The organism is Pseudomonas sp. NPDC086112 (assembly GCF_044746425.1).
Taxonomy (GTDB): Bacteria; Pseudomonadota; Gammaproteobacteria; order Pseudomonadales; family Pseudomonadaceae; genus Aquipseudomonas.
Genome location: NZ_JBIVCD010000022.1, coordinates 55,884 through 96,320 on the forward strand (window position 1 = coordinate 55,884; position 40,437 = coordinate 96,320).

Genomic DNA, 40,437 nt, shown 5'->3' on the forward strand with positions numbered 1-40,437 from the left:
TCCGCCGCCCCGCCCTGGGTCACGCCCAGATGCCGCACGCCAAATCGCCCGGCGTCCTGCAACAGGCACAGCGGTGTACTTGCTTCAATCGTCAGTCGGCTCATGCCAGGGCCTCCAACGGCGTGTCATCACCGCCCAGGTTGATGAACTCGGCATGGCTGACCGCTTCGAACCGCACGGTGTCGCCCGGTTGCATCAGGCTGTAGCCGTCGCGTTCGCGGTCGAACAATTTGGCCGGGGTGCGGCCGATCAGGTTCCAGCCGCCGGGGGATACCACCGGATAAGCCGCGGTCTGGCGTTCGGCGATGCCAACACTACCGGCAGCCACTTTTTTGCGCGGAGTATTCATACGCGGTGCAGCCAACACTGCCTCCACCAATCCCATAAAGGCAAACCCCGGTGCGAAGCCCAATGCGAACACTTGATACTCGCGCTCGCTGTGACGACGGATGACCTCTTCCACCGCTAATCCGCTGCGCTGAGACAGTAACGTCAGTTCCGGACCAACACTCAGGTCGTACCAGACCGGCAACACATGGCATTTACCCCTGGCCCGAGCGTTGGGCGACAGATCGATCAAGGCTTCAGTAATCAATTCCCGCGCCTGAGCCGGGTTCAGCGCCATCAAATCGTAATGCACCATCAGTGTCGTATAGGACGGCACCAGATCGATCAAATGGCTGGCGAACGCTTCTCGCAGACGCTCGCTGGCGGCGAGCATCCACGGCATATTGGCTTCGCTGATTTCATCGAACAGACGCACCATCAGGCAATCCAGCGCCACCACTTCTACCCGTGGTTTCATGATGCGCTCTGCTGATTCAAGGCTTGGCGAATGCGCTGCACGGCGGCCACCGAACTGGCGTTGTCGCCGTGTACGCACAAGGTATTGGCCTGCAAGTGCAAGGCGCTGCCATCGCTGGCCGTGAGGTTGTCACCGCGAGCAATGATCAGCGCCTGTTCGATAATTTTCTCGGGATCGTGATGCACGGCTTCCGGCAGTTGCCGCGAGACCAGTCTGCCGGCGCTGTCGTAAGCGCGATCGGCGAAGGCTTCGAACCACAGTGTCACGCCGTATTCATCGCCGAGTTGCTGCGCGGCACTGTTGTCGCGGGTCGCCATCAGCATCAATGGCAGCGTCCGGTCGTAGGCCGCCACGGCCTGAATCACCGCGCGCAATTGCGCCGGGTTGGCCATCATGTCGTTGTACATCGCGCCGTGGGGTTTGACGTAACTCACCCGCCCGCCCTGAGCCCGGCAGATGCCGTCGAGGGCGCCGATCTGGTAATGCAACAGGTCCTGCAGTTCCTGGGCGGTGTAAGCCATGGATCGGCGACCGAACCCCACCAGATCCTGATAGGCCGGATGAGCGCCAATCTGCACCCCGTGGCTCAGGGCCAGGCTGACGGTCTTGCGCATGATGCTCGGGTCGCCGGCGTGGAAACCACAGGCGATGTTGGCGCAGTCGATGAAGGGCATGACCTCGGCGTCCAGACCCATGGTCCAGTTACCGAAACTCTCGCCGATGTCGCAGTTCAATAGCAGGCGGTTCACGGTGAACACTCCTGTAGGCTTTTATCTTCTTAACTGAAGGACATATGCCCCTCAGATTATCAGTTACCGGATATTCGGTTATTGAGCGTCGAGTTGCTTGCCACGGGTTTCCGGCAGGCTGAGGGCCGCCAGGATCACTACCCCGTAGGACACTGCCGCAAAGGCGCCGATTCCCACGCTCAGCGGCACCTTCTGGCTGAGCAAGCCGATCAACAGCGGAAACAATGCCGCCAATGCCCTACCGATGTTGTAGCAAAAACCCTGGCCCGAGCCGCGTATGCGCGTCGGAAACAGTTCGGTCAAAAACGCACCCATACCGCTGAAGATCCCCGAAGCGAAGAAGCCCAAAGGGAAACCCAGCCAGAGCATCACACCGTTGCTGACCGGCAATTGGGTGTACAGCAGAACAATGGTGAACGAGCCGACCGCGAACAGAATGAAGTTCTTTTTACGACCGAGAATGTCAGTCAAATAGGCGCTGATCACGTACCCGACGTAGGACCCGACGATCACCATCGCCAGATAACCACCGGTGCCGAGTACGCTCAAGCCCCGTTCGTTTTTCAGAAAGGTCGGCAACCAGGAAGTGATCGCGTAGTAACCGCCGAGGGCGCCGGTGGTCAGGATCGAAGCGCGAATCGTGGTGAACAGGATGCCCGGGGCGAAAATCTCGTAGAACTTGGCCGGGTTGCTTGGCTCTTGTTTAGCTTTGGCTTCGCGATAGATTTCCGGATCCTTGACCAAACGACGGACGAAAATCACGAAAATCGCCGGCACGATGCCAAGGAGGAACAGAGCGCGCCAGGCGTCTTCCGGCGGCAGCACCGAGAACAGCAGCGCATACAAAATCGCCGTCAGCCCCCAACCCAGCGCCCAGCCCGATTGCACCATGCCGACGGCTTTGCCACGGTCCTTGGCGCGAATCACTTCGCCCATCAACACCGCGCCGGCGGTCCATTCACCACCGAATCCGAAGCCCATCAACGTGCGGCTGATCAACAGTTGTTCGTAGTTCTGGGCGAAGCCGCAGAGGAAGGTGAAGAAGGCGAACCAGAGCACCGTCAGTTGCAGGGTGCGCACCCGACCGATGCGGTCAGAGAGAATCCCCGCCACCCAACCACCAATGGCCGAGGCGATCAGGGTGCTGGTGTGAATCAGCCCGGCTTCGCCAGTGGTAATGCCCCACATGGCAATCAGGGTCGGCACAACGAAACTGAGCATCTGGGTGTCCATGCCGTCCAGGCCATAGCCGATCTTGCAACTCCAGAACGTACGACGTTCCTGCTTGTTGATGTTGTGGTACCAATCGAAGGGCCCCGGGCGAGCTGTGGCTTTTGAAACGAGGGTGTCGGGCGCACTCATGGCAAGTCTCCGTGCAAATTTTATTGGTATTGTTCTGAGCCCCGACGACGCCTATCGTGGGAACCGGATGCGTCGATTTTTGGACGCTTGGCCCTGCTGCGTCCAACTAATAAAAACCCGGCCAAGGCATAAGAAAAAGTTGATCCCATGAACCTGAAGTTTCTCGAGACCTTTGTCTGGGTCGCCCGACTCAAGAGTTTTCGCCTGACGGCAGACAAACTCTTCACCACCCAGGCGTCGATTTCCAGCCGTATCGCCGTGCTCGAAGGCGAGCTCGGGGTGAAGCTGTTCCTGCGCGATTCTCGCGGCGTGAGCCTGACGCCCGAAGGCCTGAAAGTGCTCGAATATGCCGAGCAGATGATGGACACGATGCAGGCGCTCAAGCATTCGATCGAGACTCGCTCAAGCAAGGTCGGGCGGGTCCGGATCGGTGTCATGGACACCGTCATCCACACCTGGCTCAGCCCGTTGGTGGCGCAGATGATGGATCATTACCCGCTGGTGGAAATCGAGCTGGTGGCCGATACGGCGCTCAACCTCTGCGATCAGCTGCAAAAAGGCTTTCTCGATCTGATCCTGCAAACCGACCTGTTGCGCCAGGAGAGCGTGCGCAGCCTGGAGCTGGCCAGTCATCCGATAGGCTGGATCGTGGCCAGCAACTCCATCTACAACCGCGAGTATTCGGGTGTCGCCGATCTGGCGCGGGAGCGGATCATCACCTATTCGAAAAATTCCCAGCCACACCAAGAGATTCTTGCCCTGATGCAGGCCAACGGGGTCATGGCGCCCCGGCTCAACTGCGTGAATTCAGTGTCGGCGATTACCCGATTGCTGAGGGACGGCTTCGGCATTGGTGCGCTACCGCCGGTACTGGTGGCCGAAGAGTTGGCACGAGGGGAATTGACCTTGCTGGCCATTGATCAACGACCGCCGAATCTGCAGGTGGTGGTGTCGTGGCGGGTGGGCGTGGAATGGGTCGAAGAAATCGTGGCGTTGTGTCAGCAAGTCGTGGAGCGCTATGCGCATAAAGTGGGCGAGCAGTACATCGTCTTGAGCAAACCACAGGCCCGAATCTGAAGGACATTTCTCAAACTGTAAATATGAACCACTATCATTTGCATTATTTTTTCAAGAGGGTATTCTCTGCGCGCTTTCAGCTAATCCATTGTCCAGAAGGAGTCGGACCTGATGCGCGGCTACACGCAAAAACAGCAACAATTGCTCGCTCACTGGAGCGAAGCGCTTGGCACTCAGGCTTTCCAGTCCCACCGCATTACTCTCGATCATTTGAGCAATGCGCTGGAGCCCGCCGCTCAACGCTGTTTCCAACGCCTGATCCAGGCGCTGTTTCGTGAAGATCTGATCAACCCCGCCACCTGCGAATACGACGACTCTAGCCGTTGCTGGCTGCCACTTGGCGATGGCGCGCATCTTTGCTTCGAGCACTTGTCCGGCGGCAGAATGAACAGCTGGGACGTACGCGGTAGCATCGTCCTGCACACCCCCGACAGACTGCCCCACAAAATCCAGTTGCCCAGCGAACTGCTCGCTCATCTCAGCACTCAGCTCAACCCGCCAGCCTCCCCGCAGGTACTGGAACGTCTGGCCCGGGAGCTGGATGACAGCTTCAGCAACGACACCCTTTGCCTGGCGTTTCATCATGGATGGACCGAGCGCCTGAGAGAGCAGATCGATACCGGGTACGACGACAATCTGCTCGCGTGGCTCAAAGCCGGCTCCAACCACCAGAACCCTACGTCATTGCTCGAACAGTGGGGCACTCTCGGCCATCCGTGGCACCCGAACTACAAGACCAAACTGGGCTTGAGCGCCGCTCAGGTCATCGCTTTCTCGCCAGAATTCGAAGCGAGCTTTCCGATTGTCCTGTGCGCCCTGCACCGCCAGTACGCACACGTCGAAGCGCTGGCCGGCACCACCGATTACTGGGACTGGTGGCAAGGTCACTTCCCACAGGCCGCCGAACAATTGCAACGCCATTTGCAGCAGCTGGGCCTGGACGCAAAGGACTACCTCCCGCTCCCGTCGCACCCATGGCAAGCCCATGAAGAACTGCCACATTCGTTCGCCAACGAGATCGCCGACAACCTGCTGATCGTCACTGACATCGTGGCTTTTACCGGCCACCCGACCATGTCCTTCCGCACGGTCCTGCCGCAGGCCAGTCGCACGGCGCCGATGGTCAAACTGCCGGTGGCTCTGCGACTGACCAGCGTGCAGCGCACCGTGTCGCCGCGCTCCGCCCGGATGGGGCCGCGCATCAGCCAACTGGTATTGGATATTCTCGATCAGGAGCCGCAGATTCAGCGTCTGCTGAACATCGTTCCAGAGCGCATCGGCGTGCACTACGCACCCCTACCGGCCGATGACGAGCGCTCCCGGCATGCTGCCGTGCTGTATCGCGACAACCCGCTTACCCTCCTGCAAGAAGGCGAGTTGGCGGTGCCGGTCGGTAGTCTGTTCGCCGTCAACGAATTCGAACAACCGTTGCTGCGTGATTGGGTAAGGCTGGCTCAGGGCAGTGACGACAGCGAGGCCATGTTGGCGTTCTTCGAGGATTACCTGTCGATTGCCGTACCGAGCCTGCTGGGCATTTACCTGATGTACGGCGTGGCGTTCGAAGCGCATCAGCAAAACAGTTTCATGGTGATGGGCGCTGACGGGCAGTTGAATCGGCTGCTATTGCGTGATTTCGGCGACGTTCGTATCGATCGCAAAACCCTGCACGCCAAGGGCCTGGATATCCAGTTGCACGATCCGAAAATGACTCTGTATGACGACTCAGGTTTTGTCCGTGACAAACTCCTGCATACCACCTTCATGTGCCACCTCGGTGAGCTGACGTTGCTTTGTGCCCGTCACTGGAATGTGCCGGAAAGTAGCCTTTGGGAGCGGTTGGCATCGCACGTTGCACAGTGCTTCGAGACCTTGCGCGAGCGCGTTGAACCGGCACGTTGGGAAAGCGAGCGCCGGGCCTTGCTGGAACAGGATTGGCCCGCCAAATCGTTCATGCGCATGCGCTTGCTCGACAGTCATGCCGACATCGTCGGACGCCTGAGTAACCCGCTGCGACCCAACACCCATGCTCGCTGACGGTCGCGCCTTGCGACTGCTGATCGTCATCCAGTTTGTCTCCATGGGCGCAATGGAAATGAGCGGCCCGTTCTGGCCCTTGCAGATCCAGCATCTGCTCGGACCGGAGGGCGCCGGCTACACAGCGCTGTTATCGGCGATGGTCTATGCCGGTCCGATGCTGGCGGCCATGCTCCTGACGCCCATGTGGGGCCGGTTGGGGGATCGCACCGGACACAAACCGATGATTGTCCGGGCGTTGCTGGCCCTCGCGCTGTGCCAAGGGTTGGCGGCCATCACTCTCGATCCGTGGCTGCTGGTGGGTATTCGCGTGATGCAAGGCGCATTGGCCGGTTTTCTCGCTGCCGCGCAAGCCTATGCCCTGGCCTGCTGCGACAGTTCCAGCCGTGGTCACACCTTGGCGCGCCTGCAATCGGCCACCGCCGTCGGCTCATTGATCGGCCCAGTGCTGGGTGGCTGGCTGATGGACGTCTCGGGGTTTGCCCTGCTCTGTTATGGCGCGACGGCGATTTGCCTGCTGTGCGCACTGGGGAGTTTTTTCCTGCCGGCCGACAAGGCCAGGACTTCGAAGAAAAAAGCCGTTGAAGCGGTCGCCCTGCCCAAAGGCTGGCTCGGTGGAATCCTGTTGGTGATCGTGTTGATTCAGGCCGCGAAGATGATGCCGCAGTCGTTTTACGCGCTGTATGTCGCGAACATTCTGCATGCCCCAAGCTGGTTGATCGGCGCCACCTACGCGGCGAGCGCCGCGACCCTGGCCATTTCAGCACCACTGTGGGGACGCCTGTTCGACCGCTGGCAGCCGGCCTACACCTTGCGCGTTATCGAAGGCGTGGCCTGGCTGTGTGCGCTGACGCTGGCAGCCACGGCATTGGCCAACGAATGGCTGGGGTTTCTCGTCAGTCGACTCGTCTGGGGCATCTGGCAAGGCGCCCTGTTGCCCGTCGCCTATGCCCTGATCGCCAACACCATTTCCATCACCCAGCAGGGCTTCGCGCTCGGCCTCGGCAATAGCGCGGCAAAGGCTGGCGCTCTGCTCGGTGTCGTCCTTGGCGGGATCGGCATGGGCCTGGTTGGCCTGGCTCACAGTTTTTGGCTGGTGGCGCTGACCTACGCCATAGCCGCCATCGGGATCCGCTGGGTGCGCTCGTTCAACTCTGCGCCCGACCGCTCGACCTTATCGCCCCACACTTATCACAACTAGAAAAGACCACGTCATGATCCGAACCAAACTCTCTCTGTTGATCCCGCTGCTCGGTACCTTCAGCGCCCAGACCTGGGCCGAGGATACCGAGCAGCAACCCGGCACCTTGAACATGCAACCCACCGTCGTCTCCGCTACTCGCAGTGAAGCGAGCATTGCTTCGATTCCGGGCTCGGTCCAGGTTATCGACGAACAGCAGGTCCGTGAGCAGAGCGGCGCGGGTCGCCGGGTCTCCGACATTCTCGGACAATTGGTCCCCGGTCTTGCGCCGTCCAGCGGCGGGATGAGCAACTTCGGTCAGACCCTGCGCGGGCGCAACATGCTGGTGTTGATCGACGGCGTATCGCAGAACGCCACGCGCGACAACTACCGCCAGCTCAACAGCATCGCCCCGGCCAGCATCGAACGCATCGAAGTGATCTCCGGCGCCAGTAGCATCTACGGTGCCGGCGCTTCAGGCGGCATCATCAACATCATCACCAAGCGCAATCAGGGCCAGGACATTGCCTACAGCAGCAAACTGGGCCTGACCAGCGGCAACAACCTCAACCGCAAAGGCTTCGCCTACGAAGCCTTTCAGAGTGCGACGGGGCGCAAGGATGCTCTTGACTGGTACGTCTCCGCCGACCTGACTCAGCGTAACGATCAGTACGATGGCAACGGCAACCGCATCCCTCAGGACACTTCCCAGGGCAGCAACATGGATACCGAAACCTATGACCTGCAAGGTCGTTTCGGTTACGAACTGGATGCCGACAAAAAACTCAGCCTGTCGCTGCAGGACTACAAGGACCAGCAGGACACTGGCTACACAAAAGACCCGACAAACCGGCAGGAAGCCGTGGCAGTCAAAGGGCTGAAACTCGACGACCAGCCCTATACCCATAACCAGGCGGTCAACCTCAACTACACCGACAAGGACTTCTACGGTCAGGGCCTGCAACTGGAAAGCTACTGGCGCCGCGCCGATGCACTGTTCTTTCCAGACCTGTCTCGGGGAAGGGCCGGGATCTCCGACAACAACAGTGTGCAAGATGTCTACGGCCTGCGCGCGGCCATCGACACGCCGCTGCCGGCGATCGGGAGTGCCACGGGTAATCTGGTCTGGGGCGCCGACTATGATAATGAGCGCTCCCGCCAACGAGGTGATCAATACAGGCTCAATGGCCTGACCTACACCAAGACCGGCACCACCTACGAGCTGGGCCCGGACATCGAAACCACCACCAAGTCGCTGTTCGGGCAGATGTCCTGGGACATCGGTGACTGGACTTTGCGTGGCGGTGTGCGCCGTGAATGGATCGAAAGCGACGTCTCCGACAGCATCGCTTATGGTCAGATCGTCCAGACCGGCGTACGCGCAACGCTGCCTGGCGACACCCTCAAATACGATGCCACCCTGTACAACCTGGGGGCGGTCTACCACCTGAGTGAAAACCAGGACGTGTTCGCCAATTACAGCCAGGGGTTTTCGCTACCGGATATCCAGCGCTTCATGCGTGATGTCAGCAGCACCTTCGACATTCAGACTCTCAACGCCCAAGCCATCAAGGTCGACAGTTATGAACTGGGCTGGCGCGGTAACTGGGATCAGTGGCAGGCCGATGTCACCGTGTACGAAAACACCTCGGACGTGACCCAGTTCTACGATGCCAATGATCGCGTATTGCGTCTGATCAACCAGAAAGAGCGAGTTCGCGGCATCGAAAACAGCCTGACCTACCGCGCGACCGATCACTGGTCGGTGGGTGGCACTTATGCCTGGGCCAAAGGCGAGACCGAGCAGAACGGCAAATGGATCGATCTGCCGGCTACGCGCATCTCACCAGCCAAGACCACACTGTTCGTCGGCTACACCGAAGACGACTACACCCTGCGCCTGCAAGGCATGCATTTGTCCAGTTACGACGCCGCCGCCAAGGACAACAACGGGCGCGAGATCGAAGGTTATACGCTGGTGGACCTGCTCGGCTCCGTGCAACTGCCGGTCGGTCGTCTTGAAGGCGGCGTGTACAACCTGACCAACCGCACGTACCAGAACCTGTTCACCCAAGCCAACGCCAGAGCGCCATACGCCAACGCCGAAGGCCGCACGCTGAGCATGAGCTACTCGGTCGACTGGTAAAAAACAGGAGCCGGTTTGCCACAGTTAAGGATCAATCAGACATGTAGGAGCCAGGCGTGCCGGCGAAGGCGTCCTTAAGAGCGCCTTCGCCGGCAAGCCTGGCTCCTACGAAAAGCCTTGACTGACTGGCATTTGCGGCTCGCCAGCGAGCGATCTGCCGGCACACATGTCGCCTGCCAAGTTGGCTCCAGCGTTACAACCCGCGCACATCCCGGTCTTCGATCGGCCGGCTCTGGCGCAAACGCTTGCCGCCCAGCACCACCCAGTCGATCAGCCGGAACAGGCATTCAATGCCGAACGACAGCAGCAACGCGCCGCTCATGCCCCAAATCATCGCTTCCGGCGTCAGCAGGATCTGGTAGCTGTAGCCGTTCCAGGTTTCCTTGCGAATATCCGGGTCGGCGGCCAGTGCCACTTGCAGGACGCGTATGTACCACGGCCCCTGCATGGCCTGGAATTGCTTGTCCAGGGCCAGTTGACGGGTGAGCAAGGTGCTCAGGCTGTCGGCATCGCTGCGAAAGATCGGGTCTTCACTGGCACGGTAATGGGCCACGAGCGCTTGCATATCGCCCTTGAAAAACTGATTGGCGGTGCCCTGAAAACCGCTCAAACCGGTCTGCGCCTCGATCAGATGCGCCTCGACCCGCTTGGCATAATCACTGATAAACCCAGGCACCTGGACACCGATCAACAGGCCTGCCGCGAACAACACCAGCCGAAGATAACTGAGCAACATGGGGGAGAGATCCTTATTCGGTCTTGCCCTGGCTGACGCATTCACCGCGTCGCCAGAGGCTCCATTGGCCCGGTTCGTAACGGGTCCAGGTTTCGTTTTCGGTCAAGGGTTCTGTGGCGATCACCGTGACGACGTCGTTGGGCGTGGTTTCGGCCTGGAAGTCGACGATCACGTCGACGTCCTTCAACCGCGCCGGCCCGAACGGTGCTCGGCGGGTGATCTGCGCCAATTTGCTCGAGCAGTAGCAGAACAGCCAGTCGCCATCGCTAAGCAAGCAGTTGAACACGCCTTTGCTGCGGTACTCGGCGCAGGCGGCCACCAGGTCCGGCAACAGCGCTTCGATGTCTACCGGCTCGGGGAACGCCGCGCGTACCCGATTGAGCAGATCGCAAAACGCCGCTTCGCTGTCGGTATCACCAACGGGGCGGTAAAAACTGGCGGTCGGGTTGAAATCGGCCAACTGGCCGTTGTGGGCGAAACACCAGTTGCGCCCCCACAGCTCGCGCACGAACGGGTGGGTGTTGGACAGGCAGACCTTGCCGACATTGGCCTGGCGGATGTGCCCGATCACCACTTCGCTTTTGATCGGATAGCGCTGCACCAGGTTCGCCACTTCCGACTCGCTGCTCGCCGCCGGGTCCTGGAACAGCCGCAGGCCACGGCCTTCATAAAAAGCGATGCCCCAACCGTCACGGTGCGGCCCGGTGCGGCCGCCGCGCTGCATCAGCCCGGTGAAGCTGAACACGATATCGGTCGGGACATTGGCGCTCATGCCCAATAACTCACACATGCTCGGACTCTCGATTCAGTACAGGGGCACGGTTACAGGCGCGGTTCGACCCGCGAACGCTGAGGATTGCTCGGCACCGGTGGCCGGCCGTAACGATCATCGCCGGCGCCGCCGAAAGGCTGATCGTCGTCAGGCTCGTCGGCCCGCGCGGCTGCTTTGGCGGCAGCCGCCTGTTCCTTGCGAGCGTTGGAGGCGCGCTCGATGGGAAAACGGATGGCCACGAACACCAGGTAAATGCCGAAGACAATCATGCCGTACATGAACAGATCAGAAACCGCCCGCCAGGCGTTGTTGCCGACCTTGAACAGCAAGTCGAGGGCCGTAATGGCGATGGCCGGGGCGACCTTTTCTTTCACCGGGTCGATGATGGTCGGGCTGAACAGCAACACCGCCACCAGCAGCCGCAGCGGCTCACGCAGCCAACGCCACATCCAGCGGGTGATGCGCATCCACACCAACAGGCAGCCTAAAGCGGCAAAGGCGTAGAGGCCCCAAGCGATCAGATAGTCGTTCTCGGTCATGGTGTCCATGGCAAGGCAGGCAAAGAGGCGCTTATAGTAACGACTTTTCGCACATCAGGCTTGTCCCAATACCAGTGAGTCAAGCGCATTCCATGTGGGAGCGGGCTTGCTCGCGAAGAGGGAGTATCACTCGACATTGATGTTGCCTGACTCACCGCCTTCGCGAGCAAGCCCGCTCCCACAGGTTGCGAAGCCCTTATTCCGTACATTGTTCGAGAGCCATTCATGCCCCTATCCGCCAACGTCACCAGCGCTCCAATTGCCCACAAGGCCGACGGTTGCGACCCGTATGCCTGGCTGCAGGAGCGCGACACCGACGCGGTGCTCGATTACCTGAAAGCTGAAAACCGCTATCAAGAGGCGCAAACCGCCGATCAGGCCGGCCTGCGTGAAACCCTGTTCGAAGAGATCAAGGGGCGGATTCTCGAAACCGACCTGTCGCTGCCCTCGCCCTGGGGTCCCTACCTGTATTACACGCGCACCACCGCCGGCGACGAATATGCCCGCCACTACCGCTGCCCGCGTCCGGCCGATGGCAGCCTGCACATCGACGAAAGCCAGGAACTACTGCTGCTTGATCCGAACGTGCTGGCCAAGGGTGGCTTCTTTTCCCTGGGCGCGTTCAGCATCAGCCCGGACCACCAGCGTCTGGCCTACAGCATCGACTCCAGCGGCGAAGAGATTTACACGCTGTTCGTGAAGGAATTATCCAGCGGCCGCGTCAGCGAGCTGGAGTTCCAGAACTGCGACGGCAGCATGACCTGGGCCAACGACAGCCTCACGCTGTTCTTCGGCGAACTCGACGACACCCATCGCCCGCACAAACTGTTGCGCTATCGGCTGGACGGCACTGCGGCCGAAGAAGTGTTCCATGAGCCGGACGGCCGATTCTTCCTGCATTGCTATCGCTCAAGCTCCGAACGGCAACTGCTGTTGTCGCTGGGCAGCAAGACCACCAGCGAAGTCTGGGTGCTCGACGCCTCGCTGCCGCATCAGGCCTTTACCTGCCTGGCGCCGAGGGTCGAAGCGCATGAGTACGATGTCGACCACGGCAAACTCGATGGCGAGTGGACGTGGCTGATCCGCACCAACCGCGACGGCATCAACTTCGCCCTGTACCAGGCCGCCGACACTGGCGTCGCACCGACCGAAGCCGACTGGCAGAACCTGATTCCCCACAGCGACACGGTGATGCTCGAAGGCATGAGCCTGAACGCCGAGGCCATGACCCTGAGCCTGCGCGAAGGTGGCCTGCCGATCATCGAAGTCCGCCCACGGGACTTGGTGCCCTATCGCGTGCAATTACCGGATGCGGCCTACAGCCTGCACGTGCAGAACAGCCTGGAATTTGTCAGCGACCGGATCCGTCTGCGCTACGAAGCCTTGAACCGTCCGGCGCAGATCCGCCAACTGATTCTGACCACCGGCGAGCAGAAAGTCCTCAAGGAAACCCCGGTGCTCGGCCCGTTCGACGCCGATGCATACGTCAGCCAGCGGCTTTGGGCGACGGCACCGGACGGTACGCAAGTGCCGATCAGCCTTGTGGTCAAGCGCGAGTTCCTCGGCAAGCCGACGCCGCTTTATCTGTACGGCTACGGCGCCTACGGCGAAAGCCTCGACCCGTGGTTCTCCCACGCGCGCCTGAGCCTGCTGGATCGCGGCATGGCGTTTGCCATCGCCCATGTACGCGGTGGCGGTGAGCTGGGCGAAGCCTGGTACCGCGCCGGCAAGCAGGAACACAAACACAACACTTTCAGCGATTTCATCGCGTGCGCCGAACACCTGATCGCCAACGGTTTCACCACCCCATCGCAGCTGGCGATCAGCGGTGGCAGCGCCGGTGGCCTGTTGATTGGCGCAGTACTCAATCAGCGGCCGGAGCTGTTCGGTGCGGCGATAGCCGAAGTGCCGTTCGTCGACGTGCTCAACACCATGCTCGACCCGGAGCTGCCGCTGACCGTCACCGAATACGACGAGTGGGGCAACCCGCAAGAGCCGGACGTCTATGATCGGATCAAGGCCTACGCCCCGTATGAAAACGTCACCGCGCAAGCCTATCCGGCAACGCTGGTGATCGCCGGTTACAACGACAGTCGCGTGCAGTACTGGGAAGCGGCCAAGTGGGTGGCGAAATTGCGCGCGACCAAAACTGACACCAATCCCCTGCTGCTCAAGACTGAACTGGGCGCCGGGCATGGCGGCATGAGCGGTCGTTATCAAGGATTACGTGACGTAGCCCTCGAATACGCATTTGTTTTCAAGGTTTTGGGCATCGCCTGAGGAACTTGGCCCGGTGTACCGGTCTTAACACCAGTACGCCGGACATAGCCCTTGTAGGAGCGAGGCTTGCCCGCGAAGGCATTATCACAGCCAACATTGATGTTGTATGTTACGGCCTCTTCGCGGGCAAGCCTCGCTCCTACAAGGAGTCGGTGTCCGGAACACAACAGACACAAGAAAAAGACCGTGACGACATGTCAGAACCGACCTTACTGAACAACGAAATTCGCGACTGGCTGATGGACTGCGGCCTGTTCGATCAACTGTTGCCGGCAGACTTCGTGGCGGCTTCGGGTTACTTCAGCATCAGCACCATCGCCGAAGGTGAAGAGATTTTCCATGAGGGCGATGCCGGCAGTTTCATGTGCATCATCCACACCGGCCAGGTCGCGGTGCAGAAGACCAACAGCGACGGGCAACGGGTGACCATGGCCACCTTGCGCAGCGGTCGGGCGTTCGGCGAAATGGCTGTGCTCGACGGTGAACGACGCTCAGCCAGCTGCGTGGCCGCGAGCAATTGCCAGTTGCTCAACCTGGGCAAGGATTCCCTGGAAAAGATGCTCAACGACGCGCCGAAAATCGCCGCCAAGATCATCCGCGCCCTCGCCGTCTCCCTCTCCAAACGCTTGCGCATGGCCGATGGGCAACTACTCTCGCAGCAGATTTAGTGTCCTGTCTTACAAACACTATTTGTGAAGCAGACACTAACCGCCCGGCGTTTTGATTTTCGTCGTGTTCGGTTCAAGGCCCGGCAAGGTCTGGTCCTTGGGTGGATTGGGCATTTCGATCGGCGGCAACAGCGGTGGCCCGCCACTGCCGGTACCGGCCTTGGGCACGCTGGTCGGGGTGATCTGCGGATACGGTGTCGGAGTGGCGGTGCCGGGTGAACCGGGTATCGGCGCGGGACTGGTGGGGATGGTTTGCAGCTCCTGGGCCTGCACTGCAGTTATCGAGAGCGCGGCCAGGGCAATGACCGTTAGAATGGTGCGCTTCATCAATGGCTCCGTTGGCCTTGTGGTCTTTTTGCAGGCTACTCCCAACTGCGCGTGTTTGCCTTCCTCCATCTGTCAATTTCTCCTCAAGAGCGCCCCATGAAACGTTTCGTTCTGCTCGACACCACCCCCATCCCTGAAAACGGCGGTGCCCTGTGCCTGTTCGAATACGGCGAGGACTTCGTTATCAAGATTCAGGGTGGTGACGGCGGGCAGTTGATGAATACTCGCATGCACGGCTCCGAAGATGCCCTGGCCGAAATTCCCTGCCGCAAGGTCGCCGGCCGGCCGAATTCGCGAGTATTGATCGGTGGCCTGGGCATGGGCTTCACCCTCGCCTCGGCGCTCAAGCATTTGGGCAAGACGGCTGAAGTGGTGGTCGCCGAATTGGTGCCCGGCGTGGTGGAGTGGAATCGCGGGCCGCTGGGCGAAAAAGCCGGCAACCCGCTGTTCGACCCGCGCACGGTGATCCGTATGGAAGACGTGGCCAAGGTGCTGCAAGCCGAGCCACAAGGTTTCGATGCGATCATGCTCGACGTCGACAACGGCCCCGAAGGTCTGACCCAGAAGGCCAACAGCTGGCTCTACTCCGCCGGTGGCCTGAGCGCGTGTGCCAAGGCCTTGCGGCCAAAAGGCGTGCTGGCGGTGTGGTCGGCCAGCGCCGACCGGCAGTTTTCCGACAAGCTGAAAAAGGCCGGCTTCAAGGCCGAGGAAGTGCAAGTCTTCGCCCATGGCAACAAGGGCACCCGCCACACCATCTGGATTGCCGAGAAGCTCAAGGGCTGAGCGTGGGCCTGTCATCACTTATTTACTAGGCCGCGTTGCGCCTGAAAACGAGCCAGGCAAGGCGCAGTCCGCTGGTAATGGTCGCTCCCTTGCCAAGGACTGCAACGCAGCCTGGCTCGTTTTCAGGCACAACCCGAAGGGCCGGTCTGCTGTGGCGCAGGGCTGCGTTGCTCGGAGCTCGTTTGGAATGACCAAACCACGCTCCTCGCGCCTTGCCCTGCGTCACAGCAGACCCGGCGCGGCCTAGTAAATAAGTGATGACAGGCCCTACACTCACGTCATAACCGTCATTAGTCTTTTTACAAAGGTGAACCCATGAGTTCGTCCACCCCAACCAACACATCGAAGCTGGACCGCATCCTCGCCGATAACCAGCGCGACAAGGAAATGGGTTACCGCGACAAGGCCCTGAAGATGTACCCGCACGTGTGCGGCCGCTGCGCCCGTGAATTTTCCGGCAAACGCCTGAGCGAACTGACCGTGCATCACCGCGACCACAACCACGACAACAACCCTCAGGATGGCTCGAACTGGGAACTGTTGTGCCTGTATTGCCACGACAACGAACACTCGCGCTATACCGATCAGCAGTATTTCGACGAAGGCTCGCTGAGTACGCCGAAGATTGCCAAGGCGACGCACAACCCGTTTGCGGCGTTGGCGGGGTTGATGAAGAAAGAAGATTAAAGATCTTCAGTGCCTGCGCTGGCCCCTTCGCGAGCAAGCCCGCTCCCACATTGGATCTCGGGTGAACATAATATTTGTGAACACCCGAGATCCAATGTGGGAGCGGGCTTGCTCGCGAAAGCGATCGAACAATCACCACCAATCTCCAAACTGCCCCCCCTCCCCCAATCCCCGTATAATCGCCGTTTTTTCCCCGAAGGCACCCCGCTCGTGGCAGACAAACGGTACAGCTGCATTGGTTTGTACAACCCCAAATCACCGGAGAACGTCGGTTCGGTAATGCGCGCCGCCGGTTGCTATGGCGTGGCATCGGTGTTTTACACTGGCAAGCGTTATGAACGCGCTGCCGATTTCGTCACCGACACCAAGAAAGTCCACTACGACATTCCGCTGATCGGTATCGACGACCTGAAGAAAATCCTGCCTCTTGGCTGTGTGCCGGTCGCGGTCGAACTGGTCGACGGTGCCCGCTCGCTGCCGGAATACACCCACCCGGATCGCGCCCTCTACATCTTCGGCCCCGAAGACGGTTCGCTGGATAAAGAAATCCGCGACTGGTGCGAAGACGTGGTCTACATCCCGACCACCGGCTGCATGAATCTGGCGGCCACCGTCAACGTTGTGCTGTACGACCGCATGGCCAAGGGCAACAACACCCGCTCCGGGCCAAAATTCCGCTGAAGTGCCGAATATTCGATGGAACAAGCCGCTCGCCCAGGCAGTCAGCTAAATATCTATTGCTGAAGCAACCCTTCCCTGCCTGGAGACCGATCATGCGCGAGTTCAATCCTGTAGAACGTATCGAAACCACCCCGTTCCAGAGCCCTTCCGAACAGAACGTTCATGGTTGGGAACGCGCCGGCTCCCTGGCGGGTGGTGTGGTCATGCTAAGCAAAGGTCTGCGACGCGGCGGCGTGTTCGGATTGATTGAAATAGCCATTGGCGGCATGGCCCTGGCGCGGGGAATCACCGGGCATTGCTCGGCGAAAAGACTGTTGGAAAAGAACCGTCAGGACATGGAAAACGCACGCGCGAGGATCGAACGCGCCGGGGATGAGCTGGCCCGCATGAAAGCCAATGCAGAAGCAGCGACCAGCACGGCGACCGTGACGGGAAATGATTCGTTGAACTCGCCGAAGGCTGGAGTCTGATCCGAAATCAATGCAGAGGCTCAAGGCCTCTTCGCGGGCAAGCCCGCTCCCACAGTAATTGGCGGTGTTCACACCTGTTGTGTACACCACAATTCCTGTGGGAGCAGGCTTGCCTGCGATGGCGGTGCTACTGAAGCAACCCGGTATCGAGCCCCCTGGAAGACTCGCCAGTTCCTGTAGCGTAGGTCAGGCTGGCCTTGTCGGCGGCCGGGCTCCAGACACCACGGGCCTGCTTGCCATTTAAACGGCGACGCTTAACCCGCGCGAAAAATCAGATGGTCTTCCCAATCCTCTTCAGCCACGCTGCCCTCGGCGAGCATGCGCCCGGACTGGGAAATACGTTCGTGATGCACCGCCTCGCGATCACCGCACACCAGATGATGCCAGAGCGGCAAATCCTTGCCTTCGCTGACCAGTCGATAACCGCAGGTCGGCGGCAGCCATTTGAACTCATCGGCCTTGCCCGGCGTGAGCTGAATGCAATCGGGCACCGAGTCGCGACGGTTGGGGTAATCGGTACACTGACAGGTTTTGAGGTCGAGCAATTTGCAGGCGATACGCGTGTAGTACACGGCGTTGTCGTCTTCGTCCTCGAGTTTTTGCAGGCAGCACAGGCCACAGCCATCGCACAGCGATTCCCATTCCTCTTGATCGAGTTGATCGAGGGTTTTGCGTATCCAGAACGGTTCGACTTTGGCGGCCATGGCTCAAGCATCAACATCAGGTGGTGAAAAGGCCGCCAGTCTAGTGCCAAGGCACCGGCGGGCCAAGCATTGGCGACTGCCGGTACAACGGAACTTGTCAGTTTTAGCGTCGCCAAGCAGCTTTGCCGTCGCAAGGGGCCATGCTCAAATGCCATTAACGCTCAACCGCGTTGCATTCAGGTGAACTACCCAGGCTCTCGAAAAACCTCATCGCTCAGCTCAACTGCGCCCGCAGGTTTCAGACGCCCCTCACTTTCAAACGTAAAGGAATCTCTTGATGAGTGCTAACCCACGCGTTGCCGACTACGCCATTCACCCTCAGTTCACTGATCGCTGGTCGCCCCGCGCGTTCACCGGCGAAACCATTCCCGTCGAAACCCTGCTGAGCTTCTTCGAAGCCGCACGCTGGGCGCCATCGGCGTACAACTCGCAGCCTTGGCGGTTTCTGTACGCGCGTCGCGACACGCCGAACTGGGAGCGTTATCTGGGTCTGCTGAACGAGTTCAACCGCAGCTGGGCGCAGCACGCCTCGGCGCTGGTGATCGTGATCTCGAAAACCACTTTTGCGATACCTGGCGCCACCGAAGAAACACCAGCGCTATGGCACACCTTCGACACCGGTTCGGCCTGGGGCCACCTGGCGCTGCAAGCGAGCATCAGTGGCTGGCACACCCACGGCATGGCCGGTTTCGATCAGGAGCTGACCCGTAAAGAGCTGAATATTCCTGAGGGCTATGCGCTGCACGCGGCGGTGGCGATCGGCAAGCTGGGCGACAAGGCGACGCTGGCGGACTACCTGCAAGCGCGCGAAGAGCCAAGCCCGCGCCGTCCGCTGAGCGAGTTGGCGGCCGAGGGTGATTTCACCCTCTAACCAACGATGAAGTTCAAATGTGGGAGCGGGCTTGCTCGCGAAAGCGGTGTGTCAGTCGATACTCAAGGTGACTGACACACCGCTTTCGCGAGCAAGCCCGCTCCCACATTTAATGGGTGGTGGATTTAATACCCGCGTGAAAAATCCACTTCCCCACGCAACGCTTCGCCCGCCTGATACGCCCGCAGGTTTTCGACGAACAACTTCACCATCATGGGTGGCGAAGTCGGTGCCGAACTGTGCCCCGTCAGCAGCAGGCCCCACGCGGTCCAGAACGGATGGCGTTGTGGCAGCGGCTCCTGACGGCAGACGTCGATCACGGCCCCGGCCAGATGCCCTTCCTTCAAGGCTTCCACCAGATCCGCATCGACCACCGCCACGCCGCGCCCGACGTTGATGAACAACCCAGTCGGCTTGAACTGCTTGAACAGCGCGGCGTCGTACAGGTCGTGAGTATTCGGGGTGTTCGGCAGCAGATTGATCACGTAATCCACTTCGCCGACCAGTCGCGGCAAGTCGCTCAGCGCGCCGACTTCGACAAAGGGCGCCTGCTCGCGGACTTCGCTGGCGATGCCGTACAACTCGACGCCAAATGGCACAAGGAACTGCGCCACGGTCTGGCCGATGTCACCGGTGCCGACGATCAACACCTTGCGTCCAGCCAGGCTTTGCCCCTGGCGACTGTCCCACTTTCGCTCGACCTGGCTCACCAACCGCGGCAGTACTTCGCGCTCGTGGCCTAGCATGTAAGTCAGTACGTATTCGGCCATGACCTGACCGAAAATCCCTACCGCGCGAGTCAGGCGATAGTGCCGAGGCAGGCCGTCGGCCAGCAACGGCGTGATGCCGGCCCAGGTCGACTGCAGCCATGCCGGCGTGTGGCCCTGACGCAACAGCGTCGCCAGCAGGTCCGGCTGGCCGAGCCAGACCTGGCACTCGGCGGCCTGACGGGCCAGTTCGGCGGAGTCGCCGCTGGTCAATACTTCCAGATCAGGCGCTGCCTGACGCAACAGTTGGGCATACACAGGGTGGTCGTGTTCAGCAATCAGAACGCGCATGGTTCAAACCTTTCAAAAACAGTGCAGACGGCCGCCGACGGAGTATCACTCCATCGCCCTGGCCATCGCCAAAATCATTCCAGTGTTTCATAAAGGCTCTGAACAGAGCCTGTCTCGATTACATCGGGTCGTTGCGTCGCAGCAATTCTTCCGGAAGGTGTTCGATGTATTCGTCTTCGGCCGGCGGCATTTGCAGGTGGTAGCCCTGCTTTTCGAGGTTTTCCAGCACCACGGTGATGTCTTCGCGCGACAGCTTGCGCTCGGGCGTCAGCACCAGATCGAAAGCGTGGTGCGGTTTGCCGAAGGCCGCCATCAGACTTTCCGGAACGCGCTCCAGTGCATCGCTTTTGAGCACATAGAGGTACATCTCGTTTTTCTTCAGGCTTCGATAGATGGAGCAAATACGTTTCAAGGCTGTTCTCCGGCGGTGGCCAGGCTGTCGAGCAGCGCCTGGCCCATCAATTCGCGGCGCCAGCCACGCAGCGAATCAGGCAATTGGTAAGGACCATTGGGGAAACCGCTCTTGAGCAGCGCTTCCAGGGTTTTCTTGCGCAGCATCAGTTCTGGGGCGATGTTCAGACGCTCGGCTTCGGCCTGGCCGATGGCGCGCAGCTGTTTGACCAGCGCGGCGGCTTCCACCGGCAACGGCTCCGGCACTGCTGGCGGCCATTGATCAGGCGACACACTGCCAGAGCGCTTGATCAGATCAAGCAGAAATTCGCCGTCCTGACGCACGGTACGCGGGTGCATGTCTTCAATTTTCGCCAGCGCGCCGAGGTTGTCCGGTTGCGTGCGCGCCAACGGCCACAGGGAGTGTTCACGGATGATGCGGTTGCGCGGCAGATCACGGGCGCGGGCTTCGCGCTCGCGCCAGGCACAGAGCTCACGCAATACGGCGAGTTGGGCGCGGGACAGCTTCCAGGCCAGTTTGGCATCGCGATAGACCTCATACGGGTCGACCTCGCGACGCAGGTTGGCCACCAGCTCGGCACCGTCTTCCAGGACCCAGGCGTATTTATCGTCAGAAAGCTTCGGACGCAGTTGTACGAAAACTTCCGCCAGATGCAAGGCATCTTCGGCGGCGTAGCTGATCTGGGTATCGGACAGTGGACGTTGCAGCCAGTCGGAACGGGTCTCGCCCTTGGGCAGATCGATGCCGAGCACTTCCTGCACCAGCCGCGAATAGCCCATGGAAAAACCCAGGTTCAGGTAAGCGGCGGCCAGTTGGGTATCGAACAACGGCGCCGGCAGGCTGCCGGTCAGACGCAGCAGCACTTCGAGGTCTTCGCTGCACGCATGCACGACTTTGACCACGGCCGGGTTTTCCAGCAACGCCGCCAGCGGCTGCCAGTTGTCGATGGTCAGTGGGTCAATCAGGTAAGCGCGTACGCCATCGCCGATCTGCAGCAGGCCTGCGATCGGGTAAAAGGTGTCGACCCGCATGAATTCGGTGTCGAGGGCAACGAATGGCAGCTGCTGCCACTCGGCGCAAAACTGACCGAGGCTATCGTTGTCGCGAATCCAGTGAATATCGATGGCCACACGGCTCTCCCTTGAAGAATGGCGCGCAGTATATATCGCCGCCGGCAATTTCCGCGCCTCCACTGAACAAGAGCTTTAGCGAAAATACCTGCTGGATCGCAAGAATTGTCTGACAGGAGGGAGCTAGCTGGTCTTACGCAGCACGTAGACCCGCATCCGCGCGCAACCCGGCAAGAAGTCCTGATGGCTGAGCAAGCGGAAACCCGCCTGCCTGAACTCGGCCTCAAGCTCGGCCTTGCTCGCCTGTGGCTGGACGTGTGCACCTTCCACACCCGATCGGCGCAGCGTGAAATGCGCATTGACTCGCACCGCCACAATCACCGTATCGCGACTGACCCGATGGAACTCGCCCAGCAGGGCCAACCGATGCTCAGGACTGGCGATATGTTGAAACAATTGCATGCAAAAAATGCAGTCCACCGCGTTCGCCGACAAACCGATGGTGAAGGCCGAACTCTGAAAGGTCTTGACCCGTTCCAGCAGGGGTTGCGGATGGTGGGTACGGGCATGATCGAGCATGTCCTGAGACGGATCGCTCGCAAGAATCACTCGATTCGCATGCTCGGCCAGTATCGACCAGAAGCGCCCGACACCGCAGGCTACATCAAGAATCAATCCCGGTTCGCCAGCAACCTGAAGCGCGTTACGCACCAGTTGCTCGTCGCGCCAGAACGTCAAACGCCCCGCCAGGCCACGCGGTCGCGACTGAAGACAGACGCGGGCGTGTTCCTGGTCATAGCGCCGGGCGAACTCAAGTTCGATGGCGGATGGGGGCAGCGCGGACATGTGCAAGGGCTCTTGTTGGAATATTGACTGGCGGCAGGTTAACGACTGGCGCGTGAAAAAAAGGTCGACGGACTCATTTTTTGGCCAGCACACCGTCAATCACTGCGCCGCGGCAGCCGGCAAACATGTCCAGCCCCGGGTCGTAGACCTTGCTGTTGACCTCCAGCAGGCCAAGCATGGAATGGAACAGGTTGTCCTGGCTCAAGGGTTTTTCGCGACTCAATTGCAGGCAATGAGTGTCCACCGAGAACGATTTTTGATAGCTGTCGGAGAACCACGCCAGCATCGCTACATGCTTCTGTTGTTCCGGCGCCAGCATGTAAGGCGTGCCATGAAGGAACAGGTTGTATTCGCCCAGCGATTCGCCGTGGTCCGACAGATAGAGCATGGCGGTATCGACTTTGTCCTGATTACTGCGCAACAGATCGATCAGGGTCGACAGCACATGGTCGGTGTACACCAACGTGTTGTCGTAGCCATTGACGATACTTTCGCGGCTGCAATTGTTCAGTGCATTGCTTTCACACACCGGGGTGAAGTGTTCGTACTCTTTCGGGTAGCGCTTGAAGTATTCCGGACCGTGACTGCCCATTTGGTGCAGTACCAGCACGGTGTCTTTATCCAGGGTGTCGATGAAGTGCTGCAAACCTTGCAGGAGAATTTCATCGCGGCACTCGCTATTGGCACACAACGCCGGGTCTTTCAGGTTACTCACGTCGTCGACAGTGACCCGATCGCAAGTACCTTTGCAGCCCGACTGATTATCCCGCCAGATCACCTCGAGACCGGCGTGCTTGAGCACGTCCAGCAGACCTTCCTCATTCTTTGCCTTGCTGGCGTTGTAATCCTTGCGGCCCATGTTGGAGAACATGCAGGGCACCGACACGGCCGTTTCCGTGCCGCAAGAATGCACATCGGTGAAGGCAATCAGGCCGGCTTCCTTATCCAGTTGGGGGGTGGTGTCGCGGTCATAACCCAGGATGCCGAAGTTCTCGGCCCGAGCACTTTCACCCACCACCAGTACCGTCAGGGATTTACGGCCATGGGTTTGCCAGATCAGGTTTTTCTCGGCATCTTCACCGAGTTTGACAAAGGGTTGCCGGGCAGAAACGACTTGCTCGCGCAGATAACCGAGCGAGGCACCGATGTAGTTGCTTGGCACCACCATCAGGCGCAATTCATGGTGATTGCGAAACAACGACGACAAGCCTTGATAGTTGACCATGGCGACACCGCCGATCACCGCAACCGATGCGACACTCACCAGCACTTTACTTAATAACTCACGGTGCCAACGACGGTAATTAACCGGCGTCTTCCACAACAACCACGACGGTAAAACTCCGAGAAGCGCAATATAAACAAACAACTTCACGGACAATAAGTCACGTACTTCTGTGGCATTGGTTTCTGCGAAGTTACGAAACATACCGGCGTCGATCAACACACCGTATTGGCTCATGAAATAGGCCACGCCGGCACTGACCAAAAAGATCAGCGTCAACACGGGTTTCATCACAGATCGAAACGCCAGCAAGGTCAGCACAATGTTGAAGGCCGCCAGGATCATTACCCCGAATGCAACACGCATGACGATGCCTTGACCGTCTGCCACGGTGATAACGAACAAGTGTTGCCAGAGCACTGAATTGAACCCAGCCAATAAAAAGGCGCTGGCAATCAACGTCACCCATTCGGGGCGCACGGCTTTGAACTTCAACATGATGATTGGTTGTTCCTGAAAGAAGTGCCCGCGTCAAATGTGAAAATTTCATTTACCGCGACAACACAAATCTTAAGCAGCCAAGCATCAATTTTTCGTGAAAAAGAAGCCAACGAATAGTTGGCTCATGGCATTAGGCCCAAACTTTCAACAATGAAGGCTGGTGTCCTGTCTCACCAATACGTTCCTCTTTTGACGAGTGGCTGTTGCCGTCAGGCAAGGCGCCGCGACGAGTCATAGCCCGCTATGGCGAGGAGCGGCAACGCAGCATGACGGCAACAGACGCCGTCAAAAAGGAACAGTATTGGCGAGACAGGACACTAAATTCAGGCTTGATGCAGATACCAGCGCCAGTCCTGCTCACCGACTTCGCCCATGAACTGCCGGTATTCGGCACGTTTCACTGCCAGATACACGCCAAGAAACTCACTGCCAAATGCTTCCCGCGCCCAGTTCGATGCCTCCAGCGCTCGCAACGTGGTCAACCAGTCGGTGGGCAGCAATTCCGTAGCCTGGGCGTACCCATTGCCCTCCACGGGTGCTCCAGGGTCAAGCTGCTCGCGGATGCCGCGATGAATCCCGGCCAGGATCGCCGCAGCCGCCAGGTACGGGTTGGCGTCGGCACCACAGATGCGGTGCTCGATATGCCGGGAGAATGCCGGCCCGCCGGGCACTCGCAAACTCACGGTGCGGTTGTCCACCCCCCAAGTGGCCGCCAGTGGTGCGTAGCTGTTGGCCTGGAAACGACGGTACGAGTTGGCGTTCGGACAGAACAGCAGCAACGAATCCAGCAACGTGCTGAGCATTCCGCCGACCGCTTGTTTAAGCAGCGGCGTGCCGTCCGGGGCTTCGCTGGCGAACAGGTTATTGCCCTCCTTGTCCGCCAGGCTGATATGCATGTGCATGCCGGTGCCGGCCAGATCATCAAAAGGCTTGGCCATGAAACAGGCCGCCATCCCATGCTTGTGGGCCACGCCCTTGACCAATCGTTTGTAGCGCACCGCTTCGTCCATCGCCTGCAAAGCATCGGCGCGGTGTTCGAGGGTGATTTCCACCTGCCCCGGCGCGTATTCGGAAATCGCCGTGCGCGCCGGAATGCCCTGCAGCTTGCAGGCGCTGTAGAGGTCGGCCAGAAACGGCTCGATCTGCTCCAGCTCACGTAAGCCATAAACCTGCGTGGAGCGTGGCCGCCCACCATCGACATCCCGCGCCGGCTGCGGCCGACCGTTGCTGTCGCGCTGCTGATCCAGCAAATAGAACTCCAGCTCCGCCGCCATCACCGGGTAATAACCGTCGGCCTGCAAGCCTTCGATGACCTTGGCTAGCAGGTGCCGTGGATCGGCGATAGTCGCGGGCATGCCCTCTTTTGGATGCATGCTGACTTGCACCGCCGCCGTAGGAATCAATCGCCACGGCATGCGCTGCAAACTGCCGCTGATCGGGTAGGCGCGGCAATCGATATCACCGACGTCCCAGACCAGACCGGAATTTTCCACATCGTCGCCATTGATGGTCAGGCCCAGAATGGTACTCGGCAGCGGCCGCCCGCTCTCGTACACCGCCAGCAGTTCATCGCGATGCAGCAACTTGCCCCGCGGCACACCGTTGTTGTCGAGGATGAACAGCTCGAACATCTCGATATCCGGATTGTGTTCAAGGAAGGACAGGGCTTCTTCTTTCGTGGCGAAGGATGTCGTGGCACAGCTCATGGGAATTCTCGTCTATCCGCGTCAGGCAAACGCACAGGCGCCGCCGGTTTGATCCCGGCGCACAGCGCGGGATCTGTTAGAACAATCAGCGGGACAGGCAGGAATCCGGCGGGCGGGCGTGGCGGCAGTGCCACAATGCCCAGAAGGCCAGTTCGGAAGGGAGTGCAGACAGGCTTGGCGCGCTGGCAGGCCTGAATGGACGACGTGGCTGAAGGCTTGAAGTGGCACCAGACGCCCCCTCGTGTTTGATGCTGATCAGCCAGACGTCCATGGAAAAGACCGCAGTAAACAGATGCAAAGCAGCGTCACACGGGCAGATAAGCCGTTAAATCCAGACTTGATGAACCTTGGTTGCAGATTGGCTAAACATTCCTCCCGCTAACCAACCTAATTTCTCGATAGTGCCAGCGACTTTTCAGTTTGCCCCTGCAGGCTTGGAGCGGCCTAATCACAACCTTGTAAATCTGGGGTTCCGTTATGGAAAACGTTCGTACTACAAGCGCCTATGCCGGATGGCTGATGGTCAGCGTGGTATTGGTGGCACTGAACCTGAGGCCTTCGATGGCCGCTGTCGGGCCGTTGTTGTCGGCCATTCGCGGGGATGTTCCATTAAGTTTCAGTACCGCGTCGCTGCTGACCATGCTGCCCGTCATGGCGATGGGCCTGGCGATGTTCCTGGGAATGCGCATTGCGCAACGGGTTGGCGAACACCGCACCATCATCCTGTCCTTGTTGATCATCGGTGTGGCCACGGTCTCGCGGCTGTATCTGGATAGCACCCTTGAGTTGATCCTGAGCGCAGTATTGGCCGGGCTGGGGATCGCCCTCATTCAGGCGGTGATGCCTGCCCTGATCAAGTCACGCTTCAGCGACAACGTTTCGCTGTTCATGGGTTTGTATGTCACTTCGATCATGGGCGGCGCAGCGATTGCGGCATCGTTCTCGCCTTTCGTCCTGGCGCAAACCGGTAGTTGGCGGATGGGCCTGGCCATCTGGGCGCTACTGACGCTGGTCGCCCTGGCCTTCTGGCTTGCCCAGCGTTCGGCAATCGCGCCATTGCCGGCGGCGCCGATGGGACGCCAGGAGTCCTTCGTCGGTAACTCTCGGGCCTGGCTGCTGGCGATTTTCTTCGGTTTGGGCACCGCCTCCTACACCTGTGTGCTGGCCTGGCTAGCCCCGTATTACATGGAAAAAGGCTGGAGTGAACAGAATGCCGGCTTATTGCTGGGGTTTCTCACGGCCATGGAAGTCGTGTCCGGGCTGATAACACCCGCGATTGCCAACCGCAGCCAGGACAAACGCCTGGTACTGGTCGTTCTGCTGGCCTTGATCATGGCCGGCTTCTGCGGCCTGATCCTCAGCCCGGAAGGCTTTAGCCTGCTATGGCCGTGCCTGTTGGGCCTGGGCATCGGCGGTCTGTTCCCGATGAGCCTGATCGTGTCCCTTGATCACCTGGATAACCCGCGTCGTGCCGGCGGCCTGACGGCCTTTGTGCAAGGCATCGGTTACCTGATCGCGGGCCTCTCACCGCTGATTGCCGGGATGATTCGCGACCAATTGGGTAGCTTCGAATGGGCCTGGTGGTCACTCACAGCGGTGATGGCGGTGATGATTGTAATGGTACTGCGCTTCAACCCTAGGCAATACGCGCAGCATATTCAATAGTCTTCGAAGGTTCTGCTTTTCGTAGGAGCCAGCGGTGCGGCACCGTTGGCTCTTACAGGTTCGATCAAACGCAGGAAAAGGAACTCATGAAACAAGTCGGTTTTGCAGAAGCTCATTGGGGCATGCTGATCTGGGCAATGCTGATCTCATCGTCGTTCTTTGCGGCGGCAGAGGTCAGCCAATCGATAGATCCAATATTGTTGACCGGGCTGCGTTTGCTGTTTTCAGCCTTGATGTTCTTGCCACTGCTGTTATTGAAAAATACGTCACCGATCTCGGCCAGAGGCTTGCTGGCGCATGCGGTTCTTGGGCTGCTGCTGGCAACGTATTTCGGTTCGCTGTTTGAAGCGCTACGCCATACCACCGCGGTCAATACCGCGACGCTGTACACGCTGGTGCCACTGATGACGTTATTTTTTGAGGTATTGCTGCTGCCGAGCCCAAGCCTGAAGAGCCGCTTGTTGCCGATGTCGATTGCAGCGATCGGTGCCCTGCTGCTGACGCTCAAAGGGGCAGCTCCAGGCGAACTGCCTGCACTGTATCCGGTACTGATCTTCGGCGTTGGCTGCCTGGCGATGGCGCTTTATTCGCCTCTGAGCCAGCGATTCAAGGTCAAGACCTTGAAGGGGCGTGACCCGGTGGCGATGACCTTCTGGAACATGCTTTTCGGTTCGCTGTTTCTGTTTGTGTTCTGTCTGTTTAACGGCGGTTGGCGCAGCGGCGCGCAGTTGTCGTCGAGCGATATGTTCTGGCTTGTATACCTGGCGCTGTTTGGCACCCTCGGGACATTCTGGCTGCTGCATCGGGCAATCGGGGTGATTTCACCGTCAACGGTGGTTTCCTACGTCTACCTGAACACCTTGTTTGTCACATTGTTTCACTGGTTCTGGCTCAGACAGCAACCGGTGCTGATAGAAGTCACCGGTGCCGTGCTGGTGGGTGTCGGCATGCTGGCATTGGTGATCACCAGCCGTACCGCCAAAACCGTTACAGCTTGAGATCCTTCAAAGAATGACTGTGTCCAACGGGGCCACCGGACTCCAGCGCTCCAGTTCGCGCTCCAGGAAATTGGCCACGGCCAGCAGTCGCTCCTCCTGCCAGTGCGGCCCGACTATCTGGATGCCGATCGGCATCCCGTTGGCCGGATCATGTCCGGCGCGAATGACCACCGCCGGTGAACCGGAGAGGCTGAACGGAAACACAAAGGCATAGCGATCACGATCCTGCAAAGACTCGCCATGAGCGAACGCCACGTCCGGGAATACCGGGCAGATGAACAGATCGTGCTGATTGAAAAACTTCGCCAGGTGATAGCGAAACGTATCGATCAGAATCCAGTCGCGCTTCATTTCATCCACGCTCAATTCGACCTCTTCGCTCAAGCGAATCAACCCTGAGGTGGCGGACGTACAGGTCTGTTTGTTCATGGACTGGAACAGACGCTTCCAGCCACGCCCGGCATCCGCGCCCGTGATGAAAATCCGCCAGAGCACATCGCAGGCCTCGTCGAGCATCAGCGGAGCCGTCGGTGTAACCTGCGCCACCACATTGCTCAGGCAACTCTCGACCCGTTGCAGAACCTGCTTCACCACCGGGCTCACCCGGGTCCTGGTGGACTCCCAGGACAGTGCGACACGCAATTGGGCCAGCGGTTGGCTGGCTGCGAACGGCACATCGACGGTGTCCGGATCGTGACCGTCAGCGCCGCTGATCAGTTGCCCGAGTAACGCCAGATCGTCGACATAACGCCCCATCACGCCAAACGCCGACGTCAGATGAAACAGCCCGGAGCGATCATAGGGAAACTGGCCGGTCAACGGCACGCGCCCCTGGGTCAGTTTCATGCCGCAAATACCGTTGAAATGCGCCGGGATCCGCACACTGCCGCAAGCATCCGAGGCCAGCCCGGCCGGCGAGCAACCGGCCGCGATGGCCGCTGCTTCACCGCCGCTGCTACCGCCAGCGGAGCGCCGCCCGTCATAAGGATTGAGTGTGCGGCCATACAGCAGATTGTCGGTTTCAAACGCCATGCACAGCTCGGGAACATTGCTGATCCCAAGGATGATCGCACCCGCCTGGCGAAGCCGGGCAACGACCGTGGCATCCTCCTGACTGGCCTCGCCCAGCAACTCCTTCAGGCCTCGCGACATTCGGAAGCCTCGCACATGGCAGACGTCCTTGATGGTCATGGGGATGCCGTGTAAAGGGCCACGAATCTTTCCGATGCGGGCCATCTCATCGGCCTCCCGGGCCTGTCGACGCAGTTCGTCGACAGACTCCAGTTGAATCAGGGCATTGATCTGCGGATTGCGTTCATCGATACGCTGCAAGTAGAACTCCAGCAAGTTGACACTGGTCAGCACACCGCGGCGCAGCAGACCGGCCATTTCGCGCAGGGTCAGAGTATCGGGATTGAACATACTCAGCGCTTCCCGTTGCTGCGCAGTAGCTTGTTGGGGATGTGGTACATGTTTCTGACCACCAGCGAAAACGCCTTGACCGCCAGCTTCGGACGCCGGGCGATCGCCTCAAGGGCTTCTTCGGTCATCGTCAGGACATGCCGAAGCGCTTCAGGCGTGATGTTCAGCGGCGGGTAAAACCGCAGAACCGGGTGCGCGGCTTTTTCATTCATTGAATGCCCGGCATGCACGCCACGCTTGCCTAATTCCATGCTCATCAGCGCTTCGTAGACCGAACCGCGCAAGCGCAGGCCGGTCATCAGGCCGACACCGGGCACATCCTCGACAATCTGCGGATAACGCTGAGCCAGCCGTTGCAGGCCATGGCGCAGCAAACCGCCATTGATCCGTGATTGCTCGACCAGGTTGTGCTGCTCGATGTAATCGATGGCGGCCAGTGCCGCGGCGCATGCCACCGGATGCCCGCCATTGGTCCGCTGATCAGGCTCGATCTCGCTCAGAGGGTATTGCGTGGCCAGTCGCCAGCTGTACATCGCGCAGGCAAACGAGGTGTAACCGCCCGTCAGGCCTTTGGAGAGAATCATGATATCCGGCACGATGTCGTCATACTGCACGGCGAACCACTTGCCACAGCGGCCGAAACCGGTCTGGATTTCGTCGGCCACCAGCAAGGTCTCAGTGGCATCGCACAGGGCGCGGATGTTCGCCATGTAACCCACAGGCGGAACCTGTAAGTGGGCGCCCCCCAGAATCGGCTCGACATACACCGCACGCACACCCTCGCCGACCGCTCTCTGCAAGGCGGCGAAGTCACCGTACGGCACATAAGTCACTTCCGAGGCCGCGGTGCCGTAGCTGCGATGGTGCTGTTTCTGCCCAAGAATGCTCATCGCCGCCAGCGTCTTGCCGTGATAGGAATCACTCATTACCACGATTCCACGCCGGTGCGGCTTCACCTTGAGCACATAACGCATGCTCTGTTCGATGGCTTCGGCACCCGAGACCATAAACTGCACATCCCCCCAATTCCCCGGTACCAGATTCCGAAGGCGCTCGGACAATGCGCCTTGCAGCGGATGCACCCGCCCCTCCGGAATCCAGGCCATCTGGTTCAACTGGGTCTGCACCTGCTCACGCACCATCGGATTACGATGGCCGACGATGAACACCCCATAGCTGCAGGCGCAATCGATAAAGCGCTTGCCGGCATGGTCGGTGACATAGATGCCATCGGCGTCCTTTTCGACGCTGGTTTTACCCAGACGATAGAGCTTGGCCGCCGAGGCACTCCAATGCCGCTGGCAATCATCCAGCAGTTGTTCATGCGATAGAGTTAAGGACATGGCTTAAAGTCTCCTTGAGGATCCGGGATGCGCGCTGGATGTGTTCGGCTCGTGCAGTGATCGGACAACGCAGAATCAACTCGCGGCCACGGGGTGCACTGACATAGATGCCACGCTGATAAAGCTCCTCGCACAATTCGGCGGGTTTGAGATCGTCTGGCAGCGGCAGGCTGACCCAGGCACCGCAGGCGACAGCGCCGAATGAGGCGAGCGCTTGCGCCAGGATCTGCCCGTTATTGAGGCATTCCCTGGGCAAGTCGTGTGCCTGCACGTAATCCAGTGCCGCCATGGCGGCCACGCAGGCCATCGGATTGCCGGCCGTGGTGCTGCCATGTTTCGCCGGGCTGCTGCGACCATAGACTTGATAGGCCATCTGTTCGCTGCAGGTATAGGTGCCGACAGGAATCGCACTGCCGCCCAGTGGGCCGCCCAACACCACAATGTCCGGGGTGTTGCGATAACGCTGAAACCCAAACAGCGTGCCCAGGCTCCCCAGACAACTTTGCACGTCGACCGCGATGACCGGCACCGACGCATTGGCCGCCGCGACATACAAGTGATCGAGTAGCACCTGCTCTATCAGGCGCAAGCGACCGTTTTCATCAATCACGGTGCTGGTGTGGCAAACCGCGAAGCAATCGTTCCAGTCCACTTTATCCAGGTCGCGGACATGCCTGATCGCCACGAGTTCGAAGCCCAGGAAACGCTGCATCTGCAGATAGTTTTGCGGCGTGCTCAGGCAACGTCCGTAACTCAGCGAGCCATAGTCACCGCCCTGGACAACAACAATGGTGTTGCCCTTGGGCTTGAGGCCTTTGCACAGTTTCAAGGCGCCTTCGAATGCTTCATCGCCGGAGCTGCACACATAAGAGCTGACCAGCGGTTGCGGTAGCAGCTCGGCCAGGCGCCGGCACAAAGCGATCAATGGGTCGGACATCAGCACTCGATTGGACAGCCCCATGTTCTGCGCCTGAAGGCTGACCGCGTCGATTACCGCCGGTACCTGAAAGCCAAACCCGCCGGCCAGATCGACGATCTGGCGACCGTCACCGTCGATATACGTCTCATACTGACCTGAAATGATTTGCCTGTTATTGGTCTTCATGAATAGGTCTCAGCGGTAGCTCAGGGCGTTGAAGATACGGCGGCGCTCATCAACGATGGCCTCACGACCGTGCATTACCCGACGGTTGTCGATCATCACCATGTCGTGGTCACGCCAGCCGACCGGGTAGGTGTACTGCGCGGAAACCTCGGCGATTTCGTGCAGGAATTCGCCGGGAATGGGCAGCCCGGACGAGGTATCGATCACTGGCACTTCATAGTTGAAGGACGGCCCGAGAATACTGTTGGCAAACGCCGGACGCTGGCTGAATTCGGAGACCAGAATCGCCGGGGTACTGAAGGCGTAATGAATCGAATCATCAAACGGATCGAAGGAGATCTGTGTCTGCGGATCGTCGCCGATGATCTGCATCAGATCTTCGATCCTGACCGCCGCCGGGTCCGAGAGCGCTGGCGAATAATGGCAAACCAGCCGACGCCATTTGTCGCCGGCAACGGTGCGGCTGTAGCGAATCGGGTTGTCCTCGAAAAATGTGCGGCAGGCGGATGACAGCTTTGCCAGTACTTTCTCACCGTCACACAAGGTGGTTTGCGAACCGGTGCGCGGCGCTTCCTGGCAATAAAACCAGGTGATGTCCGGCCAGAACGGTGAGTTACCATTTTCGCAATGCAGACCGATCGCCTGGCGGCCCGCATCCACCAACTGCGCGGCTCCACCGACCATGACACGAGCCGGGTCGAGGCTCAGTCGCGAGCTGTTCTGCTTCACATAGGCGCTGAAATCCTCAGGGTTGTGGATGCAGTTACGTAACAGGACGACGCCGTAATGCCCCAGCAAGTCGTACAGCTCGGCCTTGCCCAGGCTTGCAAAATGGCGCGGCTCAATAATGGATACATCGGGGCTTTCACAATGATAGGCAGGCGTGTTCATCAGATGCATTCCCTTGCAGATTGGCGAAAACAGTAGCGATATCGGCGCGTTTTGGACGGCCGGTGACGGTGTAGAGTTGCTCGAGCAATGGATCGTCCTTGGTCAGCAACCACAGGCGGCTCGGTCGCTCGATGTCGGAAAAGCGCCGGGCTGACCAGCTAGCCAGCTCATCGCGATCCGGTACCGACTCAACACACAACAGCGCCACCAACCCATGGGTTTCATCGAAAAACACAGCGGCATCGCGCACACCGGGGTATTCGCGGTATTCCAGCTCGACCTGTTCCGGGCTGACGTTGCGGCCATTGGGCAGGCAGATCACATTTTTCTTGCGGCCGCGAACATAAAGAAAGCCATCAGCATCCAGCTCCCCCAGATCCCCGGTGTCCATCCAGCCATCGTCGGACATCGAACAGGCGCTGGGATCTTTGCCCGAGTAGCCGCTGAACAACGAACTGCTCTTGACCTCAATGGTCTGGTCGGCGCCGATGCGCACTTGAACATGCGGCAACGGCCTGCCCACACTGCCCAGACGTTGGTGCTGCAAGGTATTCATACTGACGACCGAGGCGTTCTCGGAGAGCCCGTAACCCTGGAACACCGCAATGCCATCCTCGGCGAGGGCATGCAGGATATCGATGCTGACGGCCGCGCCGCCGCACGTGATATGCACCCCCGCATGCAGGTAACGAGACAGGCGTTCACCCTGCACGCCGCCTTCGGTCAATAACTCATGAAAGTGATTGAGCATCACCGGTGGTACCGTCAAGGCCGTCGGTTCGACCCGCAGGATCCATTCGATCAAACGCTGCGGTGACGTTCCTGGCTCCCCTAGCAGCGCCTGGCCTTCAGGCAGGAAATACACGGTCCCGCCGGCCAGCAGCGGTAAATACGCGGCGGTCACTTGTTCCAGCAGCAGGCTCAATGGCACCAGTGACAGATAGCTGCGATGGGCATCGACCGGCATCCACTGGCGCAGGGAAGTCAATACCGCCCCCACCGCCGCCGTGCTCAGGCGCACACCCTTGGGCCGACTGGTAGTCCCCGAGGTATGAATGATTTTGCAGATCCATGCACTATCGCCGTCCGGTTCTCGCAACAACGGCTGCTCCAGGGCAGGTTCACTGATACGCCTGAGACGGCTGTCGGGAAAGTCCAGCCTCCACCGCTCAGCCAGCGTCCGCTCGCCTGCGGCATCCACCAGAAACCCGTCACAACGCTCGGCAAGGTGTTCGGCCTGGGACTGACTGAATGCCAGCGGCAAAGGCAATGCGGTAATGCCGGCAAACAGGCAAGCCAGATCGGCAATCAACCAGTCACTGCTATTACGCGTCGCAATCCCCAGCACAACGTGATCGCCATGAGCGGCCGAGTCGAAGCGCCGCTGCAGTTCTGCCGCCAGATTCAGCGCCCGGGATTCCAGCTCGCCATAGGTCATGACAGCGGCGTGTTCCAGGCCGGTCGGAGCACAATCGATAGCGCAGACCTTCTGACGATTGACCTGCAATGCAAGCCGCAAGTCAGCAATGAAATGACCGCTCATGGTTGCGCCCTCGCCGGCAAATCGGTCGACAGCTGGGTAAACAAAGTACCGAGGGTCATAGCGGCGAATCGCGAACGTTTCGGGTCCACGCGGATAAAACCGGTGACAGGTAATTTCGAGTAGTAGGTACCCCAGTTCTTGCCACCATCGTCGGCCAGACGCTGAGGGTCCGCTGTGAGCAGCGGTTCGAAATCGATCTGACAGCTCTCCATCATTTGCCGGACCCGAGGTGTGACGGTGCAAAGCAAATATTGAGCCCCCATGCACCAGGCCAACAACGGAACCATGTTGACCATGATCATCCCGGCTGTCCGATGATGAGAAATCAAACTCCCTATTTCAGCAATAACTGATCGATCGATCATTTTTTCATAACGCTGGGACAGAATCGCTTCTATCGGTTGCGACAGGTATTGCTCCGAAAACAGTGTGCGATGATCCGCAAAAGTTATACCGGCGCAAGAAAGAATGCGCTCCTCACTGTCTTGGGTGACCGCAAAATACTGCGGGCTCGGCTCTACGGATGCCTTATAAGAGCTGCGAAACTTTTCTTTCACAACTTGAGTCGCCTGCATCCATAACGGCGTTTGACTTTCCGTGACGCGTACCAACACTTCGCCCTCCTATCCCTGGTCAGGGTTCTCTCTAAGTGGAACGAGAATATATTGAGGAAATCTCCTACAGACTATTTAAAAAACCAATTGCTTCCACTAATATATAAATAAACAACCTTGTCACAAAACACGACGTAACGTGACACACATGGATTTTCACCGAGATGGACCTTTATGCTTAATAGCAATCTGCTACGAAAACTGGATATGCAGGACCTTATGGTTTTCGTGGCTGTGTATGAACAAAGAAGCGTCACCGAGGTCTCCGAAACCCTCTGCGTCAGCCAGTCCACGGTAAGCTACTGCTTGAAAAAGCTTCGCACGAGTTTCGAGGACGAGCTCTTCATCAATACCCGCAATGGCATGTGGCCAACACACAAAGCCGCCACAATGTACAGCCATGTTCTCAAAATCCTGAAGAGCATAAATATATGCCATTCCGGACTACACTCATTCGACCCGGCGCAAAAAGAGATCACTTTTAATATTTGCGCACCTGAATATTTCGAACTTCTTATACTTCCAAACTTATTGAAACGCTTTATCGGCAGTAGTTTTCCGGTCATAGTAAATATCCAGAAACTCCACATAGACATCCCTAACGACGAACTTATGGATGGCCGTTTCGATCTGGCAATTTGTTTCGGGCCCAACTTTCATCACAGTGCTAAAAATTTGAAATCACAAGTGCTGCTGGAAGATGACCTGGTCTGCGTCGTCGATAAAGACTATGCGCCTCCAGAGGGTGAGTTCAGCCTGGACACCTTTGTCGCACGCCAGCATATCTTCCCGACTCCTTGGACTTCAGACACCAACATGGTGGATGGCTGGCTCAGCAAATTGGGCTACACCCGCCAAATTGTCGCACGAGCTAATAGTTACGTTGCGGCACTCAACATGATCCCCGGAACCGATTTTGTTCTCACTCTGCCTCGACGCATCCAAATGCTGATCAGCAATGAAGCCAGATTCAGCCATTGCAAACCACCGACGGGTTTACCGAACTTCACACTGGACATGTTGTGGAACGAGAAACCAGGTCAAGACAGCGCCAATAACTGGTTTCGCGAACAAATTGTCAGCGTGTGTGCGCAGGACGGATTACTGTAATAAGACTTCACTTTACTGACCGACCGCAGCCAAGTGTCTGGGCGTAACTTCAGCGCTTGGCCGGTGAGATACAGCATCTGGCACTCGATACAGGTCACCTTCGAGCAATCTGCGCTGATACAGAAAATCCCGCCCCCCCTCAGGCCAGTGATGTGTAGGTCGTGTTACCTACACGTTGTGTCCCACATCTGACAATGAAGCTTCCTACAAGCCATTCTCCTGGCACTATCGTTCCGTTATCCTGTTGAATCGTATTCAAAACAGGACAGGGAGTTCATAGACATGGGTCAGATGCTTAACAGCAATTTACTTAGAAAGCTCGATATGCAGGACCTCATGGTGTTCGTCGCCGTGTATGCACAAAGCAGCGTCACCGCCGTCTCCGAAACCCTTGGGGTCAGCCAGTCCACCGTCAGCTATTCGCTGAAAAAGCTGCGCACCGGCTTCGAAGATGATTTGTTCATCAACACCCGATCAGGAATGCGTCCAACCTACAAAGCCACCACTATGCACGAGCATGTGCTGAAGATTCTGGAAGGCATCAACCTCTGCCATTCCGGGGCTCAAGCCTTTGATCCGACTCTAAAAGCCGTCACCTTCAATATTTGCGCGCCGGAATACTTCGAACTGCTGGTACTGCCGCGGCTGTTGAGGAACTTCGACTTCGCTAACCTGCCGGTGATCGTCAATGTGCAAAAACTCGATACCGCTCCGCCCATCGATGAACGGCGTGACGACAGTCTCGATCTGGTGATCTGCTTCGGCCACGACTTTCAACACAGCCACACTGACTTCAAATCCCGGAGGCTGGTTGAAGACGAGCTGGTTTACGTCTTCGATAAACGCGTAACTCCGCCGCAATTACGCCCAAATTTGCGATCCATTGAACATCGTCACGTGCTCTCTCCACACAAGACCTTCGACACCCACAGTGTCGATCACAAACGACAGCATATCGCGCAACCCGCCAGCTACAGGGCAGCCCTCAAAATGATCACCGGCACCGATCTCATCCTGACGCTACCGCGGCGCATTCAAACGCTGCTGGCCAATGACGCGGTATTCAGTCATTGCGAAGCATCAAAGGGCTTGCCAGGATTTATCCTCGACATGCAATGGAGCGAAGCCAGCGATCAGGACAGCGCCAATACGTGGCTTCGCGAGCAAGTGGTCAAAGCCTGCGCAGAACAGGGTTTGCTCTGCACCCCTGACCTGATCTGTCAGAGTCCGATGGCCGTCTTGGTGTAGGACTCGCGATCAATATCCAGAATTTCCGCACACAACTGCACATCTACGTTGGCCGGCCATTCGCACAAGTCCTGCAACACTGCCAACAGGCTTTGTGACAACTGCTTCTTGATCTCCGCCGAACGCCCGCTCAACAGTGCCAGCTTGATATGCACAAAAGCCCGCTCGCCCAGTGCGGTGCCAACCTTGAAGCTCTCGACCTTTACTGCACGGCTCTTGATATCGAACTCGGCCGCAAACTGACCGGAAGCCATCAACGCATTGTTGAGTCGCATCAACGCCAGATCGGCATTCAACTCGGGCAAGTTGGCGGTGTATTCCATGTGCAGGTGGGGCATAACGGGGCTCCTGAAGATTGGCAGAAAGGTCGTACATATAACACAGAGCCGCCCTGTTCACTGGGACGGCGCAAGAGTCGCACGCTCACTCATGAACGCCTCCAGACGCGAGCGCAGCCAGCGCTCGGCCGGATCGCTGTCGACATGACTGAGCCAGACCATGGACAGGTCCAGGGTCGGCGTCTTGAACGGAAACGGCTCCTTGAATAGTTGGCCGGACGCGGACATCGCTTCAGCCGTGTAATCCGGCAGGCTGGCGATCAGATCGGTGCCGGCGAGCAAGGCCGGCAACGAGCTGTACTGCGGAACGGACAGCACTACCTGGCGTGTACGACCGATCTCCGCCAGCCATTCATCGGCGTAGCCACTGACATTCGCGGTATGGGACACCAGCACGTGCGGCCGCGAGCAATATTCATCGAGGGTCAGCGGTGTGTCCGAGGCGTCTGCGCGCAAAATACTGGGCTGGATGTGCCGCAGCAATTTGCGCTTGGCGTTGGCTGGCAGGCCGCGGGTCTGGCTGATACCAACGGTGATATCACCAGACGCCAGCAGGTCGGGAATGCGCCAGTAGTCGACATGCTGAACCACAAACACCACCTTCGGCGCTTCCAGGCGCAAAGCACGCAGCAGCGGCGGTAAAAGGCCGAACTCGACATCGTCCGACAGCCCGATGCGAAACGTCATGGTGCTGCTGAGCGGATCAAAATCATGGGTCAGGCTCAAGGCCACCGACAGCGAGTCCAACGCCGGTGACAGGTGCTGAATAATCTCCTCGGCCCGCGCCGTCGGCTCCATGCGATGGCCGACCCGAATGAACAGCGGATCATTGAACATCGTCCGCAAGCGGTTCAGCGCCGCACTGATGGTCGGCTGACCGAGGAACAGTTTCTCCGCCACCCGTGTGACGTTGCGTTCGAGCATCAATGTCTCGAATACCACCATCAGGTTGATATCGGCCTTGCGCAGTTCATTGCGATTCATCTGTTGCACCCCGATCCCAGACGGCGGACAGTTTAGGGAGGTGTTGCGATCGGCGTCTATGCAGGTTGGCAAATGACCCGATCCCTAAAAATCCAGGGCACTTATACGAGCGTTCGGAAAAAAAAAGAAGCTGCTCTGACTGAGCAGCTTCACCACCCTGGAGTCTATATCTCCTTGACCGGGGTCTGATCATGAGTCCCTTTGATCAAACTGATGGCATGCACGCAATCAGACTTGTTGACGTAAGCCTCCCCACTGGCAATCGTTTCATGGTTCCCCGCCCGCAAACGCCAGCGCCATTGGCCCTTGCCAGTTTGTGCGATACCACGGGTTTGCCTGTAAATCTCAAAATACATTGATCGCTCCTTGCGACTGCTGATTACGACAGGTCAGTGACCTGCAGAACCAGAGTAGATGAGGAATTTTTGCGGCAATGTCTTTCAATGTCAGGGGATGTTTCGAAGATAGCCCCTTGATTCGTGAAGCGATCAACAAATACAGGGGGTGGTAATTAAAGCGACTCGGTGGAGGCATTTTTCTCGTGAACAGGCATATTTTTCTTACGTTGCTGTGCTGATTCATCCGACACCAAGAACCTGGGCAAAAGTAAGGACGAACCCGAAAGTGGTCGGTCGGAAAAATCTGCACAAACGAAAAAGCCCCGTAGCTTATTCAGCTACGGGGCTTTTTCTATGTAATGGCGGAGAGATAGGGATTCGAACCCTAGGTACCGGTGAAGGTACAACGGATTTCGAATCCGTCCCATTCGGCCACTCTGGCATCTCTCCAACGGCGCGCATCATAACAACACTTTTGCCGGAAGCGAACCCCCTAAGCGAAATTTTTCCGTGCTATCAGATGCTTGCGTCGATTAAAGCGGTACGCCCAGACGATTGGCGACTTCTTCGTAAGCTTCGATGACGTCACCGAGGCCCTGACGGAAGCGGTCCTTGTCCATTTTCTTGCCGGTGGCCTTGTCCCACAGACGGCAGCCGTCCGGGCTGAACTCGTCGCCCAAGACGATGGAGCCGTCGGAGAACACGCCGAATTCCAGTTTGAAGTCGACCAGCAGCAGGCCGGCGTCGTCGAACAGTTTGCTCAGGACTTCGTTGACCTTGAGCGACAGTTCTTTCATGCGAACCAGTTGCTCGGCGGTGCCCCAACCGAATGCCACGACGTGGGATTCGTTGATGAACGGGTCGCCCTTGGCGTCGTCCTTCAGGAACAGTTCGAAGGTGTAAGGGTTGAGCTTCATGCCCTCTTCAACGCCCAGGCGCTTGACCAGGCTGCCGGCGGCATAGTTACGCACGACGCATTCGACCGGGATCATGTCGAGCTTCTTCACCAGGCATTCGTTGTCGCCCAGCAGTTTGTCGAATTGAGTCGGCACGCCGGCTGCTTCGAGTTTCTGCATGATGAAGGCGTTGAACTTGTTGTTCACCATGCCTTTGCGGTCGAGCTGCTCGATGCGCTTGCCGTCGAACGCC

40 protein-coding genes and 1 tRNA gene (1 of these 41 cut by a window edge) are annotated in these 40,437 nt (G+C 58.7%); 15 read left to right on the plus strand and 26 right to left on the minus strand.

Going from position 1 to position 40,437, the window contains the following annotated elements:
- From ACIPLA_RS16710 to ACIPLA_RS16725, 4 genes are all read right to left on the minus strand, one after another.
- Window positions 1-104, minus strand: partial view of a biotin-dependent carboxyltransferase family protein gene (locus tag ACIPLA_RS16710; protein WP_401174300.1) — the 5' end (the start) only. Its footprint begins 823 nt before the window's first position; the window shows 104 of its 927 coding nt (coding positions 1-104); it begins with the start codon at window positions 102-104; its stop codon lies beyond the left edge, outside the window.
- A complete protein-coding gene (gene pxpB / locus ACIPLA_RS16715; protein WP_401174303.1) occupies window positions 101-805 on the minus strand; it encodes a 5-oxoprolinase subunit PxpB in 705 nt (234 codons plus the stop codon). The genes ACIPLA_RS16710 and pxpB overlap by 4 nt, the downstream gene beginning before the upstream one ends.
- Window positions 802-1,554 carry a 5-oxoprolinase subunit PxpA gene (locus ACIPLA_RS16720; protein ID WP_218398139.1) on the minus strand — a complete coding sequence of 251 codons (753 nt, stop codon included), beginning with the start codon at window positions 1,552-1,554 and terminating at the stop codon, window positions 802-804. The genes pxpB and ACIPLA_RS16720 overlap by 4 nt, the downstream gene beginning before the upstream one ends.
- Before the next feature lie 78 nt (window positions 1,555-1,632).
- Window positions 1,633-2,916, minus strand: a complete 1,284-nt coding sequence (locus ACIPLA_RS16725) for an MFS transporter (protein ID WP_123501098.1) — start codon at window positions 2,914-2,916, stop codon at window positions 1,633-1,635.
- A gap of 147 nt (window positions 2,917-3,063) precedes the next feature.
- Here ACIPLA_RS16725 and ACIPLA_RS16730 point away from each other — a divergent pair, with 147 nt between their 5' ends.
- The 4 genes from ACIPLA_RS16730 (at window position 3,064) to ACIPLA_RS16745 (ending at window position 9,353) form a co-directional block, all read left to right on the plus strand.
- Window positions 3,064-3,993, plus strand: a complete 930-nt coding sequence (locus tag ACIPLA_RS16730) for a LysR family transcriptional regulator (RefSeq protein WP_218398142.1) — start codon at window positions 3,064-3,066, stop codon at window positions 3,991-3,993.
- 111 nt (window positions 3,994-4,104) lie between these two features.
- On the plus strand, window positions 4,105-6,027 hold the full coding sequence (locus tag ACIPLA_RS16735; RefSeq protein ID WP_401174308.1) for an IucA/IucC family protein: 1,923 nt from the start codon (window positions 4,105-4,107) through the stop codon (window positions 6,025-6,027).
- On the plus strand, window positions 6,017-7,228 hold the full coding sequence (locus ACIPLA_RS16740) for an MFS transporter (protein WP_218398146.1): 1,212 nt from the start codon (window positions 6,017-6,019) through the stop codon (window positions 7,226-7,228). The genes ACIPLA_RS16735 and ACIPLA_RS16740 overlap by 11 nt, the downstream gene beginning before the upstream one ends.
- A gap of 13 nt (window positions 7,229-7,241) precedes the next feature.
- Window positions 7,242-9,353 carry a TonB-dependent receptor gene (locus ACIPLA_RS16745; protein WP_218398148.1) on the plus strand — a complete coding sequence of 704 codons (2,112 nt, stop codon included), beginning with the start codon at window positions 7,242-7,244 and terminating at the stop codon, window positions 9,351-9,353.
- Between the two features lie 193 nt (window positions 9,354-9,546).
- Here the strand turns inward: ACIPLA_RS16745 and ACIPLA_RS16750 are convergent, their stop codons facing one another.
- Genes ACIPLA_RS16750 through ACIPLA_RS16760 form a run of 3 tightly spaced genes read right to left on the minus strand, consistent with a single transcriptional unit; the run spans window position 9,547 to window position 11,409 of the window.
- The gene (locus tag ACIPLA_RS16750; RefSeq protein ID WP_008067554.1) at window positions 9,547-10,089 is read right to left on the minus strand and encodes a DUF2937 family protein; all 543 of its coding nucleotides are present in this window, start codon (window positions 10,087-10,089) and stop codon (window positions 9,547-9,549) included.
- Between the two features lie 13 nt (window positions 10,090-10,102).
- On the minus strand, window positions 10,103-10,879 hold the full coding sequence (locus ACIPLA_RS16755) for a class II glutamine amidotransferase (RefSeq protein WP_123501094.1): 777 nt from the start codon (window positions 10,877-10,879) through the stop codon (window positions 10,103-10,105).
- A gap of 32 nt (window positions 10,880-10,911) precedes the next feature.
- Entirely contained in the window at window positions 10,912-11,409 is a 498-nt protein-coding gene (locus ACIPLA_RS16760) for an MFS transporter (RefSeq protein WP_123501092.1), read from the minus strand.
- A 216-nt stretch (window positions 11,410-11,625) separates the two neighbouring features.
- Here ACIPLA_RS16760 and ACIPLA_RS16765 point away from each other — a divergent pair, with 216 nt between their 5' ends.
- Both ACIPLA_RS16765 and ACIPLA_RS16770 read left to right on the plus strand, forming a co-directional pair.
- Window positions 11,626-13,680 (plus strand): S9 family peptidase, encoded by a 2,055-nt coding sequence (locus tag ACIPLA_RS16765; RefSeq protein ID WP_401174312.1) that lies wholly within the window; start codon window positions 11,626-11,628, stop codon window positions 13,678-13,680.
- Window positions 13,681-13,874: 194 nt separating this feature from the next.
- On the plus strand, window positions 13,875-14,348 hold the full coding sequence (locus tag ACIPLA_RS16770; RefSeq protein ID WP_038979360.1) for a cyclic nucleotide-binding domain-containing protein: 474 nt from the start codon (window positions 13,875-13,877) through the stop codon (window positions 14,346-14,348).
- A 36-nt stretch (window positions 14,349-14,384) separates the two neighbouring features.
- Here ACIPLA_RS16770 and ACIPLA_RS16775 read toward each other — a convergent pair whose 3' ends face one another.
- The gene (locus ACIPLA_RS16775) at window positions 14,385-14,675 is read right to left on the minus strand and encodes a hypothetical protein (protein WP_063342779.1); all 291 of its coding nucleotides are present in this window, start codon (window positions 14,673-14,675) and stop codon (window positions 14,385-14,387) included.
- Between the two features lie 96 nt (window positions 14,676-14,771).
- Here ACIPLA_RS16775 and ACIPLA_RS16780 point away from each other — a divergent pair, with 96 nt between their 5' ends.
- From ACIPLA_RS16780 to ACIPLA_RS16795, 4 genes are all read left to right on the plus strand, one after another.
- Window positions 14,772-15,458 carry a spermidine synthase gene (locus ACIPLA_RS16780; protein WP_401174316.1) on the plus strand — a complete coding sequence of 229 codons (687 nt, stop codon included), beginning with the start codon at window positions 14,772-14,774 and terminating at the stop codon, window positions 15,456-15,458.
- A gap of 315 nt (window positions 15,459-15,773) precedes the next feature.
- Window positions 15,774-16,145, plus strand: coding sequence for a YajD family HNH nuclease (locus ACIPLA_RS16785; RefSeq protein ID WP_007898702.1), 372 nt, complete (start codon window positions 15,774-15,776; stop codon window positions 16,143-16,145).
- Between the two features lie 210 nt (window positions 16,146-16,355).
- Window positions 16,356-16,826, plus strand: a complete 471-nt coding sequence (locus tag ACIPLA_RS16790; RefSeq protein ID WP_007942196.1) for an RNA methyltransferase — start codon at window positions 16,356-16,358, stop codon at window positions 16,824-16,826.
- A 92-nt stretch (window positions 16,827-16,918) separates the two neighbouring features.
- On the plus strand, window positions 16,919-17,296 hold the full coding sequence (locus ACIPLA_RS16795) for a DUF2892 domain-containing protein (RefSeq protein ID WP_008073137.1): 378 nt from the start codon (window positions 16,919-16,921) through the stop codon (window positions 17,294-17,296).
- 254 nt (window positions 17,297-17,550) lie between these two features.
- Here ACIPLA_RS16795 and ACIPLA_RS16800 read toward each other — a convergent pair whose 3' ends face one another.
- Complete coding sequence (locus ACIPLA_RS16800; protein WP_218398152.1) at window positions 17,551-18,000, minus strand: YcgN family cysteine cluster protein; 450 nt, start codon at window positions 17,998-18,000, stop codon at window positions 17,551-17,553.
- Between the two features lie 277 nt (window positions 18,001-18,277).
- Between ACIPLA_RS16800 and ACIPLA_RS16805 the strand changes: the two genes are divergently transcribed.
- Window positions 18,278-18,871: a nitroreductase family protein gene (locus ACIPLA_RS16805; protein ID WP_218398154.1), complete on the plus strand. Its 594-nt coding sequence runs from the start codon at window positions 18,278-18,280 to the stop codon at window positions 18,869-18,871.
- A 125-nt stretch (window positions 18,872-18,996) separates the two neighbouring features.
- On the opposite strand, the gene ACIPLA_RS16810 is transcribed toward ACIPLA_RS16805, so the two are convergent.
- The 6 genes from ACIPLA_RS16810 to ACIPLA_RS16835 all read right to left on the minus strand — a co-directional run bounded on the left by ACIPLA_RS16810 (window position 18,997) and on the right by ACIPLA_RS16835 (window position 25,689).
- Window positions 18,997-19,929: a D-2-hydroxyacid dehydrogenase gene (locus ACIPLA_RS16810; protein ID WP_401174321.1), complete on the minus strand. Its 933-nt coding sequence runs from the start codon at window positions 19,927-19,929 to the stop codon at window positions 18,997-18,999.
- 118 nt (window positions 19,930-20,047) lie between these two features.
- Entirely contained in the window at window positions 20,048-20,341 is a 294-nt protein-coding gene (locus ACIPLA_RS16815) for a YcgL domain-containing protein (protein ID WP_007898694.1), read from the minus strand.
- Entirely contained in the window at window positions 20,338-21,471 is a 1,134-nt protein-coding gene (rnd, locus tag ACIPLA_RS16820; protein ID WP_123499040.1) for a ribonuclease D, read from the minus strand. Before rnd ends, ACIPLA_RS16815 begins: the two co-directional genes overlap by 4 nt.
- 123 nt (window positions 21,472-21,594) lie before the next feature.
- The gene (locus ACIPLA_RS16825) at window positions 21,595-22,257 is read right to left on the minus strand and encodes a class I SAM-dependent methyltransferase (RefSeq protein WP_401174325.1); all 663 of its coding nucleotides are present in this window, start codon (window positions 22,255-22,257) and stop codon (window positions 21,595-21,597) included.
- A 73-nt stretch (window positions 22,258-22,330) separates the two neighbouring features.
- A complete protein-coding gene (locus ACIPLA_RS16830) occupies window positions 22,331-23,980 on the minus strand; it encodes a phosphoethanolamine transferase (RefSeq protein ID WP_401174327.1) in 1,650 nt (549 codons plus the stop codon).
- Between the two features lie 326 nt (window positions 23,981-24,306).
- On the minus strand, window positions 24,307-25,689 hold the full coding sequence (locus ACIPLA_RS16835) for a glutamine synthetase family protein (RefSeq protein ID WP_218398159.1): 1,383 nt from the start codon (window positions 25,687-25,689) through the stop codon (window positions 24,307-24,309).
- 477 nt (window positions 25,690-26,166) lie between these two features.
- On the opposite strand from ACIPLA_RS16835, the gene ACIPLA_RS16840 reads away from it, so the two are divergent.
- Together ACIPLA_RS16840 and ACIPLA_RS16845 are read left to right on the plus strand one after the other, a co-directional pair.
- The gene (locus tag ACIPLA_RS16840) at window positions 26,167-27,354 is read left to right on the plus strand and encodes a cyanate transporter (RefSeq protein ID WP_218398161.1); all 1,188 of its coding nucleotides are present in this window, start codon (window positions 26,167-26,169) and stop codon (window positions 27,352-27,354) included.
- An 86-nt stretch (window positions 27,355-27,440) separates the two neighbouring features.
- A complete protein-coding gene (locus ACIPLA_RS16845) occupies window positions 27,441-28,352 on the plus strand; it encodes a DMT family transporter (RefSeq protein WP_401174330.1) in 912 nt (303 codons plus the stop codon).
- 6 nt (window positions 28,353-28,358) lie between these two features.
- Here the strand turns inward: ACIPLA_RS16845 and ACIPLA_RS16850 are convergent, their stop codons facing one another.
- The 6 genes from ACIPLA_RS16850 to ACIPLA_RS16875 are packed head-to-tail and all read right to left on the minus strand — an operon-like array spanning window position 28,359 to window position 35,270.
- Window positions 28,359-29,774, minus strand: a complete 1,416-nt coding sequence (locus ACIPLA_RS16850; protein ID WP_401174332.1) for an amidase — start codon at window positions 29,772-29,774, stop codon at window positions 28,359-28,361.
- A gap of 2 nt (window positions 29,775-29,776) precedes the next feature.
- Complete coding sequence (locus ACIPLA_RS16855; RefSeq protein ID WP_401174334.1) at window positions 29,777-31,117, minus strand: aspartate aminotransferase family protein; 1,341 nt, start codon at window positions 31,115-31,117, stop codon at window positions 29,777-29,779.
- Window positions 31,095-32,222: an aminotransferase class III-fold pyridoxal phosphate-dependent enzyme gene (locus tag ACIPLA_RS16860; protein WP_218398170.1), complete on the minus strand. Its 1,128-nt coding sequence runs from the start codon at window positions 32,220-32,222 to the stop codon at window positions 31,095-31,097. Before ACIPLA_RS16860 ends, ACIPLA_RS16855 begins: the two co-directional genes overlap by 23 nt.
- 9 nt (window positions 32,223-32,231) lie before the next feature.
- Window positions 32,232-33,113 (minus strand): TauD/TfdA family dioxygenase, encoded by an 882-nt coding sequence (locus tag ACIPLA_RS16865; protein WP_401174337.1) that lies wholly within the window; start codon window positions 33,111-33,113, stop codon window positions 32,232-32,234.
- On the minus strand, window positions 33,088-34,656 hold the full coding sequence (locus ACIPLA_RS16870) for an AMP-binding protein (protein WP_218398173.1): 1,569 nt from the start codon (window positions 34,654-34,656) through the stop codon (window positions 33,088-33,090). Before ACIPLA_RS16870 ends, ACIPLA_RS16865 begins: the two co-directional genes overlap by 26 nt.
- A complete protein-coding gene (locus ACIPLA_RS16875; RefSeq protein WP_401174341.1) occupies window positions 34,653-35,270 on the minus strand; it encodes a thermostable hemolysin in 618 nt (205 codons plus the stop codon). The genes ACIPLA_RS16870 and ACIPLA_RS16875 overlap by 4 nt, the downstream gene beginning before the upstream one ends.
- Window positions 35,271-35,444: 174 nt before the next feature.
- Between ACIPLA_RS16875 and ACIPLA_RS16880 the strand changes: the two genes are divergently transcribed.
- The gene (locus tag ACIPLA_RS16880) at window positions 35,445-36,380 is read left to right on the plus strand and encodes a LysR family transcriptional regulator (RefSeq protein WP_123499067.1); all 936 of its coding nucleotides are present in this window, start codon (window positions 35,445-35,447) and stop codon (window positions 36,378-36,380) included.
- 291 nt (window positions 36,381-36,671) lie between these two features.
- Window positions 36,672-37,628, plus strand: coding sequence for a LysR family transcriptional regulator (locus ACIPLA_RS16885; protein ID WP_401174355.1), 957 nt, complete (start codon window positions 36,672-36,674; stop codon window positions 37,626-37,628).
- Here the strand turns inward: ACIPLA_RS16885 and ACIPLA_RS16890 are convergent.
- From ACIPLA_RS16890 to purC, 5 genes are all read right to left on the minus strand, one after another.
- A complete protein-coding gene (locus tag ACIPLA_RS16890; RefSeq protein WP_401174345.1) occupies window positions 37,601-37,966 on the minus strand; it encodes a 5-carboxymethyl-2-hydroxymuconate Delta-isomerase in 366 nt (121 codons plus the stop codon). The two genes, ACIPLA_RS16885 and ACIPLA_RS16890, sit on opposite strands and share 28 nt — an antisense overlap.
- 57 nt (window positions 37,967-38,023) lie before the next feature.
- Window positions 38,024-38,950: a LysR substrate-binding domain-containing protein gene (locus ACIPLA_RS16895; RefSeq protein ID WP_401174347.1), complete on the minus strand. Its 927-nt coding sequence runs from the start codon at window positions 38,948-38,950 to the stop codon at window positions 38,024-38,026.
- Window positions 38,951-39,114: 164 nt separating this feature from the next.
- Window positions 39,115-39,306: a DUF1508 domain-containing protein gene (locus ACIPLA_RS16900; protein WP_008074435.1), complete on the minus strand. Its 192-nt coding sequence runs from the start codon at window positions 39,304-39,306 to the stop codon at window positions 39,115-39,117.
- A 342-nt stretch (window positions 39,307-39,648) separates the two neighbouring features.
- Window positions 39,649-39,738 (minus strand) — tRNA-Ser (locus tag ACIPLA_RS16905).
- A gap of 83 nt (window positions 39,739-39,821) precedes the next feature.
- On the minus strand, window positions 39,822-40,437 hold a 616-nt coding region (purC, locus tag ACIPLA_RS16910; protein ID WP_401174350.1), incomplete at its 5' end, for a phosphoribosylaminoimidazolesuccinocarboxamide synthase.

Bases quoted from the DNA above. Each gene is read 5' to 3' on its own strand.
- ACIPLA_RS16800 (WP_218398152.1), bottom strand. From the start codon at position 18,000: ATGGCCGCCAAAGTCGAACCGTTCTGGATACGCAAAACCCTCGATCAA.
- ACIPLA_RS16770 (WP_038979360.1), top strand. From the start codon at position 13,875: ATGTCAGAACCGACCTTACTGAACAACGAAATTCGCGACTGGCTGATG.
- pxpB (WP_401174303.1), bottom strand. From the start codon at position 805: ATGAAACCACGGGTAGAAGTGGTGGCGCTGGATTGCCTGATGGTGCGT.
- ACIPLA_RS16750 (WP_008067554.1), bottom strand. From the start codon at position 10,089: ATGTTGCTCAGTTATCTTCGGCTGGTGTTGTTCGCGGCAGGCCTGTTG.
- ACIPLA_RS16810 (WP_401174321.1), bottom strand. From the start codon at position 19,929: ATGCGCGTTCTGATTGCTGAACACGACCACCCTGTGTATGCCCAACTG.
- ACIPLA_RS16795 (WP_008073137.1), top strand. From the start codon at position 16,919: ATGCGCGAGTTCAATCCTGTAGAACGTATCGAAACCACCCCGTTCCAG.
- ACIPLA_RS16860 (WP_218398170.1), bottom strand. From the start codon at position 32,222: ATGAAGACCAATAACAGGCAAATCATTTCAGGTCAGTATGAGACGTAT.
- ACIPLA_RS16845 (WP_401174330.1), top strand. From the start codon at position 27,441: ATGAAACAAGTCGGTTTTGCAGAAGCTCATTGGGGCATGCTGATCTGG.
- ACIPLA_RS16850 (WP_401174332.1), bottom strand. From the start codon at position 29,774: ATGTTCAATCCCGATACTCTGACCCTGCGCGAAATGGCCGGTCTGCTG.
- ACIPLA_RS16765 (WP_401174312.1), top strand. From the start codon at position 11,626: ATGCCCCTATCCGCCAACGTCACCAGCGCTCCAATTGCCCACAAGGCC.
- ACIPLA_RS16885 (WP_401174355.1), top strand. From the start codon at position 36,672: ATGCTTAACAGCAATTTACTTAGAAAGCTCGATATGCAGGACCTCATG.
- ACIPLA_RS16805 (WP_218398154.1), top strand. From the start codon at position 18,278: ATGAGTGCTAACCCACGCGTTGCCGACTACGCCATTCACCCTCAGTTC.
- ACIPLA_RS16890 (WP_401174345.1), bottom strand. From the start codon at position 37,966: ATGCCCCACCTGCACATGGAATACACCGCCAACTTGCCCGAGTTGAAT.
- ACIPLA_RS16900 (WP_008074435.1), bottom strand. From the start codon at position 39,306: ATGTATTTTGAGATTTACAGGCAAACCCGTGGTATCGCACAAACTGGC.
- ACIPLA_RS16895 (WP_401174347.1), bottom strand. From the start codon at position 38,950: ATGAATCGCAATGAACTGCGCAAGGCCGATATCAACCTGATGGTGGTA.
- ACIPLA_RS16880 (WP_123499067.1), top strand. From the start codon at position 35,445: ATGCTTAATAGCAATCTGCTACGAAAACTGGATATGCAGGACCTTATG.
- ACIPLA_RS16865 (WP_401174337.1), bottom strand. From the start codon at position 33,113: ATGAACACGCCTGCCTATCATTGTGAAAGCCCCGATGTATCCATTATT.
- ACIPLA_RS16780 (WP_401174316.1), top strand. From the start codon at position 14,772: ATGAAACGTTTCGTTCTGCTCGACACCACCCCCATCCCTGAAAACGGC.
- ACIPLA_RS16830 (WP_401174327.1), bottom strand. From the start codon at position 23,980: ATGTTGAAGTTCAAAGCCGTGCGCCCCGAATGGGTGACGTTGATTGCC.
- ACIPLA_RS16745 (WP_218398148.1), top strand. From the start codon at position 7,242: ATGATCCGAACCAAACTCTCTCTGTTGATCCCGCTGCTCGGTACCTTC.
- ACIPLA_RS16840 (WP_218398161.1), top strand. From the start codon at position 26,167: ATGGAAAACGTTCGTACTACAAGCGCCTATGCCGGATGGCTGATGGTC.
- ACIPLA_RS16835 (WP_218398159.1), bottom strand. From the start codon at position 25,689: ATGAGCTGTGCCACGACATCCTTCGCCACGAAAGAAGAAGCCCTGTCC.
- ACIPLA_RS16785 (WP_007898702.1), top strand. From the start codon at position 15,774: ATGAGTTCGTCCACCCCAACCAACACATCGAAGCTGGACCGCATCCTC.
- ACIPLA_RS16870 (WP_218398173.1), bottom strand. From the start codon at position 34,656: ATGAGCGGTCATTTCATTGCTGACTTGCGGCTTGCATTGCAGGTCAAT.
- ACIPLA_RS16740 (WP_218398146.1), top strand. From the start codon at position 6,017: ATGCTCGCTGACGGTCGCGCCTTGCGACTGCTGATCGTCATCCAGTTT.
- ACIPLA_RS16775 (WP_063342779.1), bottom strand. From the start codon at position 14,675: ATGAAGCGCACCATTCTAACGGTCATTGCCCTGGCCGCGCTCTCGATA.
- ACIPLA_RS16725 (WP_123501098.1), bottom strand. From the start codon at position 2,916: ATGAGTGCGCCCGACACCCTCGTTTCAAAAGCCACAGCTCGCCCGGGG.
- ACIPLA_RS16755 (WP_123501094.1), bottom strand. From the start codon at position 10,879: ATGTGTGAGTTATTGGGCATGAGCGCCAATGTCCCGACCGATATCGTG.
- ACIPLA_RS16760 (WP_123501092.1), bottom strand. From the start codon at position 11,409: ATGGACACCATGACCGAGAACGACTATCTGATCGCTTGGGGCCTCTAC.
- ACIPLA_RS16825 (WP_401174325.1), bottom strand. From the start codon at position 22,257: ATGTCCGCGCTGCCCCCATCCGCCATCGAACTTGAGTTCGCCCGGCGC.
- ACIPLA_RS16855 (WP_401174334.1), bottom strand. From the start codon at position 31,117: ATGTCCTTAACTCTATCGCATGAACAACTGCTGGATGATTGCCAGCGG.
- ACIPLA_RS16735 (WP_401174308.1), top strand. From the start codon at position 4,105: ATGCGCGGCTACACGCAAAAACAGCAACAATTGCTCGCTCACTGGAGC.
- ACIPLA_RS16730 (WP_218398142.1), top strand. From the start codon at position 3,064: ATGAACCTGAAGTTTCTCGAGACCTTTGTCTGGGTCGCCCGACTCAAG.